The organism is Solitalea longa (genome assembly GCF_002920915.1).
Lineage (GTDB): Bacteria > Bacteroidota > Bacteroidia > Sphingobacteriales > Sphingobacteriaceae > Solitalea > Solitalea longa.
Window position 1 is genome coordinate 1 of record NZ_PQVF01000002.1, and the last position, 57,671, is coordinate 57,671.

At 37.7% G+C, this 57,671-nt stretch carries 61 protein-coding genes (1 of these 61 running past the window's edge); 23 read left to right on the forward strand and 38 right to left on the reverse strand.

The features are described from left to right. Positions 1-458: 458 nt before the first annotated feature. From C3K47_RS02525 to C3K47_RS02545, 5 genes are all read right to left on the reverse strand, one after another. Positions 459-1,658: a glycoside hydrolase family 88 protein gene (locus C3K47_RS02525; protein ID WP_103787522.1), complete on the reverse strand. Its 1,200-nt coding sequence runs from the start codon at positions 1,656-1,658 to the stop codon at positions 459-461. A gap of 39 nt (positions 1,659-1,697) precedes the next feature. Further along, positions 1,698-2,321 (reverse strand): FMN-binding negative transcriptional regulator, encoded by a 624-nt coding sequence (locus C3K47_RS02530; RefSeq protein ID WP_103787523.1) that lies wholly within the window; start codon positions 2,319-2,321, stop codon positions 1,698-1,700. Between the two features lie 102 nt (positions 2,322-2,423). Next, positions 2,424-3,122: a twin-arginine translocation signal domain-containing protein gene (locus tag C3K47_RS02535; RefSeq protein ID WP_103787524.1), complete on the reverse strand. Its 699-nt coding sequence runs from the start codon at positions 3,120-3,122 to the stop codon at positions 2,424-2,426. A 39-nt stretch (positions 3,123-3,161) separates the two neighbouring features. Continuing rightward, positions 3,162-4,214 carry a c-type cytochrome gene (locus C3K47_RS02540; protein WP_103787525.1) on the reverse strand — a complete coding sequence of 351 codons (1,053 nt, stop codon included), beginning with the start codon at positions 4,212-4,214 and terminating at the stop codon, positions 3,162-3,164. Positions 4,215-4,359: 145 nt separating this feature from the next. Continuing rightward, the gene (locus tag C3K47_RS02545; protein ID WP_103787526.1) at positions 4,360-5,460 is read right to left on the reverse strand and encodes a glycoside hydrolase family 18 protein; all 1,101 of its coding nucleotides are present in this window, start codon (positions 5,458-5,460) and stop codon (positions 4,360-4,362) included. A 112-nt stretch (positions 5,461-5,572) separates the two neighbouring features. Between C3K47_RS02545 and C3K47_RS02550 the strand changes: the two genes are divergently transcribed. After that, positions 5,573-6,451 (forward strand): ChbG/HpnK family deacetylase, encoded by an 879-nt coding sequence (locus C3K47_RS02550; protein ID WP_103787527.1) that lies wholly within the window; start codon positions 5,573-5,575, stop codon positions 6,449-6,451. Here the strand turns inward: C3K47_RS02550 and C3K47_RS02555 are convergent. The 8 genes from C3K47_RS02555 to C3K47_RS02590 all read right to left on the reverse strand — a co-directional run bounded on the left by C3K47_RS02555 (position 6,448) and on the right by C3K47_RS02590 (position 11,924). Beyond that, the gene (locus tag C3K47_RS02555; RefSeq protein ID WP_165784615.1) at positions 6,448-6,918 is read right to left on the reverse strand and encodes a GNAT family N-acetyltransferase; all 471 of its coding nucleotides are present in this window, start codon (positions 6,916-6,918) and stop codon (positions 6,448-6,450) included. The two genes, C3K47_RS02550 and C3K47_RS02555, sit on opposite strands and share 4 nt — an antisense overlap. A 74-nt stretch (positions 6,919-6,992) precedes the next feature. After that, entirely contained in the window at positions 6,993-7,373 is a 381-nt protein-coding gene (locus C3K47_RS02560) for a VOC family protein (RefSeq protein ID WP_103787529.1), read from the reverse strand. 66 nt (positions 7,374-7,439) lie between these two features. After that, positions 7,440-8,258 carry a helix-turn-helix domain-containing protein gene (locus C3K47_RS02565; protein ID WP_103787530.1) on the reverse strand — a complete coding sequence of 273 codons (819 nt, stop codon included), beginning with the start codon at positions 8,256-8,258 and terminating at the stop codon, positions 7,440-7,442. 10 nt (positions 8,259-8,268) lie between these two features. Next, the gene (locus C3K47_RS02570) at positions 8,269-8,757 is read right to left on the reverse strand and encodes a GNAT family N-acetyltransferase (protein ID WP_103787531.1); all 489 of its coding nucleotides are present in this window, start codon (positions 8,755-8,757) and stop codon (positions 8,269-8,271) included. Positions 8,758-8,868: 111 nt separating this feature from the next. Continuing rightward, entirely contained in the window at positions 8,869-9,972 is a 1,104-nt protein-coding gene (dinB, locus tag C3K47_RS02575) for a DNA polymerase IV (protein ID WP_103787532.1), read from the reverse strand. 99 nt (positions 9,973-10,071) lie between these two features. Then, the gene (locus C3K47_RS02580) at positions 10,072-10,569 is read right to left on the reverse strand and encodes a DinB family protein (protein ID WP_103787533.1); all 498 of its coding nucleotides are present in this window, start codon (positions 10,567-10,569) and stop codon (positions 10,072-10,074) included. A gap of 79 nt (positions 10,570-10,648) precedes the next feature. Then, on the reverse strand, positions 10,649-11,155 hold the full coding sequence (locus C3K47_RS02585; RefSeq protein ID WP_103787534.1) for a DUF1440 domain-containing protein: 507 nt from the start codon (positions 11,153-11,155) through the stop codon (positions 10,649-10,651). Positions 11,156-11,252: 97 nt separating this feature from the next. Then, positions 11,253-11,924, reverse strand: a complete 672-nt coding sequence (locus C3K47_RS02590; RefSeq protein ID WP_165784616.1) for a DUF1349 domain-containing protein — start codon at positions 11,922-11,924, stop codon at positions 11,253-11,255. A 168-nt stretch (positions 11,925-12,092) separates the two neighbouring features. Here C3K47_RS02590 and C3K47_RS02595 point away from each other — a divergent pair, with 168 nt between their 5' ends. Both C3K47_RS02595 and C3K47_RS02600 read left to right on the forward strand, forming a co-directional pair. Next, the gene (locus tag C3K47_RS02595; protein WP_103787536.1) at positions 12,093-12,530 is read left to right on the forward strand and encodes an SRPBCC family protein; all 438 of its coding nucleotides are present in this window, start codon (positions 12,093-12,095) and stop codon (positions 12,528-12,530) included. Positions 12,531-12,579: 49 nt separating this feature from the next. Next, a complete protein-coding gene (locus C3K47_RS02600; protein WP_103787537.1) occupies positions 12,580-13,164 on the forward strand; it encodes a dihydrofolate reductase family protein in 585 nt (194 codons plus the stop codon). 155 nt (positions 13,165-13,319) lie between these two features. On the opposite strand, the gene C3K47_RS02605 is transcribed toward C3K47_RS02600, so the two are convergent. The 8 genes from C3K47_RS02605 to C3K47_RS02635 form a co-directional block, all read right to left on the reverse strand. Further along, positions 13,320-15,101, reverse strand: a complete 1,782-nt coding sequence (locus C3K47_RS02605; protein WP_103787538.1) for an aminopeptidase P family protein — start codon at positions 15,099-15,101, stop codon at positions 13,320-13,322. 137 nt (positions 15,102-15,238) lie between these two features. Continuing rightward, positions 15,239-15,688, reverse strand: a complete 450-nt coding sequence (locus tag C3K47_RS02610) for a DUF1569 domain-containing protein (protein ID WP_103787539.1) — start codon at positions 15,686-15,688, stop codon at positions 15,239-15,241. A gap of 15 nt (positions 15,689-15,703) precedes the next feature. Further along, positions 15,704-16,153: a DoxX family protein gene (locus C3K47_RS02615; protein ID WP_103787540.1), complete on the reverse strand. Its 450-nt coding sequence runs from the start codon at positions 16,151-16,153 to the stop codon at positions 15,704-15,706. Positions 16,154-16,346: 193 nt separating this feature from the next. Beyond that, positions 16,347-16,958 (reverse strand): hypothetical protein, encoded by a 612-nt coding sequence (locus C3K47_RS02620; RefSeq protein ID WP_103787541.1) that lies wholly within the window; start codon positions 16,956-16,958, stop codon positions 16,347-16,349. After that, positions 16,921-17,418, reverse strand: a complete 498-nt coding sequence (locus tag C3K47_RS02625; protein WP_103787542.1) for an RNA polymerase sigma factor — start codon at positions 17,416-17,418, stop codon at positions 16,921-16,923. The genes C3K47_RS02620 and C3K47_RS02625 overlap by 38 nt, the downstream gene beginning before the upstream one ends. A 9-nt stretch (positions 17,419-17,427) precedes the next feature. After that, positions 17,428-17,550 (reverse strand): hypothetical protein, encoded by a 123-nt coding sequence (locus C3K47_RS19775; RefSeq protein ID WP_262508170.1) that lies wholly within the window; start codon positions 17,548-17,550, stop codon positions 17,428-17,430. Positions 17,551-17,624: 74 nt separating this feature from the next. Beyond that, a complete protein-coding gene (locus C3K47_RS02630; protein WP_207765225.1) occupies positions 17,625-18,269 on the reverse strand; it encodes an alpha/beta fold hydrolase in 645 nt (214 codons plus the stop codon). A 192-nt stretch (positions 18,270-18,461) separates the two neighbouring features. Next, positions 18,462-19,358: a cation diffusion facilitator family transporter gene (locus C3K47_RS02635; protein WP_103787543.1), complete on the reverse strand. Its 897-nt coding sequence runs from the start codon at positions 19,356-19,358 to the stop codon at positions 18,462-18,464. A gap of 223 nt (positions 19,359-19,581) precedes the next feature. On the opposite strand from C3K47_RS02635, the gene C3K47_RS02640 reads away from it, so the two are divergent. Together C3K47_RS02640 and C3K47_RS02645 are read left to right on the forward strand one after the other, a co-directional pair. Then, entirely contained in the window at positions 19,582-20,607 is a 1,026-nt protein-coding gene (locus tag C3K47_RS02640) for a tetratricopeptide repeat protein (protein ID WP_165784617.1), read from the forward strand. A 111-nt stretch (positions 20,608-20,718) separates the two neighbouring features. Further along, positions 20,719-21,606, forward strand: a complete 888-nt coding sequence (locus tag C3K47_RS02645) for a dienelactone hydrolase family protein (RefSeq protein WP_103787545.1) — start codon at positions 20,719-20,721, stop codon at positions 21,604-21,606. 69 nt (positions 21,607-21,675) lie between these two features. Here the strand turns inward: C3K47_RS02645 and C3K47_RS02650 are convergent, their stop codons facing one another. Beyond that, positions 21,676-22,428, reverse strand: a complete 753-nt coding sequence (locus C3K47_RS02650; RefSeq protein ID WP_103787546.1) for a L,D-transpeptidase family protein — start codon at positions 22,426-22,428, stop codon at positions 21,676-21,678. A gap of 37 nt (positions 22,429-22,465) precedes the next feature. After that, positions 22,466-23,143, reverse strand: coding sequence for an MCP four helix bundle domain-containing protein (locus C3K47_RS02655; RefSeq protein WP_103787547.1), 678 nt, complete (start codon positions 23,141-23,143; stop codon positions 22,466-22,468). 198 nt (positions 23,144-23,341) lie between these two features. On the opposite strand from C3K47_RS02655, the gene cfa reads away from it, so the two are divergent. Continuing rightward, complete coding sequence (gene cfa / locus C3K47_RS02660; RefSeq protein ID WP_103787548.1) at positions 23,342-24,484, forward strand: cyclopropane fatty acyl phospholipid synthase; 1,143 nt, start codon at positions 23,342-23,344, stop codon at positions 24,482-24,484. Positions 24,485-24,548: 64 nt separating this feature from the next. Here the strand turns inward: cfa and C3K47_RS02665 are convergent, their stop codons facing one another. The 12 genes from C3K47_RS02665 to ubiE all read right to left on the reverse strand — a co-directional run bounded on the left by C3K47_RS02665 (position 24,549) and on the right by ubiE (position 35,435). Then, positions 24,549-25,058, reverse strand: coding sequence for an OmpH family outer membrane protein (locus C3K47_RS02665; protein ID WP_103787549.1), 510 nt, complete (start codon positions 25,056-25,058; stop codon positions 24,549-24,551). 45 nt (positions 25,059-25,103) lie between these two features. Further along, positions 25,104-25,631 (reverse strand): OmpH family outer membrane protein, encoded by a 528-nt coding sequence (locus C3K47_RS02670; protein WP_103787550.1) that lies wholly within the window; start codon positions 25,629-25,631, stop codon positions 25,104-25,106. 18 nt (positions 25,632-25,649) lie between these two features. After that, a complete protein-coding gene (gene bamA / locus C3K47_RS02675; protein WP_103787887.1) occupies positions 25,650-28,187 on the reverse strand; it encodes an outer membrane protein assembly factor BamA in 2,538 nt (845 codons plus the stop codon). Positions 28,188-28,209: 22 nt separating this feature from the next. Further along, positions 28,210-28,950: an isoprenyl transferase gene (locus C3K47_RS02680; RefSeq protein ID WP_103787551.1), complete on the reverse strand. Its 741-nt coding sequence runs from the start codon at positions 28,948-28,950 to the stop codon at positions 28,210-28,212. Between the two features lie 18 nt (positions 28,951-28,968). Further along, a complete protein-coding gene (gene porG / locus C3K47_RS02685; protein ID WP_103787552.1) occupies positions 28,969-29,769 on the reverse strand; it encodes a type IX secretion system protein PorG in 801 nt (266 codons plus the stop codon). Positions 29,770-29,788: 19 nt separating this feature from the next. Continuing rightward, complete coding sequence (locus C3K47_RS02690; protein ID WP_103787553.1) at positions 29,789-30,670, reverse strand: NAD kinase; 882 nt, start codon at positions 30,668-30,670, stop codon at positions 29,789-29,791. 86 nt (positions 30,671-30,756) lie between these two features. Next, the gene (locus C3K47_RS02695) at positions 30,757-31,419 is read right to left on the reverse strand and encodes a CBS domain-containing protein (RefSeq protein ID WP_103787554.1); all 663 of its coding nucleotides are present in this window, start codon (positions 31,417-31,419) and stop codon (positions 30,757-30,759) included. Between the two features lie 187 nt (positions 31,420-31,606). Beyond that, positions 31,607-32,383: an alpha/beta fold hydrolase gene (locus tag C3K47_RS02700; protein ID WP_103787555.1), complete on the reverse strand. Its 777-nt coding sequence runs from the start codon at positions 32,381-32,383 to the stop codon at positions 31,607-31,609. Positions 32,384-32,510: 127 nt separating this feature from the next. Next, complete coding sequence (locus C3K47_RS02705; protein ID WP_103787556.1) at positions 32,511-32,960, reverse strand: GatB/YqeY domain-containing protein; 450 nt, start codon at positions 32,958-32,960, stop codon at positions 32,511-32,513. Positions 32,961-33,072: 112 nt separating this feature from the next. Next, positions 33,073-33,834 carry an SDR family oxidoreductase gene (locus C3K47_RS02710; RefSeq protein ID WP_103787557.1) on the reverse strand — a complete coding sequence of 254 codons (762 nt, stop codon included), beginning with the start codon at positions 33,832-33,834 and terminating at the stop codon, positions 33,073-33,075. Positions 33,835-33,912: 78 nt separating this feature from the next. Further along, positions 33,913-34,650: a type IX secretion/gliding motility protein PorT/SprT gene (porT, locus tag C3K47_RS02715; RefSeq protein ID WP_103787558.1), complete on the reverse strand. Its 738-nt coding sequence runs from the start codon at positions 34,648-34,650 to the stop codon at positions 33,913-33,915. 47 nt (positions 34,651-34,697) lie between these two features. Continuing rightward, positions 34,698-35,435: a bifunctional demethylmenaquinone methyltransferase/2-methoxy-6-polyprenyl-1,4-benzoquinol methylase UbiE gene (gene ubiE, locus C3K47_RS02720; RefSeq protein ID WP_103787559.1), complete on the reverse strand. Its 738-nt coding sequence runs from the start codon at positions 35,433-35,435 to the stop codon at positions 34,698-34,700. Positions 35,436-35,576: 141 nt separating this feature from the next. Between ubiE and yihA the strand changes: the two genes are divergently transcribed. From yihA to C3K47_RS02735, 3 genes are all read left to right on the forward strand, one after another. Then, on the forward strand, positions 35,577-36,203 hold the full coding sequence (gene yihA / locus C3K47_RS02725; RefSeq protein WP_103787560.1) for a ribosome biogenesis GTP-binding protein YihA/YsxC: 627 nt from the start codon (positions 35,577-35,579) through the stop codon (positions 36,201-36,203). Positions 36,204-36,215: 12 nt separating this feature from the next. Next, positions 36,216-37,070, forward strand: coding sequence for a UbiA-like polyprenyltransferase (locus C3K47_RS02730; protein WP_103787561.1), 855 nt, complete (start codon positions 36,216-36,218; stop codon positions 37,068-37,070). Between the two features lie 85 nt (positions 37,071-37,155). Next, positions 37,156-38,847, forward strand: a complete 1,692-nt coding sequence (locus C3K47_RS02735; RefSeq protein WP_394341676.1) for a M3 family oligoendopeptidase — start codon at positions 37,156-37,158, stop codon at positions 38,845-38,847. A gap of 202 nt (positions 38,848-39,049) precedes the next feature. On the opposite strand, the gene C3K47_RS02740 is transcribed toward C3K47_RS02735, so the two are convergent. Next, entirely contained in the window at positions 39,050-39,667 is a 618-nt protein-coding gene (locus tag C3K47_RS02740) for a phosphatase PAP2 family protein (RefSeq protein ID WP_103787563.1), read from the reverse strand. Between the two features lie 172 nt (positions 39,668-39,839). Between C3K47_RS02740 and C3K47_RS02745 the strand changes: the two genes are divergently transcribed. Further along, positions 39,840-41,798 carry an amino acid permease gene (locus tag C3K47_RS02745; RefSeq protein WP_103787888.1) on the forward strand — a complete coding sequence of 653 codons (1,959 nt, stop codon included), beginning with the start codon at positions 39,840-39,842 and terminating at the stop codon, positions 41,796-41,798. Between the two features lie 81 nt (positions 41,799-41,879). Here the strand turns inward: C3K47_RS02745 and C3K47_RS02750 are convergent, their stop codons facing one another. Then, complete coding sequence (locus C3K47_RS02750) at positions 41,880-43,892, reverse strand: KUP/HAK/KT family potassium transporter (protein WP_103787564.1); 2,013 nt, start codon at positions 43,890-43,892, stop codon at positions 41,880-41,882. Between the two features lie 209 nt (positions 43,893-44,101). Here C3K47_RS02750 and C3K47_RS02755 point away from each other — a divergent pair, with 209 nt between their 5' ends. The 12 genes from C3K47_RS02755 to C3K47_RS02810 all read left to right on the forward strand — a co-directional run bounded on the left by C3K47_RS02755 (position 44,102) and on the right by C3K47_RS02810 (position 54,792). Beyond that, the gene (locus C3K47_RS02755; RefSeq protein WP_103787565.1) at positions 44,102-44,674 is read left to right on the forward strand and encodes a T9SS type A sorting domain-containing protein; all 573 of its coding nucleotides are present in this window, start codon (positions 44,102-44,104) and stop codon (positions 44,672-44,674) included. 201 nt (positions 44,675-44,875) lie between these two features. Further along, positions 44,876-45,487: a fumarylacetoacetate hydrolase family protein gene (locus tag C3K47_RS02760; protein WP_103787889.1), complete on the forward strand. Its 612-nt coding sequence runs from the start codon at positions 44,876-44,878 to the stop codon at positions 45,485-45,487. 9 nt (positions 45,488-45,496) lie between these two features. Further along, positions 45,497-47,260: a M23 family metallopeptidase gene (locus C3K47_RS19835; RefSeq protein WP_103787566.1), complete on the forward strand. Its 1,764-nt coding sequence runs from the start codon at positions 45,497-45,499 to the stop codon at positions 47,258-47,260. A 24-nt stretch (positions 47,261-47,284) separates the two neighbouring features. Beyond that, positions 47,285-47,746 (forward strand): thioredoxin-dependent thiol peroxidase, encoded by a 462-nt coding sequence (bcp, locus tag C3K47_RS02770; protein WP_103787567.1) that lies wholly within the window; start codon positions 47,285-47,287, stop codon positions 47,744-47,746. 159 nt (positions 47,747-47,905) lie between these two features. Continuing rightward, positions 47,906-49,300, forward strand: coding sequence for an aldehyde dehydrogenase (locus C3K47_RS02775; RefSeq protein ID WP_103787568.1), 1,395 nt, complete (start codon positions 47,906-47,908; stop codon positions 49,298-49,300). Between the two features lie 100 nt (positions 49,301-49,400). Beyond that, complete coding sequence (locus C3K47_RS02780) at positions 49,401-50,015, forward strand: HD domain-containing protein (RefSeq protein ID WP_103787569.1); 615 nt, start codon at positions 49,401-49,403, stop codon at positions 50,013-50,015. Positions 50,016-50,102: 87 nt separating this feature from the next. Further along, positions 50,103-50,747, forward strand: a complete 645-nt coding sequence (gene trhA, locus C3K47_RS02785) for a PAQR family membrane homeostasis protein TrhA (RefSeq protein ID WP_103787570.1) — start codon at positions 50,103-50,105, stop codon at positions 50,745-50,747. 247 nt (positions 50,748-50,994) lie between these two features. Beyond that, positions 50,995-51,852: a transketolase gene (locus tag C3K47_RS02790; RefSeq protein WP_103787571.1), complete on the forward strand. Its 858-nt coding sequence runs from the start codon at positions 50,995-50,997 to the stop codon at positions 51,850-51,852. Positions 51,853-51,941: 89 nt separating this feature from the next. Beyond that, positions 51,942-52,895, forward strand: coding sequence for a transketolase family protein (locus C3K47_RS02795; protein WP_103787572.1), 954 nt, complete (start codon positions 51,942-51,944; stop codon positions 52,893-52,895). Between the two features lie 96 nt (positions 52,896-52,991). After that, entirely contained in the window at positions 52,992-53,546 is a 555-nt protein-coding gene (locus C3K47_RS02800) for an RNA polymerase sigma factor (protein WP_103787573.1), read from the forward strand. 96 nt (positions 53,547-53,642) lie between these two features. Then, the gene (locus C3K47_RS02805) at positions 53,643-54,326 is read left to right on the forward strand and encodes a hypothetical protein (RefSeq protein ID WP_103787574.1); all 684 of its coding nucleotides are present in this window, start codon (positions 53,643-53,645) and stop codon (positions 54,324-54,326) included. A gap of 4 nt (positions 54,327-54,330) precedes the next feature. Then, positions 54,331-54,792 (forward strand): hypothetical protein, encoded by a 462-nt coding sequence (locus tag C3K47_RS02810; RefSeq protein WP_133159317.1) that lies wholly within the window; start codon positions 54,331-54,333, stop codon positions 54,790-54,792. Here C3K47_RS02810 and corA read toward each other — a convergent pair. Further along, the gene (corA, locus tag C3K47_RS02815; protein WP_103787576.1) at positions 54,789-55,688 is read right to left on the reverse strand and encodes a magnesium/cobalt transporter CorA; all 900 of its coding nucleotides are present in this window, start codon (positions 55,686-55,688) and stop codon (positions 54,789-54,791) included. The genes C3K47_RS02810 and corA overlap by 4 nt on opposite strands. Positions 55,689-55,911: 223 nt before the next feature. Between corA and C3K47_RS02820 the strand changes: the two genes are divergently transcribed. Continuing rightward, on the forward strand, positions 55,912-57,671 hold the 5' portion of the coding sequence (locus C3K47_RS02820) for an SPFH domain-containing protein (protein WP_243392486.1). 109 nt of this gene lie beyond the right edge of the window; only the first 1,760 of its 1,869 coding nucleotides appear in the window; the start codon lies at positions 55,912-55,914; its stop codon lies beyond the right edge, outside the window.

Consider the following 57,671-nt stretch of genomic DNA (forward strand, 5'->3'; position numbering starts at 1 on the left):
TTCATTCCTTCTGTCCGTTGACCGAAGTTTCTTCCCCGTTTCGGGAGTGCAAAGGTGAAACTTTTTATCGTCTCTGCCAAATTTATTTTAAAATAATTTTGAACCCTTTTTTCTGACCTGCTTTCCTTATCGCTTTCCCCTCTCCTGCCGGTCAACCACCCTTTCAAACCTTTCCGCCCTCCTTCCGATTGCGGAGTGCAAAGGTAGAAACTTTATCCCCCCGACCAAACTCTTTTTACCTTTTTAGCCAATACATTCCCTAAAGAGCTGATCGTGTGAGAGAAAAAGTTATAGTACGCCCCTTGTGAGGGCTCCAAATGGCTCCGTTTGACCCAAAACTAAACCTGATTGCAGTGGAAAGCCCTTGTGCGAANGAAAGCAGGACCGTAAAAAATTGACAGAAATAGAACTGGCGTTTACTTATCTATATATTATATTATATGAATAAAGATTGCCTACTATAAATACCACTTCTTATATCGAAGCAATGCTTCAAGGAAATAGTAGTCGGCATAGGTTAACGGAACATCAACCTCTGATTTATGAGGGATTGACCCAACACTATGCTTAAGAATAAAGCCTCCATTTTCTCCTGTTCGGGCTCTGTAATCAGCCGAAGCTAATTTCCGAAGCATCTTTTCTGCTGTGGAGACATATCGCCTTTTCTCTTTTCCGAAGGTGTATTGCCCAAGTTCGAGCAGGGCTGATGAAATTATTGCAGCTGAAGAAGCATCTCTTAATGCGTTTGGAATACCCGGTGCATCAAAATCCCAATACGGAATTCCATCCTTAGGAAGATTTGGACTATCTAAAATAAATGATGCAATATGACGAGCCTGATTTAAATAAGTAGAATCCTTGGTGAACCGATACATCATGGTGTACCCATACAGCCCCCACGACTGGCCTCTGCTCCATGCGGAAGAATCAGCGGCCCCTTGTGCGGTGGGCTTTTTAAGCACTTTTCCGGTATTGATATCATAATCGACAACATGGTACGAGCTGTAATCCGGTCGAAAATGATTTTTTATAGTCGAATTTGAATGCTGGATGGCAATTTCTTTAAAGCGGGCCTCTCCTCCTTTATCACTCACCCAATACAGCAATTCGAGATTCATCATATTATCAATAATAACCGGGCATTGCCAATTTGCGCTAGAACCCCAGGATTGAATAATTTTTGCATTGGGACGATAACGTGTAGCTAATGATGCAGCAGCTGTATCAATGGTTAATTTATATGAGGGGTTGCCTGTTAAACGATAAGCATTACCAAAACTACAAAACATCATAAACCCTAAATCATGGTGACCGGTAAAATGCTTTTCCTTCTCCAGAATGTTTAATCTTCTTTCTGCCTCCTCTAATAACTGTTGATCATGGGTATACTCATAAATGTAGAGCAATGATCCTGGAAAGAAACCACTCGTCCACCATTTGGTATCACTTGTTTCGAGCGAGTCGGTCTTTGAGTAATAGGTTTTGGGCATTCTATCAGGAGGAGTCCGCTTTGCCAATAGTTTATACTGACTGGCTGCAAAATTGAATTGCTCGTCAATTAGTTTACTCATTTTAGTACTTACAGTGGCTGAAGTTTGCGCATAAGCTGCAAACTGAATAAACAATAAACCAATTATTAAACAAAGTTTGGTTTTCATTGAGGTATAGAAATTATCTGTGATTATTATAGATGTAGGTTATTTCTCGGGAACTCTCTTACGCATCTCCTGTGCAATTTGACAAGCATTCTCATCCGATTTCTTTTCTAATTGATCAATAATTAATGAATGGTTGTGCTTATTCCTGTTTTGAGATAGTTTATAGGTAGCCTGTATCTCTTTTATTTCGATTTCAAAACCGATGATTCCTTTCATTTCTTTCCGAACCATTTCCTGAGACATGGAATGGACAGAAACCGGATTCTGTGAGTTTACTTCATACTTATCCACCAATTTAGAAAGTGAATCATACAGTTCATCGCCTTCGATCAGTTTAACTGTCCCATAAACATGAACCGCCAAATAATTCCAGGTTGGAACATTTTCGTGATCGTACCATGAAGGCGAAATGTACGTATGAGCTCCCTGGAAAATCACTAAAACCTCTTCCTCTGCATTAAATTCCTTCCATTGTGGGTTAACTTTTGAAATATGTCCTGAAAGTGTGGTTTTTCCTTTATCATCTACATTTAGATACAAAGGAATATGAGTAGCCCATGGCCGATTATCGACCTGGCTTACCATTATCCCAAAGCTGTTTTGACGGACAAACTCGTAGATTTCTTCAGTGTTATCGTTCCTGTAATTTTTTGGAGAGTACATATTTGTATTAGCAATCTCCGAATTTAGAAATTACAATGGAGATTTAGCTTTTGATAACACACAAAACCTTAGTACACTGAACTATTAACGCTCAAATAAGCGTTAACCGGCAAAACAATATCCACAACCTTTTTCCTGAGCACGCCCCACAGCCCAAACTCCTGAAGGCACTACCTGTATCCCTGGTAAAAGACCTGACAACCACTCCTTCTTTACTTCGGCTGCATCCATATTCATTTTTTGGGCTGCAACCGCACTGTATACAGTCATTGCCATATCACATACACAAAACATCACACCACTTTTCTGAAGCTGATCAATACCGATATCTACCGGTCCCACTCCTGGAACTTGAAAATCTCCTGCTTTAGGCTGCCAAAATGGATTACGTAAAGAAGCTGTTTTTGTTAACGGATCATCAGCCTTGAAAAACTCGCCAAATTTGTATTTCTCCCATAACCGGTTCTCCATCGTATATCCAATAGCACTATGTCTTAATACAACCACAACGCTACATTCCTTGGCCGGAGTTCCTGTTTTTTCATTGGTAAGTAGGAATACTTTTGGCCAGGCAAACGGGAATATGTCGTTAGGTTCAGTAACATCAAAAACAATCTTATGCTTACCTTTAATTTGATTAAACCAGGCATCCGCATCGTTAACTTTTGAGGTATCGGCAAATAATTCGCCTTGAGAAACAAATGGTTTAGTCCAAGAACCTAAACCTAAGGTAGCTGCACTAGCGGCTAAAATCCCAAGGAAGTTCCTTCTTGTAGGGCGATTAAATTCAGATGGTTCCATAATTTTTGTTTTTTAAGGTGTATAATTGGATAAACAGAATCATTTTTTAGTGGCCGAAACTATAGGTTTAAACGGGCCATATTTATGTTGCTCTTCCGAATAATTGTCAGCGTAAGGACCAAAAGGATAATCAATGGGCTTTTTTGTCTTATCAGGCCAATCCGACTTATAATTCTTTATGGGGCGTTGTTGACTGTTCACAAACGCTGCCACATCCCAAGCCTCTTCATCTGTCAGCACCGGTTGAGCGTAATTGGTTCCATAAGGCATATTGGCTTTTACATAAGATGCAAAGCGGCTTAAGCGATACAAACCGGCTCCAATGTTATAGCTGTTTTTACCCCATAATGGAGGATATTCATAAGCGATTTTATCTGCATATAATTTTCCTTCACCATTTGATCCATGGCATCGCAAGCATTGCAGAACATATACCATTCGTCCTTTGGTTGTATCAGCAGCCCTATTGATATAGGAAAGATTATACAAACCCGCTCCTTCAGGAGTTTCACCTTTCTTCACATCCTGACCTAGCCATTTCATGTACACTACAATTGCCCTAAGCTCTTTACTGTTATCAGCCAGCTTTTTACCGTTCAGACTCCGTTCAATACAATCATTTATTCTTTTCTCTATGGATTCGATAGAACCGGAGCGGGCTCTGAATTTAGGGTAAGTAGATGCAACAGCACTATAATTATTCCCAAAAGGTTTAGTGCCTGCGTTTAAATGACAGTTTTGGCAATTCATACCGTTACTTATTTGTGCAACAATTCCTTTTGGACCCAAATATTTTGCCGTATGCATGATCAATTCACGACCATAATGAACCATCTTACCCGAATCAGAGGCAGGAATTGAAAGTGTATCAGGCGGTATCCAAACATTTTTTGTCAATGCTGTATCTGTTTTATTCTGAGAGGATGAATCAGTTCTATTTTGAGTGATATTCCCTGAACTATTCGGATTACAAGCAACAACAAAATAGATTAAATGAATAAGGAGAAAGAAAGTAATAAACGTATTATTTCCCCGAAAAAGGTGTTTATCTTTTCCGAACACGAGATGCCGAGGTAGGTTTCTGTTAAGCATGCTTTAAAGGCACAAAGCAGGCCGTCCGATATTTTAACAACATCTAAATTACTAATAATTAACACCTTAATAATTATTTATATAAAAAAGAAAAGAGGAAATTCTATTGAATCTCCTCTTTTATATTACTATTCCGATTAAGGAATTATTTCTTTTTAACCCGCTCAATTACATCCAATAAACCATCCTGTTTGGCATCATCTTTAACTTCCCAGAACATAATTCCGCCTAGTTTTTTATCCTTTGCGTATTGGGTTTTGAGTTCAATCGATTTTTTGTCGTCAAAAGTGATGTATTGCATCAATTTAGCATTGTACAGATAAGGTGCCTTAACTATATCGTCCCAATTATAAACGAAATCCTTGTCTTTGAGATAAACATCCGCAATCTGACTGTAAGAAATACCTGTTTTGAATTTTCCTGATTGATATAATCCATTATTGGCAAAGGGTACATTTTCCCACATACGACCATAAAAAGCCGCTCCAATAACAATTTGCTTAGCAGATACACCGTGACTTATTAGGTAAGTAACGGCATTATCAGTTGATTCCTTTTGTTGCACCGAAGAATATAAACCTGTATGATGCCCGGTTATCACTGAATAGCCATTAACCAGATCATAGCTCATCAGGTTTACAAAATCAACTTGAGGCATAACGTTCTTCCAGTCAATAGACTCTTCTAAGGCCTTTTGGAAACCACCTGCTGCAAATGATATCGACATTTTTTTACCTAAAACTTTTCGAAGTTCAGTGACCAAGGCGGTAAAATTAGGCTTATCCTCTGCAGTATATTTATGTCCCGGAGGACCCTCAATCGCCGGATATTCCCAATCTAAATCAATACCATCTGTTTTAAAATAATCAGTTAACTGTTTAACCGATTGAGCAAACTCAGCTCGGCCTGCTGCTGTTGAAAAAGCATCAGAACAAGTTGGACATCCCTCCCAACCACCTAACGACAGAAGAACCTTTAATTGAGGATTTTTCTTTTTAAGTGCTACAAGTTCCTGAATGGTTAATGAATCGGTTCCTTTATCTACATTAAGCTTATTTCCTTTCAAATGGCAAAAGCTATAAATAACATGCGTGATCTTTTCGGCCGGAACTACCTTGGCTTGTTCGGCATTACCCCAGAAATAGGCGATCACCTTAAAATTACTTTTTGCTTGCGAGTACCCCATGGTAGTCAGGCATAATAAAGCAAGACAAGTAAACAGAAATTTAGCGTTAGGTCGTATCATAAATTCAATAGATGAAAGTTTGAATTAAAAGTATTGGGTAGTTTTTAATATTTTTTCGTAAATGTAAATATTTAGGAAAATCTATTTAAATTGAATATGTAATAAAATCGTTATGGAAAAGCTATTAATACTAATTACATCTTGTTTTTTTACTACAGCAGTTTATGCTCAAACACCCCAGCTTTTACTGCGTCTTGACGATAATGGCATGAACCATTCGGTAAATACAGCTATCAAAGAAGTTGCCGAAACTGGAATTCCCTTTTCAACCTCAGTTATGTTTGCCTGCCCATGGTACCAAGAAACAGCTGAAGTTCTAAAAAAATATCCAAATATTTCAGTGGGTGTTCACTTAACACTCAACGCTGAGTGGAAATATTATCGCTGGGGCCCCGTTGCCGGTCAAACGGCTGTACAAAGCTTAGTTGACAGTAATGGGTACTTCTATTCATCCACTGCACAATTTTTAGCCAGCAAGTACAAATTAACCGATGTGGAAACAGAGCTTAATGCACAAATTGAACGAGCAAAACGTTCTGGTTTAAAAATTGACTATCTGGACTTCCATATGGGCACCGCTTTGTCTACTCCTGAAATGCGGGCCATTGTAGAGAAGCTTGCCAAAAAACATGGACTGGCGCTTTCGCATTATATGGGTGAACAATACAAAACCATGTTTGAAATACCCGTTGACAAAAAACGTGAGGCCTTTTTTCAGCATATACCACAGCTAGATCCCGCAAAAGTTAATTTGATGATTTTTCATGTGGCAAAACGCGAACCAGAAATGGATGCTTTGATCGATATGAATAGTCCTGATATGCAGGCGGTAAACAACGAGCCTATTGTTGCCATTCATCGCTCAACCGAACTGTCGATCTTACTTTCAAAAGAATTTCAGGATCTGGTAAAAAGTGGAAAGATCAAATTGGTTACTTATAAAGACCTGATTAAAGCAGGAGGCCTGAATCATATGAAATCGCCATTTTAATTAGCTAACAGCAATTGCATTTTATAATTAGTCAACCCAACAGTATTGATAAATATCTCTTGTTGCCGTATCACTGTAAAACCCTTCTTCTCGAAAAATGGTTTAGCTGTAATACTGGCTTCAGTGGTAATTTCCATGAGCTTAAGGGTTCTGGCAATTTCCTTTAGTTTCTCAAAAAGAATTGAGGCAACACCCATTCGCTGGAAATCTTTATGCACAAACATCAAATCCAGATAGCCTGAATCATCAATTGAAGCAAATCCGGTTATTGATCCATTTTCGTTATAAGCCACATAAAAATGTTGCTTATGTATTCGATCTATTAAAGACTTTATATTATTTACGGTTGAAGACCAAACTTCAACTTGCTCTTTATTATAATCTCTGCTATTGATGGCGTTAATTGTATCAAAAAACAACTGTTTAAGTCCATCAACATCTTTGATCTGTGCTTTTCTGATTAACATTTGACTATGCATTAAATAAATGTAAGGTCTTCTCTATGCGTTAAGCAATAAAGGAGACCTTACATTTGCTTTCTTTATAATACAGAAGTGATCCACCAGGTATTTCCATTCGAATCGATCACACCACAAGTCCGTCCATATTCGCGGTCCTCGGGTTCCATAATTGATTTAGCACCTTCCTTTAAAGCAAGTTGGTATCTTTTGTCGGCATCATCCACATAAATAAATAGGCCGCCAACATTAGGAGGGTATTCTTTAGTGCTACTTCCAAACATAATCACACTTTCGCCAATAAACACTTCGGCATGACGTATTCTTTCTTCATCATCCAATAACTTATATTTTTCTGTGGCCTCAAACACCTGATGAGTAAATTTTAAAAAGCTCTCTCCATCGGGTACAATGAGGTAAGGCATCACTTGTTGATAGCCTTCGGGAATTTGTACAGTTTTCATGGTTTTATTTATTGATTACTTAAAGGTAGATCCAATCAGCAACTTAAAATTGGAAGAAAACGACATTTATTCTATCAGACGATATTCGGTTCCTTCGGCAAAACCTTTAAAATATTGGCCTGGGGTGTATCCCGAAAACAGTTTAAAGTCGTTCACAAAATGGGCCTGATCATAGTATCCACAGTTTAAAGCAAGTTCAGTTAACGAGATTTGTTTGTTGCCATATTCTTTTAATGCTGAATGGAATCGTAAAATACGACTATAGGTTTTCAAACTAAAACCTGCATGTTCTTTGAACTGTCTTTCGAATTGCCGCGTTGAAAGAAAGAACCGATTTGAAAATTGGGAAATATCAATTTTACCATCCTCTTGTATCGCTTCAACAATGGCTCGCTGAATAATTACCGGGGCCTGTTGCTGCTTACGCAACAGGTTGATAAGAAAGTTGGAAACAATTTTTACACGGTGGGTATTATTGGTTGCCAGCATTATCTTTTCTTCCAGTTCGGCACCGGCTTGGCCCAGTAAATTTTTAATGTCGGTCATTTGATTGGTCAACTCATAACTGGCAATTGATAACAAACGTGGAATGGCAAATGGGTAAAGGTAAACGCCAAACATGCCGAACGACCCTTGAGTTACAAAGCGTCGGTAATTATTGGTCTGGGCCTGAATTAAGGACCGAACTTTTGAATTATCCGCGGGGTCGTCCGCCGAAGTGAATACACCTTTATAATGAAAAACCATCTCCGGACAACTATCAGCCAGAGAGCGATAAACATATTCCTGGTGGGTAGACAGATCCATTTCGAACACCCAAAAAAAACGGACGTAATTCACCAACTCTGGTGGCGGAGGAATGGTATAGTATCTGACAGCAGTCATATCGCTAGTTCTAATCGAATGCCGACAATGTCATCTTATTGATAATAAACTCTTTACGATTGAAAAATATTGAAAAGGGTTCTTCAGCTGTAAACATAAAGCCCGCTTTTTGGTAACACTTAATTGCCGCCGTATTTTCTTTCCATACATACAGGTCGATACCTTTAGCCTTAAACACCTTTTTACATTCTCCCACCAATTCACACACAAACCTATAACCAAGGCCCTGACCCCGTGTTTGTGGATCGCCAACTAATAAGCGACCTAAGCGGTAGGTGTCATTTTGCTGAGGAATGATCTCTCCGAACGCGAAGGCACTACCGTCATCAAAACATCCCATATAAAACCTCCGATCCGGATTTTTATTGATGTATTGCTTTAGTTGATACTTGGTGATCGGGAAAGAGAATTCTGTTCCGGCAAACTGAAACAAGATCTCTTCATCAGTTATCCAGCTTTTTAATAATCCAAAATCAGTATCGGTAAATGGCTTTAGCATTACTTAAAGATAAGGAATTTAAGAACCTGAGTTTAATGATCAATGGACACAACCCTTTCCTTCAACCTTACAAATATCTTTTGATATCAACCTTCACTTCAAACCCAAACCTTAAAACAATTCCAATTGAGAATTATCGGCAGAACGGTTGTTATGATAAGGAATGCTTTCGCCGAAGTTTGATAAAGAAATCCCCAACAACCTTACTTTTTGGTCTTCCGAAAATGTTTTAACAAGAAGTTCCTTTGCAGTTTCGGCAATGGTTGCTAAATCATTAACCCCATTGGTAAATGATTGATTGCGGGTTATTTGTTTAAAATCGCTGTATTTTATTTTAAGAGTGATGGTTCGACCTTTCAATTGATAACGCTGCAAGCGGTTAAAAACCGTTAAGGCAATTTTATCGAGCTCCTCAACCATTTCTTCCAATGTGGTAAGATCACGAGAGAAAGTATCTTCTGCACCCAGTGATTTTGTTTCGCGGTTAGGTTGTACAGGTCGATCATCTATTCCCCTTACAATTTTATAGAAGAACCGGCCAATTTTACCGAAATGCCTACTTAACTGTTCTTCGCTTAGTTTCTTTAAATCGGCCCCGGTATGAATGTTCATCAGTTTCATTTTTTGAGCAGTAACCTTTCCGACTCCAAAAAACTTTTCAACCGGCAACTGTTCCATAAACGATTCAATTTTAGAAGGGCCAATAAAAGTTAAACCGTCGGGTTTGTTAATATCCGAAGCTGTTTTAGCCACAAACTTATTGATAGAAACCCCTGCGGAAGCTGTTAGATTCAGTTCATTTTTTATAGCCTCTCTGATTTGCTTTGCAATTTCGAGCGCCGAACCGATCCCTAGTTTATCATCGGTAACATCCAGGTAAGCTTCGTCTAAAGAAAGTGGTTCAATTAAATCGGTATAGCGGCTAAATATTTCCCTGATCCTGGCAGAAACCTCTTTATATGCAGCAAACCTTGGAAAAACGAAAATAACGTGGGGACATAATTGCTGCGCCTTTTTTGAAGGCATTGCCGATCGGATACCAAATTTGCGGGCTTCGTAACTGGCAGTTGCCACCACTCCTCCTCTACCCTGCGGCAAGCCACCCACAACAATCGGTTTGCCTTTATACTCCGGATTGTCGCGCTGCTCAACCGAAGCATAAAAAGCATCCATATCAATGTGAATGATCTTTCGCAAATATCCTTTGTCTGTCATCGTATCTCCGCAATGCAATTATTTGCATCAAAATTAAAACTTATGACCATATGAAAAGCAAAAACCCATTTGGTGCTTATTCAAATGGGCTTTTTGCTATTAAAAACCTTGATCATCCGCACTCGGACCGTAACTACCCGGAATAGGAATATCCAGCAGCCTTAAATAAACTCCAAGCTGTGCACGGTGATGCACAATTTGGCAATAGGTCATACGAATAACCTCTTCTTTAGTTGAAGTAGAATAGATTTGATCACCATTTCTGAGTGTCCAGTTTTGGTCAAGTATTTCTTCGGAAGTATTCTCGAGATGTTTTTTCCCATCCGCCAATGACACCTCAAACAACATAAGAAGATCATCAGTATCACTAACCTTCTTAGGTTCATACGGCGCAGTTGCAAAATCTAGTTCATCGGTGGTTACAGCCATTGAAACCCAGGTTGGCAATTCCGCAATATGTGTCGACAATTGCTCGATCGTCATACTTTTTTCATGAGGCTTCCAACTGTACTTGTCGTTTGGAATTCGGCTAAGCATTTTGCGAGTGGTTTTCGACTCAGCATCCATTTCTTTTAATAACTTTTCAATTACTGTCATAGTAGTACGTTTTAAATTGTTATTCAAAAAAAGCCTACCCTAATGACAACCCTATGTCAGCAGGGAAAAAATATTAGCATTAATCTTTAGTTCGATAATACCTCGAAATAATGAAAGCAATAGGCAAACCAATAAAGAAAAGGATACAACTTAGGCTGATCAAGCGTGAACCAATTGTTGGAGGATTTGTAGGCTGCGGCACATATGAATTGGGAACTACCACGAAATTCATAAACAACCAAACGAAGAAGCCATATAGTAATCCGCTGATCACAAAATTATTTCGGGCAAATACAATATAAAATGAACAGATATAGAAGATAAACGCCCATGAAAAGGCAAAGAAATAGTGAAAAACAGTTCCGGCTACAGCCATTGTCGATCCGCCATGAAACGCTTCGGACCCATAGAAACCACTGGCTATGTATTGCAATAACTTTTCAACTGTTGAAGGACCAAAGGCGCAATAAACCACAAAAGCAGAAAGGAGGTCAAGTGTACCGGCAACAATTCCGGCCAGTAAAATGGTTTTTATCGCTTTGTTATTGAAAGAAAGAGAGGTTGGAGGTTGATGATAAGGTTCCATCAGCTGGGTTAAAATTATTAGTTGTTATATTTTCTATAATCAATATAACAACTAATTATCAGCGGTTTATATACGAATATAAATTGATTTCGATTTATTATTCGCCGGTAAAGAAATCATTAAATCCTTTACCATTATATGATATTTCGGTGAAGTGGACCTTGCACGAAGGGCCTTTAGCAGCCTGAGCATAAAAGCCTATTCGCAGATTTTGCATTTTCTTATAAGGGAAAGTGCGTGTTAAAATCCATTTCTGCCCATCAAGTGAATAATAGAAATTAAATATTTTACCTGATTTCGCCACCTTTAAATAAACCTCTTTACTCGTGGTTTCTGTATGATAATTTCCATCACTAACCTTATTCTTAACCAAGGATGAAACAATTCCATAAGTGTTCCGTTCATTTTTCTCAAACAATAAATTAGCCCAGTTAGCGTCATCGCTGTATATCAAAACAGCTCCTCCATCGTAAGTATTCATAAATTCGGGCGTTACTTTTGTTTTAAAAACAAAGTTAGAATCGGGGTTGAACAGCAATTTGGGCGCTGTATTGGTATAGTAGTTACCGTCAACAAAAACAAATAGATCAGTTTCTTTACCGGCTTCAATAATAATCCCCTTGTCGGTAACTGAAAATTGTTTAGGAGCGGTTTCCCATTTTAGGTCAACCGGAATGGAGGTAAGTTTAACAGGTTGCGATTGCGCCAATACGGAATGTACAGAAACAAGGATGGCTAATAAAGAGCCTAAGCAGAGTGCTTTTTTCATGATCATTTAATAGGTTGAAATTAAGAAGCTGAAAATAACTATTATCAAAAAAAGGCTGTTCTATTCAATGTAACAACTTTGAAAAAAAATTAAAAAAGTTTTAGATTTAGGCTGTAAACGATCGGTTACATATCTTTATATATCAATCACACCTTCAAAAAAAGCTATATGAAAAATAACCCTGTTATAGTTGAAAAAACTTTCAATGCTCCAATTGAAGAAGTTTGGGAGGCCCTTACTGATAAGGAAAAAATGAAGCAATGGTATTTCGATATTGTGGATTTTAAGCCAAAAATCAGCCATGAGTTTCATTTTTTAGCCGGGCCGGAAAACAAGCAATACCTTCATATTTGCCGAATAACTGACCTTTTCCCTTTAAAAAAGCTGGCTTATACCTGGCGATTTGAAGGCTACGATGGAAATTCGAAGGTGAATTTTGAGTTATTTAATGAAGGCCCATCATCTACGCGGTTAAAACTTACACACGAAGGTCTGGAAAGCTTTCCGGCCAGCAATCCTGATTTGGCAAAGGAAAACTTTGAACAAGGCTGGAATCAAATCATCGGAACCAGTTTAGTCAACTTTTTGAGTAAAGACGAAGCATGAGCAGTCGTTGTAAAATGACCGCAATAAACCATATACATCAAATAAACATATGAGAAAACTAATTTCATTTATGCACATTTCGCTTGACGGTTATGTAGCAGGGCCGAACGGAGAAATAAACTGGGTTAAAGTTGATGAAGAAATTTTTGATTATGTAGGTAAACGGATAAGCGAAGGCGACACAGCATTATATGGTCGAGCAACTTATCAGATGATGGAAGATTACTGGCCTACCGCAGCTGAAAAGCCTAACCCGACTAAGCATACTATTGAACATTCAAAGTGGTATAGCAAAGTTCACAAAGTAGTTTTATCAAAAACAATGAATCCCGATAATTTTCGGGAGGGTTGTTTGTCTAACACAGAAATTATAAGCGATAACCTTGTGGACAGGATAAACAACATAAAACAACAAGCTGGTAGTGAGATCTTGCTTTTTGGCAGCCCCTCAGCAGCACATTCGCTTATTCAACTGAATTTAATTGATGGCTACTGGCTATTTGTTAATCCAATTATTCTGGGACGTGGTATTCCGTTGTTTACCGACATCAACGACAAAATAAAACTAAACCTATTGAATACACACCAATTTACTAGTGGGGTTACTGAACTGAATTACACAGTTGATAGATAATAACTACGAACCGCATACAATGTATCTAGTTGTGGAGATTTTGGGTTGTTAATGAACCCAATGCAAAGCTCGAAAAGGCATTGTTTAGTATAGAACAGATAAATAAAAAATAGCGCCCAAGAATTTCAGTTCCTGGACGCTATTTTTTTATGAAATTACAAAGCCTTAGTTTTTTCTTTCAGCCAGCTCTGTTCCTCAGTATTTAGATTTGGTGAAAGTTTATCATAAACAAACTGATGATAGTTGTTGAACCAGTTTAACTGGGTTTCATCCAGCATCTCTTTAACAATTAAGTTTTTATCAATCGGACAAATGGTCACCGTTTCGAATTTATAAAACTGCCCGAATTCAGTTTTAACATCCTCCTGGCAAAGCACCAGGTTCTCAATACGGATACCATGTTTTTCAGGGCGATAAATTCCAGGTTCATTAGAGTTAAGCATACCCGGTTGAAATGCCACATTAATAGCACCCGAAACACTGATGTTTTGCGGTCCTTCATGCACATTTAAAAAGAAACCAACTCCATGACCGGTTCCATGCCCAAAATTATAGCCTGCTTGCCATAACCATTTACGCGAGTAAGCATCCATTTGATAACCTTTAGTTCCTTCAGGAAAACGGATCAGACTCAAATCGATCATTCCTTTTAAAACAAGGGTATAATCTTTCTTTTCTTCATCGGTTGGTTTGCCAAGAGTTAACGTACGGGTAATATCTGTAGTTCCGGTGTGATATTGCCCTCCGGAGTCAACCAAATAAATACCTTCGGCTTTTAACTCCACATTGCTTTCTTCTGTTGAACGGTAATGGGGTAATGCGGCATGACCTCGGTAAGCAGAAATCGTCCCAAAACTCTCCCCTACAAATCCTTCTTGCTCAGCTCTGAAATCGTATAATTTTGCCGAAGCTGTAAGTTCATCAATATAGGTTTTGCCGATATTCTCTTCCAGCCATTTCAAAAACTTCACCATCGCCACACCGTCTTTCACCATTGTTTGCCGAATGTGTTCTTGTTCAACGGTATTTTTTATGGTTTTGAACAGCGTTGTTGGATTAGTTCCTTCAACAATGTTTACTTCCGCCGGAATTGATTCATAAACTAACTGACAGATCTTTTTAGCATCCACCAGCACCGATTTTCCTTCAGGCAGTTCTTGCACAGCATCAACAAAAGCTTCGTAAGGTTTTAAAGTGATTTCGGCTTTTTCCAATTCATCTTTAGTAGCATTATCAATACGGCTAAAATCAACAAACCAAATAACTTCCGTTTGCGAAACCAACGTATGGCTTAACACCAATGGGTTACACTCCACATCGCTGCCGCGTACATTTAATAACCAGGCAGTATCATCCATTGATGAGATCAAATGAAAGTCGACCTGCTGTTTTTTCATTTCAGCACGCAAACGCTTGATCTTATCGGCTGTTGATTCACCTGTAGTGGAAACAGGTAAAGTAAACACCGGATTTCTTAAAAATGGTGGACGGTTCACCCAAATCGGTCCTAATAAATCCGATTTGGTATCTAATTTAAAGCCGAAACGATTAAAGCCTGCGCGCATGGTTTTTACCAGCTCGGCAGCCACTAAACGACCATCAAATGCAACAGTGGAACCTTTAGGCAACCGTTCGGTCAGCCACTCGACGTATTCAGGTGTTGCCTGAACCCTCAGCTTCACCAGTTCAAAACCTGAGTCTTTTAATTGATCAGCCGCCTGAACAAAGTATCTCGCATCAGTCCATAAACCGGCAAAATCAGCAGTGATCACCAAGGTACCTGCCGAACCACTAAAGCCCGAAGTCCATTCAATACACTTAAAATGATCAGGTAAATATTCGCTGATATGCGGATCGGAAGAAGGAATAACATAGGCGTCAATACCATTCTGCTGCATTTGGTCGCGAATGGCACTTAGTTTTTCTGTATACTTCATTATTGATTGATAGTTTTGAGGCGTAAATATACCTTATCTAGTTGGCAGGAAATAATGATTATTAAACTTTATCCCACAATTTCCCGACCTGCTCACATCTGTAAATCTTGCCTCCAAACTATCAATAACGCGTACTCTTATGCTCCAAATTGCTGCAAGTGATGATCGAGATGCTTCCATGATAAAATCCCCCAATCGTCTGGTGTCATTGTGCCGAAAATCGGATGTTTTGTTCCCACAATTGCCGTACTTCCACCTTCAGAATAACCTTTTATCAGCTGGATGAGCTCAGCTTTTTCTTTGTTAAAATCACGTTCGTCAACTATTTTAAAAGAACTGTCGGTAGGTAAGTTCTTCTTAAATGGTTTATCACCTAAAAAAGACTTTTTGATCACACTACCCAACAACACACTTATAAAAGTTTTCTTTACCCCTTTTTCAATAAACGCCATTTTTAAAGGCTGCTGGCAATGTGCAAGCATCTGCGACACATTCATTTTTCCCCACTGAGCCTGACTTTGGTTGGTAAGCTGATTGATCCGCTCAACAATTTCATTATTGTCAGCTGCATTTAATAAGTTTTTCATGTATAATATGTTCAATTAGTTTAAGCTAAAGTAAAAAATCCAGGCAATGAAAAAAATTTGCAAAGGCACCCTGAACCATAAATAAGAAAGTCCATTGCCTTCATAATTGCCCTTTTCAAAGTCGATATGTCGAATGGCTGCATTAACATTGGCCGGTAGAATGAGCACAAAGAAAATGACCAGCAAAATTGCAGTTGTATTTCGTAGGGAAGGAATTAGCAAGCCAATTGCCGCCAACACTTCCATAATACCAGTAATATAAACAAGCTGTTTTTTGTAGGGCACAAATTCAGGAATCATCAACGCCATGCCACTTGCAAACTTAAAATGCCCCAGGGCTGTAAAAATCAGCATTAAGCTCATGGCTAAATTGCCGGCAAAAACAAAGTTTAAGCCGTTACCTATCGCCCAATTTGCCAAAAAAGCAATGAAAAAACTTGCAATTAATACGATCAGGGGTTTCATACTTTATTTAACATTTATTTCCTAGGAAATGCTTGGCCTGCTACATAAGAAAAGGCTGGAGGAACTGATGTCTTATCCAAAATGTTTGTCTCATTATCGATGCAGGCCCTGAATACAATTAAATTTATCAACTTAAATTAACACACGAAACCAAATAGCTTACATTTTTACAAATAGCAGCAACGATGTATGATTATTGAACAGCGTCTTTTTCAACTAACTGGTTGTTTACTCGTTCAAGTTGTTCAATTACTTCATTGATCCCTTTACTAATTGAAGCAGCTTGTTTAGGTACAAATTTAACCCACGCTAAACCGATCCATCCAAAAGTAACCAAATAAACCAGCACGGCGTAAGGCCATTGCATTCTTATCGCATATTCATAGAGGTACAAACCCATCCCCAATGAAAGCAAAATGAAATATGCTTTCATAATTTTAGTTTGAAAAAAGCTCATTTGACTTTTATACCTGATCATTTTTTGCAGGTATTGATGGCTATTTTCTTCGGATGAACTTGATTTGAATAAACCTTGCAGCATATTTGATTGTATTATCACAGCCATTACAATAGCTATTACGGCAATAATAACACCCAGCTTGGTAGTAAAAAACTCAGGTTTATAGTAAAACAAAACAAAGGTGATATAAATGGCGGTAAGCGTTAAAATCACATTGTGTTTAATTATGTTGAAGCGGGCCTTTTTTCTGAAACTGATGGCCTTTTCAATTACCGCTTTTACATTTGGCAAGTCAGTAACTTCCTGTTTATGCCAAAGTTGTTTTATGTCGTTGAAGTTGTTCATGTTGCTGAAATTTCTTTAAAATTTTTTCCTTAATACGATGAATTTTCACTCTTACATTTCCCTCGGAAATACCGATAATCTCTGCGATTTGAGCCTGGGGCAGTTCCTCCAGTTCTAGGGAAATAATCAGCCTGTCTGTTTCTTCAAGTTCAGAGATAAACCTGAACAATAACTTTTCCTGCTCCGAATTATCATCCGAAAACTTTTCTTCAATTTCTGCGGGCAGTTCTGATTTCAAGGATTTCTTCGCTCGTTCTATCTGTCGTAAGCAATTGTTGGAGGCAATTCTGAATATCCAGGTACCTACCGAAGATTCCTGTCTAAACTTTCCCAGGTTTTGCCAAACGGTTATAAATGTTTCCTGGGTAATATCTTTTGCCCAACTGTTATCATTTACATAACCCATGCACAGGCGGTAAACTCTTGGCGAATAGATTTGATATATTTCTTCAAAAGTCATTGATGTGATTTATTTGATAAAGTTAGCAAATTGGCCCATATACCAATCCTTATCGTCGTACATGATAAAATGCAGGGCCTTGGAAGAATACTCTAGTTGTGCTGTTTTAAGCAGTGCATACTGTGCTTTCATTATTGGTTCAAATTGCTTGAAAGGCGCTTCGAGTAAAATCAACACAGGACAAGTTATAGTAGCAACCGAGGCTCTTAAGTCGGTATTCGACAAATCGCAATACATTTTAGCGTAGGTTTTACGGTCGGTTTGCAAACCCCATTGGTAATTAGGTTGTACTTGGTTGTGTCGGCAACCAGGCGTTTTATTCCTGCTGCCTGCGCTTGGGCAAACTTGGTATCATCCATTTTGGTATAGGTAGCTATTTGCTGTGAGCAATCAGGATTTTCAACACTTTTAAAATTTGGATTGAATACCGCTGACAAGCATGGTAAGGCATCCACCACAACAATCTTTGCGATTTTATCAGGATGATCGGCTGCCAGCATTAAAGCAAGCACACCTCCCATGCTGTGACCAATTATTATAGGTTTTTCAATTTTTTCAGATTTAATAAACTCGATGATTTCATTTTCCCAACCATTAAGCGAAGGATCATCCTGGGCTTTTTGTCCGGCAAAACCGGGCATGGTTAAGGTGTAGCATTTAAAGTTTTTGCTTAGCTCTGCGGTGGTTTCTTTCCAAACATCGCCCGAACAGGTAAAGCCGGGGATAAACACAATGGCTTGCTTACCTTTACCAGAAACTGTTACATTAAACGGAGGTGTGGTTGCTGCGAAAACGTTGATGCAGACTAATATAAAGGCAAGAAGAATGAGTAAAAATTTGATCTTTTTCATTGTAGTATCTTTTAATTTTTTGTCTTTAGATACCACAAGCTTTAAAATGTTACAGCTTTTGAAAAAGTTATTTTTTCGAAAAGATAAAAAAGCAGCGTTTTCACATCGCTGCTTAGTTTTTTAAAAGCTAATAGGTTTAGAAAAGGATTTGACACAAATCATAGCAGCAACTAAAATTCAACAAAAATTAAATTAACTATCTAAAGAATGAGTAGGTTCAACATGTATTAATATGTGACCTAACTGCGGAATTTCTCTCCTTAGTGTATCTTTAAGTTGATGCGCAATATCGTGGCCCTGTTTAACAGTTATTGTTGCTTCAACTATAGCATGAAGGTCGACATGATAGATCATTCCCGCTTTCCTTATAAAACATTTTTCCGTGGCTTCAATCCCCTTTACAGTTAAGGCCACCTTTCTGATATCGTCAACCAGATCATCGTACATATGTTCATCCATTATTTCACCAAGAGCGGGTCTGAAAATCTTATAGCTATTGAACAAAATAAAACCCGCAGCAAACAAGGCGGCCCAATCATCGGCAGACTCATACCCTTTTCCGAAAATAAGAGCAATAGAAATACCTATCAACGCGGCTAAAGAGGTAACTGCGTCGCTGCGGTGGTGCCATGCATCTGCTCTTAAAGCTGAACTGTTTGTTTGTCTTGCTCTTTTCATAACAAGCTGAAACGACACTTCTTTCCAGATGATCAAAGGAATAAGAATTAACAAAGTAAATTTTCGAGGCAATGCATGCGGTTGATTAATATTCTGGATGCTTTCATAAGCAATTACTGTAGCAGAAGTAACAAGAAATGCTACCACCATAAAGGTAATTAACGGCTCCAATCGTCCATGGCCGTATGGATGGTTTTCATCGGCGGGTCTGTTGGTATATTTCAGGCCCAATAAAACTAATAATGAAGAAAGGATATCAGCAGTTGATTCAATAGCATCGGCGATTAAGGCATATGAATTTCCGAAATAACCTGCCAGCCATTTGATAATTGCAAGAAAGAAATTTCCAATAATACTAAAATAGGTTGCTTTTATAGCCGTTTTTTGATTTGCTTCGGTTATATCGTTCATTATTAATTAATGTGTGATTTGCATCTATTGATTGGTCAACCATTAATTAAGTTTAGCCTGTACCTATATTGTGGGTTGTTAAAGATGCTATGAAAAATATGTGCAAAAATAAAAGATTTGCCTTATGGTTTGCATTGTAGCCTTTAAACTTTTTTCACATCTTTAAAACCATCTATTACGCCTCTCTCCAACACTACATCCATTACCATTATTGAACTATAAAGTGAAAAGAATTTACTTAATCTGCCTTACTTGTTTATTGTCAATCGGTGCTTTTGCACAAACCACCAACAATATAGACACGTTGATTAATCAGGGAATCAAACTACATGATGCCGGCAATTACACCGAAGCCATAAATAAATATGAGGCGGCTCTGAAGATCAATAACAACTCAACATTGGCTAATTATGAAATGGCCTTTTCCTATTATCAGTTAAAAGATTATGAAAAGACCTTTGCTTATTGCAATAAAGTGTTTGCTTACCCAGAAGCAAATGAAATTATTGACGCCTACATCTTATCCGGCAATGCATTAGATATTACCGGTAAAGCAGAAAAAGCGGTTGAAACCTACAAAACTGCCATTAAAACGGTAAAGCCTACCTACCTGCTTTATTTTAACCTTGCCGTAACTTATTTTGGTATGGAGCAATATGATAATGCCGAAACTGAAATCATTAATGCGTTAAGGCTTAACAGTGAACATGCAGCCAGTCATTTAGTGTTAGCAAAAACGATGATTCAAAAAGGTAATCGTGTTAAAGCAGTTTTAGCCTTGTACAATTTCCTGCTGCTAGGGGCTTCGGGCGAACGAGGCACCGAGGCTTATAAAAAACTGGATGAGCTGCTCAAACAAGGAGTTACAAAATCTTCAGAAAAAACAATCAATATCACATTAGGTAATAGCAAGGATGAATTTTTAACGGCCGAATTCATGCTATCAATGATCCAAGCGACAAATACAAGCGAAGCTAACAAGTTAAAAACAGATGCGCAGTTATTCGCTGAAAACACCAAGTTAATTTTTAGCACGCTGGCCGAATTAAAGAAGGAGAGAAAAGGTTTTTGGTGGAACTTTTACGTTGACTTTTATGACCAATTGGTAAAAAGCAATAATGTGGAGGCTTTTGCCTATTACATTAGCCTGGCCAAAGACGATGCCAGCGTTAGGGAATGGATCAAGCGGAACGAAGAAAGCCTGAAAGCCATGGAGCAGTGGTACGAAAAAACGGAACGAAGGTTTTAAAAGAAGAATACAGCCGTGTGAATTAGATTAATCAAATGCCTAAAAACTATTAACTGTCAGTTCCGGAAGATTTCACCATTTGCTTATCTTTAAATCAAACATATAACCATTATGAATGAACTAAAGAAAGAAGATATTAAACAAGAAGTGTTTGACCTTTATGATGATTACGCTCATAATCGATTGAACCGAAGAGATTTTATTCATCAGCTTTCTGTCTACGCTGTTGGAGGTATTACCCTTGCCTCGTTGATGAGTTTCATTATGCCGGATTATATTAATGCCATACAGGTTAAAGATGATGATCCACGTTTAATAACTGAATTTATTACTTATCAATCGCCCAAAGGAGGAGGAGCGATTAAAGCGCAACTGGCAAAGCCTGCCGATACGAACAAGAAATTAGGAGGTATTATAGTAGTGCATGAAAACCGCGGATTGAACCCTCATATTGCGGATGTGGCCCGCAGAGCTGCACTTGCCGGATTTATATCAATTGCCCCCGATGCATTAACACCATTGGGAGGTTACCCGGGCACTGATGATCAGGGACGCGAGTTGCAAAGCAAGCGCGACCGCAATGAAATACTTGAAGATTTTATAGCAGCCTTTGATTATTTAAAAAACCATCCCGACTGCAATGGAAAAATTGGTGTTGTTGGTTTTTGTTTCGGTGGTTGGATAGCGAATATGATCGCTGTTCAAATTCCTGATCTGGCTGCGGCCGTTCCATTTTACGGTGGACAACCTCCTGTTGAGGATGTACCTAAAATAAAAGCACCACTTCAATTACATTATGCTTCTTTAGATACGCGTGTTAATGAGGGATGGCCGGCGTATGAAAAAGCTTTAAAAGAAAACCATAAGGATTATACCGTTTATATGTACGAAAATGCAAATCATGGTTTTCATAATGACACCACACCTCGTTACGATAAAACCGCAGCAGAACTGGCCTGGAAACGAACCATCGATTTTTTTAAGGAGAAATTAGCGTAAGAGATAAATAGTAAAGTCACCTCATCAAAGGTGACTTTACTGTTTTTAGCATTGCTTGCCTTTTATCTATTATAAGAAAACATACATCCCCTTTTTATCAATTTTAAAGGCTAAGGGTTTAGGGCTCTTATTAAATTTCTGATAACCGGTTTTCAAATTCATCCAAAAGGCTTTTAAACTACCCGAAGTCTTCTTTTCCTGAACTATCGTATTAAAATTCTTTTCCGTCATTTTAAATGGGAATAAATAAGCAGGGATCTTAACCTGTCCATTATTGGTTGCTTCAACAGCTAAAATATAGAGTTCATTTATTTTCTCATCAGTAAGCGGTATGCAACCAATGGTAACACATTTGCCATGTATAAACACATCACCACCCGGATAGAATTTATCTCCCAAAAGTTTATCGGATTGATTTGGATAGTTGATTCCCAGAGATAAGTGAAACAAACTGTTTGGATTGAAGCGATCGATGTAATAAAACCCTTCAGGAACCTGTCTATCTCCTTCCTTTCGTTTGGGACCTAAAACTCCGGATAAAGAACAGAAAGGGTATTCTTTTATCAGTTTATACGTTTGCTCACCTTTATTTCGGGCCCATACTTCAAGTAATTGCTCGTTTTTGTAGGCACACAAAAGTATTTCCATCTTTTGTCTTTCAATACCATAGATGTTAAGTAATAAAAACAATGATTGTGAATGATTAGCATAGGCCCCTTTTACCCGCTCATTGGCAAGTTGTTGCTGTTTAAAATTATCGGCAGGTAAATCGATCAAACCAATACCAATGCTAATTAAAAAGGCAAGACGTAGTAATATCATGTATTAATAGATGTATAAGATAGCTGCTAAAAAGATTTTAATTCAAATCGTGTCCGCCGGCTGATTTTTTAGGCATCACTGATTTAGAAGTAAAAATTAACACCTGAATGATCAGACCAATAAAAATAAGCACGCCCAGCTCAAGCTGGGTCAATAATGTTGATCGGGCTATAATCTTTTTTGATTGCTCATTTAATGCCTTTCCTTCGGCAATTTGTATTTCCGACAACTGATTAAGCTTTTGCGCGGCCGTGCTAAGTTTAAAATCCATTACAGTAATAAACTTAGGAACTGATCCTTGTTCAAACTCACTGTTTAAATACTGCTCTTCGAGCTTGCGCAGGTTAAGTACTGTTTTTTTAAACTCGTTGTAACAAATCGACTCCCGAACAGTTAGTTTGGTGGATTCGTACCTAAAAAATAAGGAATCAATAGTTGTATTATGCTTATTAAGTTTGTCTTTTAGCTGTTTTACATTTTTATCTGTCAGGTTTGATTTTTCAATGGCCTCCATCTTTTTGTGAAGGCTTTCGGCAAAATGAAAGATGTAACTCTCGGCCAACAGACGGTCTTCATAAACAGTAGAAAAAGAAGCGCCAAGGGCTACTACATTCTTACGGTCGTAAATGTTTTTAAAGAGAACGATCACAAAAACCAACACCAGTAAAACTGAAATCTTAGCTTTCTGTTGCAGGGTAAATGCCCATTTCATCATAAACTTCTTTTGTAATTATAAATTGGTTGATAGCTTAAAAAACGGAAAAGTACATATATTCTGATAATTTGCCACTTATCCTGCTTACATTTTTACCTACTGAAAAATAATACCGGTCAGTTTCGTTGGTTGAGAAATTCTTTATAATTCCATAAATTAATAGTTGAGTACATTTTATTCTGAATAAACAATTTGGGTATGAAATCTATTTCGCTTGCCCCTCCTTCCGGTAGCCAATATGAGCAAAAATTAAAATCTTTATTAGATAAGTCAGGAGTTAACATTAATGGAACGGCCAGTTTCGATGTTCAGGTGCATAACCCTGCTTTTTTCCACAAGGTTTTAGCCGAAGGTTCGGTTGGTTTAGGAGAGAGTTACATGAACGGTTGGTGGGACTGTAAGCAATTAGACGAATTATTTGCAAAACTTCTAGCTAGCGGGTTGGACAAGGCCGCCCGCCTGGATTGGGGCACGCAACTGATTGGGTTGGAAGCCAAGTTAACCAACCTTCAAAACATAAATTTTGCGGGCAAAAATGCTGCACACCATTATAACTTAGGCAATGAACTTTTTGCTAAAATGCTCGACAAAAGAATGACCTATACCTGTGGTTATTGGAAAAATGCCAAAACATTAGATGAAGCTCAGGAGGCCAAGCTTGATCTGACCTGTAAAAAACTCTACCTCGAACCGGGAATGCATATTTTAGACATTGGCTGTGGCTGGGGAAGCCTCTCAAAATTCATCGCTGAAAATTATGATGTAAAAGTTACCGCCATAAATGTTTCTGACGAGCAGCTGGCACTTGCCCGCGAACGATGTAAAGGATTACCCATTAATTTAATAAAGCAAGACTATAGAAATGTTGAGGGAGAGTATGACCGCATTGTATCATTGGGCATGTTTGAGCATGTAGGATTAAAAAATTACAGGACTTATTTTGAGGTTGTCCACAGGTGTTTAAAGAATGGTGGTCTTTCTTTATTGCATACTATTGGTGGTAATATATCCGACAAACATTCCGATCCCTGGATATCAAAATACATTTTCCCTAATTGCCTGATTCCAAGTTTGGCGCAAATTGCTAAAGCAACCGAGGAGTTTTTTGTAATTGAGGACTTACATAATTTTGGCCCTGATTATGACAAAACATTAATGGAATGGCACAAGAACTTTAACTTAAACTGGCAAGAGTTAAAATCAGCTTATGATGAAAAATTCTTTAGAATGTGGAACTATTACCTGCTGAGTTGTGCAGGCTCTTTCAGATCGCGACATACGCAGCTTTGGCAGTTGGTATTCTCAAAAAATTCAACAGTCATATACCAGGCTCTAAGATAATGGCTAAACATAAAAGGCGCTTCGTTTCTACGAAGCGCCTTTTACATAAGGTTTCAACTTTATATTATTGAATACCTAATTTCTTTTTAACCAAAGGTAAAATGTTATCACCTTCAGGGAACTGGATCAAAACACCTTTGCTTGAATCAAATACGTAAGCAATGTTATTTTCTTTTGCTACAGTTTTAATGGCCTCTTCAGCTTTTTTCAATACAGGAGCATATACTTCTTCTTGTTTTTTGCCGATATCTTGTTGAGCCTTTTGTTGGAACTCACCAATACGTTTTTCTAAATCCTGAATCTCTTTTACTTTGGTTTCTTTAACTGCGTCAGTCATGGTTTTTTCCTTTGCTTGAAAATCAGCAACCTTAGTCTGATATTCAGTACCCATAGTTTTCATTTGAGCATCTAAAGTACCTGCAAAGTCCTGAACAGTTTTATCAGCAACTTTAATATCAGGCATTGCAGCAATTAGCTCATTTACATTAATATGGCCAAATTTAACTTGTGCATTAGCGTTTCCCGCAAAAATCAACAGCACTACCGCCGCTACTAAAACTTTAATTGTCTTCATTTTAATCTTCAGTTTTCTTTAAATATTTCTCTTGGTTATTTACTCTTACTTTGCAAATTCACCTGGTTTTAACCCCAGTTTTGCCAGCACATCGTTACTCTTGTCATAACGCGGGCTCGAATATAGCATTCCATTTGACTTATCAAAAATAATTGCATACATACCGTCTTCAGCAATCTGCTCAATTACCTTGTAAACCTTATCCTGAATAGGCTTTACCAACGCCTTTTGCTTGGCAAAAAGCTCACCATCAGGTCCAAACTTTTGTTTCTGAAAATCTTTTGCTTCTTTTTCTTTCTTCACAATTTCCTCTTCACGTTTCTTACGCATTGCATCGGTTAAAAGCATTTGCTCTGATTGATAAGCCTTGTATAAAGCATCCACTTCATCAAATTTCTTATCGATCTCTTTTTGCCATTGTTCAGAAAGATCATTGACCTGTTTTTGAGCGGCGGCATACTCAGGCATGTGCTTTAACACATACTCTGTATCAACATAACCAATTTTTTGCGCCTTGGCTGCAAAAGCACCAAGACATAAAATGACAATCAGCGTTAAAACAATTCTTTTCATTTGAATGCGCTCTACAAATTAAAATCCTGAACCAAGTTGTTGTGCTATTGAGAAGTGGAACTGACCTTTATTTGGTTTTCCACCATTCGGAATTGGAGGTACCTGATCGAAACCATAACCATAATCAAGCCCTAACATACCAAATATTGGAAGGAAAATACGAACCCCTGCCCCAACAGAGCGTTTAACATTAAACGGCTGGAAAGTGCGGAAATTATCCCAAGTATTACCTGCTTCGGCAAAAGCCAACGCAAAAATGGTTGCCTGCTGATTTAGTGTAATCGGGTGACGAAGCTCAACAAGGTAACGGGCGTATATTGGACTTCCTGAATAATAGTTATTCGGCTTACCTTCAGGTGTAACCGAATTGTCGGCATAACCACGCAAAGGAATAATTTCAACACCCTGGATATAATCGTACCCTTGCAAACCACTACCACCTACTTTCCAACGGTCAAACTGGGTGGTTCCAATATCACTATTATAATAACCCAAAAATCCTAAGTGCATACCCATGTGGAATACCAATTTACTCGATGAAGTAGCCTTAGTATACCAACCAGCATCAAACTTCCAACGGTGAAACTCAGTAAACTTATACTTGGTTTGATCAGACATATTTGGATCTGAATAATCGCGGCCATTCATTAATGAATAAGGAGGCGTTAACTCAACACTCAACTGAATATTTGAACCCGAAGTAGGATAAATAGGAGCATCAATTGAGTTACGACCTAGAGTTTCTGTTAAACTGAATGTATAAGAAGTACCCGTTGGATACTGAAATCCCTGATAGTTTTGGTAGTCATATTTATTAAATGACAATGAGGTATTCAGTGTAAAGTAATCATCAGGCCATTTCAAGCGCTGACCCAGACCCAACGAAACTCCGGTTAACTGCAATCCCGAGTAATTTGGGTTTGAGCGGTTATAACCATATATATTTTGATTGGTGTGGGTAAAACTTACCGAAAAATAGCGAGGCTTATCTCCACCTAACCATGGTTCTGAAAACGAGAAACTGTATGCCTGGTAGTATTTACCGTTTGATTGAATACGTAATGAAAGTTTCTGGCCATCACCGGCAGGTAAAATACCTCCCCAATCATTGGTAAATAACTTACGTAACGAAAAGTTATTGAAGGTTAAACCTAGTGTACCGATGATACGACCACCTCCAAAACCTCCTGATAACTCTAATTGATCTGAAGGCTTCTCGGTAACATTGTATGCTAAATCAACAGTCCCGTCCTGTTGGTTTGGCTTAACATCAGGAGAAGTTTTTTGTTCATCAAAATAACCCAATTGGTTCAACTCACGGATAGTACGGATCAATAAGGATTTATTGAACTTGTCTCCCGGTTTGGTTCTTATCTCACGCAATACAACCTTGTCATTGGTACGGTCATTTCCATTTACCAAAACCTTATTAATAGTTGCCTGTTCACCTTCAAAAATCTGCATTTCAAGGTTAATCGTATCACCTTTAACGCTTGTTTGAACCGGGTTAACCTGGAAGAATAAATAACCATTGTTTAGATATAATGAAGAAACATCATCTTCTGAAGGGCTGTTACGCAAACGTTTCTCCATCTTTTCCTCATCGTAAACATCACCTTTTTTAATTGCTAAAATCTGGGTCAGTTGTTCCGATTTGTAAATGGCGTTTCCAACCCATTTAATATCTCCAAAATAGTATTTATGTCCTTCTGAAATTTTTATATTGATATCAACCGCCGACATGTCATGACGAAAAACCGTATCCATTACAATATCTGCATCACGATATCCGCGTTCGTTATATTTCTTAATAACTTCAGCTTTATCCTCGATGTATTTAGCTTCAAGGTATTTTTTAGAACCAAAGATCTTATAAGGCTTACGCTCCTTTGTGTTCTTCATCGCCTTTTTAAGTTTGGCATTTGTTAATGCCGTATTACCCTCAAAAGTGATCTTATTCACTTTAACCTTTGTATGCTTGTCAACAGTTAAAATTAATGATGTACGACCCGATAACGTATCTGGTCGCTGTGAAGCTAACACTTCTGTATTGTAGTAACCTTTTTCTACGAAATACTTTTTAACTACTAATGAAGTGGTTTGAATGAGGTTATCATTGACAACTTTACCAGTAATATCTTTTAGCTTTTTTTCATTCAAATCGTCGACCTCTGATTTTTTCAAACCTCGGAAAATCACATTTGATAATCGCGGACGCTCAAGCAAGTATAAGTCAAGAAAAATAGAATCCTGACGAATATCTGTTATGTTGATCTGTACATCATCAAACAGACCTTGTGCCCAAAGATCTTTTATTGAATTAGCAATTTTTTCGCCCGGAACCTTAATACGATCACCAACCTTTAATTTGGATATAGTAATAAGGACATCGTTGTCAAGCGATTGTGTACCGGTAACAGTAATTCCGCCTATAGTATATTCTTTAGGAGCATTAGGATCTACTTGGGGCCTTGCTTGCGGTTTATAAATAATTTGGGCTTGGGTTAAGTTAAACAGCAATAAAGTTAATAACGCTGTTAAAAGGGTCCTCTTCATTAAGTCAGTTGGAATCGATATATTATATAACTTGTTCACTTGTTTTGCCGAAACGACGTTCGCGATTTTGATAATTAAATATGGCTTCGTACAAATGTTCCCGCCTGAAATCAGGCCAGAAGGTATCTGTAAAGTATAATTCTGAATAAGCAATTTGCCATAATAAAAAGTTACTGATGCGGTGCTCTCCACTAGTACGTATCAATAACTCTGGATCAGGCATATCTGCTGTACAAAGCAATGACGAAACTAATTCTTCATTAACGTCTGCTGCCTCCAATTCATTGTTCTTGATCTTAGTTGCCAGTTTTTTTGCCATTTCTACTAACTCCCAACGCGAGCTGTAACTAAGTGCCAAGTTTAATGTTAAACGTTTATTATTGGCTGTTTTGTCTATGGCCTCCATCAATTCTTTATAACATCTTGATGGCAAGGATTTTAAATCTCCAATAGCATTTAATCGAACATCATTTTCCATCAACGTTTTCGTTTCACGGTTAATGGTAGATATCAATAACTCCATCAACGCGGTAACTTCCAAAGCAGGTCGTTTCCAATTTTCTGTTGAAAACGCATAGAGAGTAAGGTATTCAACACCCAATTCGGCTGCAGCTTCAACTGTATCTCTAACAGCTTTAACACCGTTTTGATGCCCGAAAACCCGCAATTTCCCTTTCTCTTTTGCCCAACGACCATTGCCATCCATAATAACGGCAATATGACGCGGTAAGCGATCTATATCGATCTTTTCCTTAAAACTCATTTTTTTTACGCTGCTATGCTAAAAACTTGGACAGTGCGAAGATACAAAACTAAAAGATATGCCAACAACGGCAAACATGTACATATCATTTTTGCGTAAATCACCACGTTGATTACCCGGTAAGTTAGCCGGATAACCGGCTTCCGGTGAACGGTCGGCGTATGTTTTTGTTAAAGTAGATGGCACTGAATTTAAATTAACATAATACCCGCTTACATCATCAATATAATCGGTAAATGTAAATCTGTACCCTAGTTCACTAAACAAATTCCATCGGTCATTCATTCGATATTTCAATCCAAAACCTAATGGAATTGCTATATCAGTTAATTTATAACGATCGGAATTTCCGGCCAAACCCTGTCCTTCTGTTCCCAAAGGTTGTAACCGTTGACCATTTTCCGCTTTCGGATCGAAGTTAAAAACCGATATTCCGGCAGATAAATATGGAGAAAAGCGTTCGTCTTCAATGAATGGATTCAAACTAAAAAAGTTGAATTCATACTGTATCGATAATTCATTAATTACAGATTGAAAACGAAGATTTCTAGACTCCTGATCAGGAATGCCTGATGTTGCATCATTGGCCTGAACCTTACCGTGCGTTAACGAAACCTTTAAAGCATTACGGGGATTAAAGTTGGTGCGAAAAACCAAACCAAACGCAGGATCAGTAAAACGTAAATAATTAAACTGGCTCAAATCGCCTTTATAACCGGAAGTACCAGCAAAAAGTCCCAATTCGTATTTCTGCGCACTGGCATTAAAAGCAATTATAATAACAAAAACCGTTAAGCCGGCAACTATTTTCTTAAACATCGAATGCTTAGTTGTCTGATTAATTTCTAGAATCCAGTCCCCACATTAACTTGTTCCTTAACGTGGTTAAATAACTTTCATTGTAGAGGCGTATCAGATTAATTGAAAAACTTTCCTTTTTGGCAGTAAGCACCACATTGGTATTTACCTTTTCTGTCCTGGAATCCATTGAGACCAAAAACTGAGTTGCCCGTGCTTCAATTTTAAAGGTTAACACACTACTGTCGGAAATAACAATAGGGCGAACACTTAAATTGTGCGGACATATGGGCGTAATTACAAAATTCCCTGATTGAGGAAATACAATTGGCCCGCCGCAACTTAATGAATAAGCTGTTGAACCCGTGGGCGTGGCGATAATAAGTCCATCGGCCCAGTATGAATTCAAAAACTCACCATTGATATACGTATGAATAATGATCATTGGGGAAGCATCTTGCTTATGAATAGTAATTTCATTCAAAGCATAGTTAACCTCACCAAACAAATCGGCATCTGAAGAATCGAGGCTAATCAGCACCCTTTTATCAAGGGTATATTCTTCCTTTACCAATGCATCGATCGCATTTCTAATTTCGGTTTTATTAATACTTGCCAAAAAGCCTAAACGACCCAAATTAATACCTAAAACCGGCAACCCAGAATCCCTTACCATCGACAAGGTATCGAGCAACGTTCCATCGCCTCCCAAACTAAGCATGCATTTCACATGACCGGTTAAATCGGAATGATCACTGAATGATTCGGCATTGGCTGTATTTATCTTCTTCGACTCAATGAATCTTTTAAAATCCTCGAAAATGAGAATTTCAACCCCATGACGAACCAGGTTGTCGATAATTTCCTGTACAAATGGCAATGAATTATTACTGAATTGTCGTCCGTAAAGGGCAATTTTCATTGATGATTAATTAACTGATACCTTATAAATAAAACGAATAGATTAATTTCAGGGTTGAAAGATATAAATTTTCTTTAACCTATCACCTACATATTTAGGTAATGCATAAATGAATCGAAGCGATCCATGGTATCATCAGAGTGGGAAACCTGAGAATAAGAGGCTTTAACATGGTAATTAAAGCGTTGAAATGAAGACAAAATTCCTGTAAGATCAGTTTTATTGACCTTTATGGTGAGTTCGAGTTTGGTAGAATCGCTGAATGTTTTTACATAAGAACTTAAAACTAATGCTCCGTCTGATTCAACTATTCTGGATACTTCGGCTAATGAAAAATCACGAACGCCCAGTTCAAGGATAACAATTCCTCCGGGACTTTCAACAGCTGTTAGAGTGGCAGCATATTCAGCCAAAGTTGTTAAGGTGATTACGCCTTTATATTGATTAGTATGATCGATCACTGGTACCAGACTAAGTTTTTGCTCATGTATTAACCGAACTACGTCATACATGTGTTGATCTTCGTTAACCGATTGGAAAGTAGTCGACAGGCTCGAACTGCCTATAGGCTCATTCAGATCTACAAGTTCAGCAATATCATGGTCGGAAATTAAGCCGAGAAATTCGCTTTCATTAACTATTGGTAAATGGCTCACACGAAATTCAGCCATCCGTTCTAAAGCTTTTTGAGCCGAATCAGAGGTCCGCAGAGGAGGAATGAAATCGCTGACAAAGTGTGCGGCTACCATATAATTGAGTTCTATACTATTAAAGTAGACAATATGCTTCAGAAATCAAACTTTCTTAAGTCACACTTTCGATGCTTTTCATATCGTAAGTGTATAACTGCTGAATTATCTGGTAAACAAAACCCAAGCCATTGTTGGCAGGTAACTATAATTTTATAGTCGCAGGCTTTTAAACTCTTCAGCAGATTTACTTGGTGGTTCCGTTGGGATATACCTTTTGAAGAAACTTATCAAGGTATTGATTAAATTCTCCAGGTTGTTCCATCATAGGCGCATGTCCACATTTATCGATCCAGTTTAATTCTGAATTAGGTAATAAACGATGAAACTCTTCTGCCACATCAGGTGGAGTAATTTTATCATTTTTGCCCCAAATCAATGAAACTGGAACATTAATTTTATTCAAATCTTTCTCCATATTATGACGGATGGCCGATTTAGCCATAGCCAGAATACGAATAACACGATTGCGATCATTCACCGTTGAGAAAACATCGTCAACCAGTTCTTTAGTAGCAATTGCCGGATCATAAAAGGTATAAGCTACCTTTTCTTTAATGTAATCATAACTTTCGCGTCGAGGGAACGAGGCGCCCATCGCATTTTCGTACAAACCCGAACTTCCTGTTAATACCAGGGAATGAATATGTTCAGGATGATTGATAACATAGATCAAGGCAACATGCCCACCAAGAGAGTTACCCATCAAAGTGAAATAATCCAGCTTCAAATGTTCTACGAACTTGTGCAAAAACTTTGAAAGTGTTTTAACCCCGGTGGTTAACAAAGGCATATCATAAAGTGGCAACACAGGAATAATTACTCTGTAATCTTTAGAAAAACGATCTACAACAGGCTCCCAGTTACTTAATGCACCCATAAGCCCATGCAATAAAATCAATACATCACCATTGCCTTCATCGATGTACTTAAAACCGTCTTCTTCTCTTAACTGATAACTCATAATTATTCTAAATCTCGGACCAAATATATAGTTAAAATTAAATATGGCCTTTCAAAAACAAAAAATTAACAAACGCAAAAAATGATTAGCAACTTTGGCAAAAGGTAATCAACTCTATTTAAAAAAGTTAGGCTAATAATTTTTTCACTACTGAAGAAACAATTTTCCCATCGGCTTTACCGGCCAGTTCTTTGGTCGATAAACCCATAACCTTACCCATATCTTTCATACCTGAAGCACCAGATTCAGCGATAATTTGCTTTACAATTGCTTCCACTTCTTCTTCCGACAATTGTTTCGGCAAATAGCCTTCAATAACATCCAGTTCTTCCTGTTCTATTTTCGCTAAGTCAGCGCGGTTTTGTGCCAAATAAATATCAACCGACTCTTTGCGTTGTTTGGCCTGCTTTTGCAGTACTTTCACTTCTGTATCTTCTGACAATACTTCAGCCGCCCCTTTTTCTGTTTTTGCTACCAGTAAAGCAGCTTTTATCGATCTCAAACCACGTAAAGTAGCCTCTTCTTTAGCCAGCATGGCCTTTTTTATATCCTGATCAATTTTCTCCAGTAATGACATTGTAATTGAATTATTTAATAGATGATGGTATGGTTATGAAAAGTGTTATGTACTAAGTTGTTAATTTATCTGCTTATAGCCAAAATATAGGCATATAATAGTTTAAATTAGGCTAACTGACCTTATTCCAATAAACAGCACTTGCCTGAGCAGTTGGCATAATGGTAAGATCATTGATATTAACATGAGGTGGCAATGAGGCAACATAATATATTGTATCGGCAATATCAGTAGCGGTTAAAGGCTCAAAACCCTTATATACATTTTTTGCCTTTTCAACATCTCCTTTAAAACGCACTATTGAAAACTCTGTTTCCACTGCGCCTGGATTTATGGCTGTTACTTTAATATTATGAGGTAAGAGGTCAATACGCATGGCTTTATTTAAGGAATCAACCGCATGCTTAGTAGCGCAATAAACGTTGCCATTTGCATAAGTTTCTTTTCCGGCAATTGAACCTAAATTGATAATATGTCCACTTTTGCGCTGCACCATTAAAGGACTTATTAAACGGGTTACATATAATAAACCTTTTACGTTAGTATCGATCATGGTTTCCCAATCTTCAAAACCACCTTGTTGTATAGGTTCCAAACCGATTGAAAGCCCCGCGTTATTCAATAAAACGTCTATCTGTTTCCAATCATCGTTTAACACTTCTACGGCGGCTTTAACCTCCTCCAGTTTTCGTACATCAAAAACCAATGGAAGTACATCAATCTTATAATCCACCTTTAACTGTTCAGCAAGCTTTTGCAAACGCTCTTCTCTTCTGCCTGTAATAATTAAATGATAACCATTTTTTGCGAAAATATTCGCAGAAGCCTCACCAATGCCAGATGTGGCGCCGGTAATCATTGCTATCTTTCTCATTATTTAGATTATTGTTTATTGATTTAACTTCAGTTGTGAAGGTAATAGGTTTGATTGTATTAAGTATTATTAGCTGTTTTATTCGAAATACATTGTAAAATGCAATGCTTCAGCAAATAATCCTGCTAAAGGATGAGTAATAATATTATCCTCCCCCGATTTCATTATATTATTCATGCTATGCGATAACTTAAGCTCGGGTGAAAACTTAAAATATTCCAGGTATATATCAGCGCCTAGTCCGGCCTCCAAAGCAAGAAAACTATTATTGATCTTCACCAGTTTACGGTCATCATCCGGATTATATGAAATGTCGTCGGCCTTTTTTTTCTTAGAACGGATATCAGTTACAAATTTTACACCGCCAACCACATACAGCCGAACATCATTCTGGCGCTCCGACTTAAACTTTAACAGTAAAGGAAGTTCTAGAAAGGTCGATTCCACAGTTTTTAACAGAATCTTATTATCAGAAGCTTTATTGTATTGATATTCCAGCTGTCGGTCGATAAATGAAAACTTAGGCGTAAATCGTAAATCGAAGTGGCGGTTCAATTTTAGGTTAGCTAATAAACCTAGACTAAAACCCATGCTTCCCATTGGTTTAATAGCCTGCAGCGTATCGGGACTAAAGGGATTAGATCCGGGTGTACTAAAATCACGCTGTTTCACTACTGTAAACGAACCTCTATCAATTCCAAGTAAGAAACCAAAATTTAGCCGTTCGTGATCTATGTCGCCCGCTGTATTCAAAAATTGCGCATTGGCAGAATATCCGAAGAATGCGAGAAATACGAACAGTAAAATGTGTTTCATGAAGTGTTGTTCCGTCTAATAAATCAATAGTTATCAGCTGCAATTTATTACTTTGGTTTAATTCCGGTATAAATCGAACTAATTCCTAACGATAATTTTTTGATTTTAGTTTCTACAAATCCGGCTCGCTTCAATATTTCAGTAAATTTATCGCCATCCGGAAACGCATTTACTGATTCAGGCAGATACGTATAAGCGCTGTTATCTTTTGAAAAAACTTTACCTATAAAGGGCAATAAGTTAAAGAAATAGAAATTATACAATTGTTTAAAAGGGAACATGGTAGGTTTTGAAAACTCCAGTACTACCGCTTTTCCTCCGGGTTTTAGCACACGCTGAATATTGCTCAAACCCTGCTCCAGATTTTCGAAATTACGTACCCCGAAGCTCACAATAACTGCGTCAAAAGTATTTTCTTCAAAAGGAAGATTCTCTGAATCACCAGGTTTAACCGAGAAAATCGCTTGCAGATTTCGCTCTACTATTTTCTTTTCAGCAAAAGCCAGCATTCCTTCAGAAATATCCACACCCACCACTTTTTCTGGTTTCAATGTTTCAATGGCTTGAAAAGCAAGGTCACCTGTGCCCGTTGCTACATCAAGTATATATTTAGGTTGAATGGACTTCAATTCAGCAATGGCTTTTTTTCGCCACCAAATGTCAATGCCCAGTGAGAGAAAATGGTTCAGGAAATCATATTTCCCCGCAATTTTATCAAACATTTGAGCAACCTGCTCTTTTTTTGTCGAATCGAGTTCTTTATAAGGTTTTACTACTTCTGCCATCTTGCGGCAAAGATAACTAATGATTTTAGATTAGGGATTTTAGATTGGATGATTTTGCATTTAAATGACTGTAGTATAACCTTTCTTTTCAACCTCCATTTACTCTTACATTCTGCTAAATGAAATTTTTTACCTTTGTGCATGATCATAAAATCAGCAGAGTTTGTTTGCAGCAACACTCAAATCAGTAAATTACCAGAGCCAACCCTTCCCGAATACGCCTTCATTGGCCGCTCTAACGTAGGCAAGTCGTCGTTAATCAATATGATAACTTCGGTAAAAGGCTTGGCCAAAACCTCACAAACGCCGGGAAAAACTCAACTTATAAATCATTTTATCATTAATAAAAATTGGTTTTTGGTTGACTTACCGGGATACGGTTTCGCACGTGTGTCGAAAAGCCTGGCTGAAAAATGGGAGAAATTCATCCGCCAATACCTTTCTAAAAGAGAGAACCTGCAATGTGTAATGGTATTGGTTGATTCGAGGTTGGAACCGCAGAAACTCGATTTACAATTTATAGATTCGCTGGGTGAAATGGGGTTGCCTTTTGTGGTGGTATTTACCAAGTCCGACAAGCAATCAAAAGGAAAAACTGCAACCAATGTTCAGTTGTTCAAAAATGAACTGCTAAAAAACTGGGAAGAATTGCCCGATATTTTCATTACTTCTTCTGAAGATAAAACCGGTCGCGATGAGCTGATTAGTTTTATTGATCAAATAAACCAGCAATTTGACCTGAACGATATTCAAAAACAAAACCAATAACCAAACCTTACAATGAAGAATTACCTTTCGTTGATAAAATTCAGTCATACAATTTTTGCTATGCCATTTGCCATTATCGGTTTCGTTTTGGCAATTTCAGTAACCAATAGTGCCTTCGACCTTAAGAAATTTGCTTTGATGCTTGCCTGTATGGTGTTTGCCCGTAGTGCAGCGATGGCATTTAATCGATATATTGATAGGGAATTTGACTCCAAGAATCCTCGAACCAAAGTGCGTGAAATTCCGGCCGGGGTTATTAGTCCGAAAAGTGCATTAGCTTTTACAATTATTAATTGTATTGCCTTTATTGTAACCACCTACTTTATTAATACCATTTGCTTCTTTTTATCGCCGGTTGCTTTAATTGTAGTTTTAGGGTATAGTTACACCAAACGATTTACTTCATTTTGCCATTTGGTTTTAGGTTTAGGATTATCATTAGCTCCCATTGGTGCCTATCTGGTTGTAACCGGAGCATTTGCCGTATTGCCTATTTTATTTTCATTAGCTGTTATTACTTGGGTAAGTGGTTTTGATATTATCTACGCCCTGCAGGACGAAGATTTTGACCGCTCTCAGCAACTGCATTCAATCCCGGAATGGTTGGGAACAAAAGGAGCGTTAAACTTTTCATCAGCCTTACATGTTCTTTCAGCATTATTTGTAATTACAGCTGGAGTGGTTGGCCACTTTGGAATATTTTATTGGATAGGTGTAATTGGCTACACTGGAATGCTTATTTATCAGCATTCAGTTGTAAAACCAACAGACTTGAGCCGTGTAAACCTTGCTTTTATGACTGCCAATGGTATTGCAAGTGTTGGTTTTGCCATCTTTTTCTTAGCAGATACTTATATAAAATTGTAAAAATTGATTGATGGTTGAATTGTTAACACCATTATCAAAAAACATTTAGCAATTTAACAACAAGAACAATCTCTAACCCATGTCAATGAAAAGAACCTTTCTTCCTCAAGCTTTCGAAATCACTTTTGAAAGCATAGAACCATTTTATAAACAACTTTTAGAACATCCTATTAACTCAGCTGTAGAACTTGAAAGATGGCTGCATAACCGTAGTGAGTTAGAAGCGACTTTGGAAGAAGATTTTGCATGGCGCTATATAAAAATGACATGCGACACAACGGATGAAAAACTGCTTGCCGATTTCCAGTATTTCGCTACTGAAATTGAACCCAAGATCGCACCATTAACTAACGAGCTGAATCAAAAGTTCATCGAAAGTCCTTTTGTAAACGAACTCGATCAAGAAAAGTATTTTATCCTGATAAGAGGTATAAAAAAACAGTTGGAACTGTTCAGGGAAGAAAACATTCCCTTATTAAGCCAGCTTCAGCTTGAACAACAAAAGTTTGGTGCTATTTCCGGAGCTATGAGTGTTATCATTAATGAACAAGAATATACACTTGAACAAGCCGCCAATTTCTTAAAAGATACTGACCGTAATGTTCGTCAACAGGCTTATGAAAAAATAAGTTTCCGCCGCTTACAGGATAAGGATCAACTGAATGAACTTTACTCAACACTTTTAGATCTTCGTCAGCAGGTGGCTGAAAATGCAGGTTTCCCTAATTTCAGGGATTATGCGTTCGCCTCTTTAGGTCGTTTTGATTACACCCCTGAGGATTGCTTTGCTTTTCACGAAGCCATTGAAAAAGAAGTGGTGCCTTTGTTAAAAATTCAGGCTGAAAAAAGAAAAGCTGCCCTTAATCTAAATGAGTTGAAACCTTGGGATACCGATGTTGATGTTACGGGAAAACCAATGTTAAAGCCATTTAACAATGGACAAGAGTTGGTAGACAAGTCTATTATATGTTTCGATAAACTTCATCCTTATTTAGGCGAATGTTTAAGCACCATGAAGAGTAAAGGCTTGTTTGATGTTGAGTCACGCAAAGGAAAAGCGCCGGGAGGTTATAATTATCCATTAGCTGAAACCGGAATGCCTTTCATCTTTATGAACTCAGCTAATTCGATGCGGGATTTAAGCACAATGGTTCACGAAGGGGGGCATGCAGTGCATACTTTTATTTCTTCGGACTTAGAACTTAACGACTTTAAGCACTTAACTTCTGAAATTGCCGAACTGGCCTCCATGTCAATGGAATTGATATCAATGGATCACTGGGATGAGTTTTTTGACAATGAAGAAGATCTGATAAGGGCTAAAAAAGACCAATTGAAAGATGTGTTAAAAACATTGCCTTGGGTGGCAGTGATTGATGCTTTTCAACATTGGATCTATACACATCCTAAACATACCCTTGATGAACGTAAGGAGGCTTGGTTAAGCATTTACGATCGTTTTGGTGGTGGCTTTGTTGACTGGACCAGTTATGAAGATACAAAAGCGAACTTATGGCAAAAACAACTGCATTTGTTCGAAGTTCCGTTTTATTATATCGAATACGCAATTGCCCAGTTAGGCGCTGTTGCAGTGTGGAGAAACTATAAAATTAATCCTGAAAAAGGCTTGGATGACTATTTAAATGCTTTAAAACTAGGATACACCAAAACCATTGGAGAGATCTACAAAACTGCCGGCATTGAATTCAATTTCTCAAAAGAATACGTTCACGAGCTTATGCAATTTGTAAAAGCTGAACTTGAAAAGTTGGGCTAACAATTGTTTAACGTAATTAGAAAAACGGAATGGGTTAAACCTGTTCCGTTTTTTTGTTTCTACTTTACAATGTTATCTACTGTTTCAATAATTACATCCCCTAACAAATTCATTTATAAGCAATCAGCTCAATGGCATTTTACGCCTAACCTTATTTTTACAATAATTTTATTTTCAAAGTAGAAAATTATGGTTTACCAAATTAGTTCAACTCCACTTTTTGTTTTTTGAATACCACAAAACTCCATGTTAAAGAGGCTGAGATCATCCCAACTAAGCTCCCAACATAGATATCTAAAGGAAAATGCTGCCCTAAATAAATTCTCGAATAAGCTATTAATACAGCCATAATAAAAAACCAAGGACTTAGTCGCTTATCATTAAAAGTAAACGCCAAAACAGCGGCCATTGCAAAAGCTGCCGTTGAATGCCCTGAAGGGAAACTGTGATTTGGCAGCAAAACCACTCCTTCAATAGTTCTAATCATTGATTCATTCTTAAAGTATACCCACGGACGTGGGGCATCAACCCAAATCTTTAACGAATGTGTAATTATTGTTGAAGAAATCATGGCAATTGTTGCCTTTATACCCTCTCTCCAATTTCTAAATAACAATAAAATCAATATAATCGTAACTCCGATAGTACTAACCAGTTCGGTAATTAATCTAAAAAAGAGATCGGCAAAGCCTCCTAAATTTTTATGCAATAAGATGAAGAGGAGATCACTGCCACAAACAATTATTAAAAGGCCGACAACTATTACCCAAATAGAAAATAGCAGAAAATACGTTTTGTGTTGATTATAAAGTTTAAACATGAATAACGTTATTGTTTTAAAAGTAAATTATCCAAAGCTACTCCTTCTCTTAAATAATTATGAATATGAGGCAATAATGGCCACAATAGCCATTATACGCAATTTAATTAACTGAATGTTCAATAAACTTTTTATCTTTCAATCTTTAATTCAGCCAATCAATATAATAACTATGTGGAAAGATCTCTTTAGAAAGAAATCAGTTGATGTCATTTTAAAAGAAGCCGAAATGGGACTTAGTGATGACACGCATGGAGACCATTCCTTGCACCGCACTTTAACGGTGAGAGATTTAACTTCATTCGGCATTGCGGCCATTGTAGGTGCCGGTATATTCAGCACCATCGGAAAAGCATCATTTGACGGAGGACCTGCCGTAATCTTTCTTTTTATTTTTACCGCTATCGCCTGCGGTTTTGCAGCTTTTGCCTATGCCGAATTTGCCTCAATGGTACCGGTTTCGGGTAGTGCTTACACTTATTCCTATGTTGCTTTTGGCGAATTAATGGCCTGGATTATTGGCTGGGCCCTTATTATGGAATATGCCATTGGTAATATTACCGTTGCCATTTCATGGTCTGATTATTTCACCGGTTTTCTGCAACACATAAAAATTAAAGCATTAAATATTGATGGCATTCATATTCCAGACTGGATGTCGACCGATTATTTGACCATTTCGCAAGGTTACAAAAGCGCTGCGGCTTTACTTCAAAGTGGAAAATCATTTGATAACCTCGACCCACAGCTTCAAATGGCCTATAACGCCTGGAATGCAGCGCCTCAAATTGGAGGTCTTCATTTAATTCTTGATGTACCTGCACTGATCATTATCATCCTGATCACATGGCTGGTATACCGTGGAATGAAAGAATCAAGAAATGCAGGAAATGCCATGGTGGTTGTTAAACTGGCCATTATTCTTTTGGTATTAGCGGTAGGTATTTTTTATATCGATACAAATAACTGGAATCCTTTTGCGCCCAATGGAGTTTCAGGCGTCTTAAAAGGAGTTTCTGCCGTGTTTTTTGCATATATCGGTTTTGATGCAATTTCAACAACCGCCGAAGAATGTAAAAATCCACAAAGGGACTTGCCGAGAGGCATGATGTGGGCTATTATTATTTGTACTGTTTTATACATTGCCATAGCATTGGTATTAACCGGAATGGTGACCTACAAATCATTAAATGTTGGCGATCCCCTGGCCTTTGTTTTCGGCAAACTCGATTTGCAATGGTTATCAGTAGTTATCGCAATTAGTGCTGTTGTAGCCATGGCAAGTGTTTTATTGGTTTTCCAAATGGGCCAACCCCGCATTTGGATGAGTATGAGCCGCGATGGATTGATGCCTAAAAAGTTCTCCAATATTCACCCTAAATATAAAACACCAAGTTTTGCAACAATTGTTACCGGTTTTGTGGTAGCTGTACCTGCCCTATTCATGAACCTTACCATTGTAACTGACTTATGTAGCATTGGTACATTGTTCGCTTTTGTTTTGGTGTGCGCTGGAGTTTTAAAACTTCAGAATACGCCAAATGCCCCTCAAGGTAAATTCAAAACACCTTATATCAACTCACGATATATAATGCCGGTGATTTTGATTGGAGCACTTTCTTTTGCGTTTACAATGAGAAAGGCCGAAACTATGTCGTTTTTAACAAATGAACCGCAACTGAACACTCCAACAACCTTTGTCACTTCATTAAATACCGAAGAGTTGACGACAGTTAAAGAACTTGCAGCTTCAAAAGGCCATACAAGCGATGATACCGAGGCTTTTTTAAGCAGTTTGAGTAGTACTGATTATAAAGCTTTTGTTGACGAAGTAAAGGTGCCTTATGAACAGAAGTACGAGAGTGGATGGTCATTATTTAAGCATAAAATTCCTTTTTGGATTTTCTTACTGATCACTGTTTATCTTGTTTATCTGTGTGTCCAAAAAGCACTTTCCTTAATACCTGTACTCGGTTTTCTGAGCTGCCTTTACATGATGAGTGAGTTGGGTCTTACTAATTGGGTTGGTTTCGGAATTTGGCTATTGATAGGTTTGGTTATTTATTTCACCTACGGAAGAAAGAATAGCCGATTGGCAAGAGAATCTTCCTCGGAAGTTTCAATGAGCTAGAATTAACGACTTTTTGATAATAAAAGAGCTCGGCTGTATAACAGTCGAGCTCTTTTGCTATCAGAAAATGTATATTAACTATTAAATAGTTTGATGATGGGTAGCTTGAAAATGAAGATCTACACCGTTACCGCTATCATAATTCACCCTTTTTATTTCAACATTTTCGGTTGTAGCAAGAACTAGAGGAACTTTTTCTACGGTCACAGAACTCATATCAAGTCCAAAACCTTTTTCTTCCGACAAGCTTAACTTTTTAAGGATAAAATAATAATACATAGTAATACGCTCTACAAATGGCAATGCGCGTGGATCAGAAAGAATCTTTTCCAAAACCACGAATCTAAAGTCACCAACCAAATTATGCTTACGTAGCGACCTGTATTGGCTGGTAATGTTTACCTCCTTACGTTTAACCATATCTTCAACAACCTTACGGAAAAGAATGTTAATACGTTGTCCTTCGCGGAAACCTAAACGGAAGTCGATACGATAAAGCACTCCCGGCACCATTTCCATTACCCTATACTCCTTTTTATAAGGTTCATCCAGCACATCAACGTGAACCAACCAATAAACATCGGCACGTTTTGGTTGTTTCTGAAGAATTGAATAAATGATCTTCGATTCAATCTCTGAATCAAAATTAGCACTGGTCAGGTAAACCAATTGAGAAGAGTACTTACTCACTGATTCATCTTTACTCAAGTCCTCTATAATTTCAAAGTAATCTTCAATTTCAACAAACTTAACATAGCGATTTTTGATTTTGCGGGCTTTAAACCAGGTCCACATCACTGAGAAAATCAAGCTTCCCAAGATAACCGTAAAATAACCGCCTTCCATAAACTTAGAAGCGTTACCCACTAAAAATGCCCCTTCCACAACTATATACATGCCCACAAACAGAACTACTATTGGCAGTGCAACTTTCTTTTTAAGCAAGAATACACACATTAAAATGGTAGTCATTAACATGGCAATTGTAATTGATAACCCGTAAGCAGCTTCCATCTTTCCTGATTCTTCGAAATGAAGTACTACGAAACAACATCCTGCCCATAACAACCAGTTAACGCTTGGCACGTATAATTGTCCTTTAGATTCTGAAGGATAATTAATACGAACCTTTGGCCATAAATTCATTCTTACAGCCTCACTAATTAACGTAAATGAACCACTGATTAAGGCTTGACTGGCTACTATAGCAGCAGCAGTGGCAAGGGCTATTCCAAACAACCTGAATTGATCAGGCATCATTCCATAGAAGGGATTTTCATCAACGATTTTACCCAAATTCGTTTTTAGCAACCACGCACCTTGACCCAAATAATTAAGGATCAACATAACTTTAACATAACTCCAGCTTACCCTGATATTATGCTTACCACAGTGACCCAAATCAGAATAAAGGGCTTCGGCCCCCGTAGTACAAAGAAATACTGCTCCCAGAATTAAAAAGCCTTGCGCATTGCCATTGATCGAATACTCAAACAATATTTTATAAGCCCAGTATGGATTCAATGCTTTCAAAACCATTGGGTTATGCACTAGCTGCATCACACCCAAAACACCCAGCGTAGAGAACCACACAAACATTATTGGGCCAAAAGCCTTTCCTACGATGTTTGTTCCAAACTGCTGAATGAAAAACAAAATGGTAATAATGATCAGCACCACGGGTATAACAGGCACATGTTCTAAACCGTTCACCAGCTTTAATCCTTCAATTGCCGAAGTAACAGTAATTGGCGGCGTAATGATCCCATCTGCCAATAAGGCACAACCTCCGATCATTGCCGGAATGACCAACCATCTGGCTTTCCGTCGAACTAATGAGAAAAGAGAGAAAATACCACCCTCACCTTTGTTATCCGCTTGCAGCGTAACAATTACATATTTTAATGTCGTTTGAAGCGTTAAAGTCCAGAAAACACAGGAAATACCACCTAAAACCAAGGCTTCCTCAACAGGTCTTCCGGAAATAATAGCTTTAAAAACATAGAGAGGCGATGTACCTATATCGCCATAAATGATACCAAGGCTGATTAACAAACCAGCGGCACTCAATCGGTTAAGTTTATGACTGCTCAATTTTGAATAAGAAAGATATGTGTGCAAATATACTTTTTGACACTAAATCGGACAATTTAATCACCGACCATTTTTTGGATTAAAAATTGTATCAATTATTTTATAAAAATAGATTAAACGTTATCAACTTTTAGAAGTTTAATTATTAAATTTATTACAATCTACATGCTCTCTGAATTCATTATAATCCTATATTTGTAGCGAATGCGATGAAATATATTTACAAGAAACATACTATTCTACTAATGCTGGCCCTTTCGGCCTCTATAGCTGCTATTGCTGGTGGCGTTAACGGCATTAGACTAGGAAACGGAGGTGTAGAAACTCTTTCTGATTCCCTAAGTTCTTTCAGTAAATCCGTTATTTCGGAGAAAAAAGGAAACTTTGTTTTAAAGAACACTGTTAACACTTCATTCACGATTTCGAAGCTTTTATATAATGCGAAAACAATTTTGAACCCGGTGACAACTATCCCTGGTCGTTCAATTATGTTTGCCAGTACACAAGATGACACCAAAAACATTAGTGATGTAAAAGTTTATCCTAATCCGGTAAATGATGAGTTTACGGTTAGTTACAACCTTAAGAAAGACAATACGGTAACCATAAAACTGATGGACTTGTTGGGCAATGAGATTTCAACCCTTGTTTCACAGCAACAAACCTCAGCAGGAACCCAGGAGATAAAATTCAATGTTAGAAACTCACTTCAAAAAGGATTTTATTTTGTACGGGTAACGGTTGGCAATGAGTCTGTTTCTAAACGAATCTCGATTTTATAATTGATCTTGAACACTAAGAAATAATTGAAACCTTGCCTTCCGGCGAGGTTTTTTTGTTTAGTAAAGTCGGCCACTCTTCCAAATTATTTTAGATTAAATTACTCTAAATACATTTTTATGAGGGATATTCGCATCAAAAACAGTTTAAAGAAGATTGAAGGCCGAAACTGTTTTTTTCAAATTTTTAATCCTGAAATACACATGAAGATAATTGCTATTGGAAGAAATTATGTTGCCCATGCCAAAGAGTTAAACAATGCGGTGCCTGCCTCCCCGGTAATATTTATGAAGCCCGACACAGCTGTACTTAAGCATAATCAACCATTTTATCACCCTGATTTTTCCAACGAAATTCATCATGAAATTGAGATCGTTTTGAAGATAAGCAAGGAGGGAAAACATATAGATCCAAAATTTGCCGGAAATTATTTTGACGAAATTGGTTTAGGAGTTGATTTTACTGCACGGGACATACAACAAAATCTAAAAGAAAAAGGTCTTCCCTGGGAATTGGCCAAAGGTTTTGACAGTTCAGCTCCTGTTAGTGAGTTTATTCCAAAAGCTGAATTTTCAGATTTGAAGAATATCAATTTCAACTTATTAATTAATGAACAGGAAGTTCAAAAAGGAAATACTCAAAACATGATATTCCCGTTTGAGGAACTGATAAGTTATATATCCAAATTTATCACCCTAAAAAAAGGCGATCTAATTTTTACCGGAACTCCTGAAGGGGTTGGAAAAGTGGCCATTGGCGATAAATTAACGGGCTTTATTGAAGGTAAACGACTATTAGATTTCGAGATAAAATAATTGAAACCTATGAGTTTATTAAAAGGGGCTATTGCCCTTATTGTGGGTATCTCCACTTGTGTGGGTTTTTTCTTTCACAAATCTGAACCCCCAAAAAACGGAAATGCGAAACAGGAAACAATTCAGGAAAGAACTTATCCACAGGGGTATTTCAGATTGCCAATGGATATTCCTGTGGCAATTGCGGGAACCTTTGGCGAGTTACGCCCCAATCATTTTCATACAGGACTAGACTTTAAAACACAGCAAAAAACAGGATTCCCGATTTATGCAGTTGCCGATGGGTATATTTCAAGGTTAAGGGTTCAGATTTGGGCATTTGGAAATGCAGCCTATATCGATCATCCCAATGGCTATACATCTGTTTACGCGCATATGATGAAATTCGCCCCTCGTTTGGAAGAAGCACTGAGAAGAGCACAAGCAAGCCGTGAATCATTTGAAGTTGACTTTAACTTATTACCAACCGATCTGATTGTAAAAAAAGGTGAACTTATCGGTTATTCGGGAGACACTGGCAGCTCAGGTGGACCGCATCTTCATTTTGAAATAAGAGATACTAAATCAGAAGAACCTATAAATCCGTTATTATTTGGCTTACCCGTAGCCGACACCAAAAGACCTTTCATAAAAGGATTTTATGTTTATCCATTAAACGATAGCAGTACGGTGAACGGAAGTAATGTCAGAGCGGGTTTCCCAATTGTAAATAAAGGCATTGGAGAATATGCAGTAAGTCAGGCATCTGCTATTAATGTAAATGGACAAATAGGCTTCGGAGTTATAACGGACGATATGCAGGATGGAGCCGGAAACTTAAATGGCATCTACTCTATTGAACTGAAACGCGACGAACAAACTGTGTACAAAGCCGTATTCGACCATTTAGACTTTAATTTACAGCGTTGCATTAATTCTTATATCGATTACCATTCATTTCAGCTGAACAAAAATTTCATTCAAAAATCGTTTGTTGATCCGGGAAATAAATTACCCATTTTTAAAATTACTCCTAATAGCGGCATCCAAAGTTTTGAAATTGAAGGCAATTATAAATTTGAATACATTGTTAAAGATGTGGCCGGAAATACTTCTTCATTAACATTTAACGTAAATGGAACCGGGATAAAAAAAAGATTTTCACATCCTGCAAAAGCTGGAACCACCCAGTTTTATTGGGATAAAGAAAACCGCTTTACTAGCGAAAATATGATTGCAACCTTTCCCGTTGGATGCTTTTTCGATGACTTCAACTTTGAATTTAAAATGGGTAGCAAAGTTTACGGAGCTTATTCGAATTTATACTCTGTTCACAACAAGTCGGTTCCTATTAATAAACCTTACACATTGCAAATTAAACCTGATGCAAGCCTTTCGGTTCCGGAAAAAGCAGTTATTGTAAACGATAGTCGAACTTACCAAGGGGGTGAATATGAAAACGGATATGTAAAAGCTCAACTTAAAGGCTTTGGCACCTATTACTTAATGGCCGACACCATTGCTCCGCGAATTACTCCTTTAAATATCATCAATGAAAAGAATATGGCGGCATTGTCGTCAATTACCTTTAGAGTTGGCGATATGTTATCGGGTGTTAAAGAATGGAAAGGCATGATTGATGGTGAATGGGTTCTGTTTGAAATGAATGGAAAAACGGGTGTTTTAAAACATACTTTTACATCTAAAACTACCTCCGGAAAACACACATTACAATTAGTGGTAACTGACATGAAAAACAATTCGGCTTTATATGAAGCTGAATTTTATAGATAAGATTTAAAAAACTGAATTTTAACAATGGCAAAAATAAAAATTGGAGATAAAGCTCCTGAGTTCTCAGGAAATGATCAAAATGGAAAACCAATTTCAATAAGCAATTTTAAAGGTAAAACAATCATTTTGTTTTTTTACCCAAAGGATAGTACACCTACTTGTACCGTTGAAGCCTGCAATTTCAGAGACAATTATGCTGCTCTATCTGCCAAAGGGTTCACTGTAATAGGAGTTAGCGCTGATTCAGAAAAGTCACACTCAAAATTTGCCGGCAAACATAACCTTCCGTACACTTTAATTGCCGATCCAGACAAAAAAATGATAGAAGATTATGGGGTTTGGGCCGAAAAAATGATGTTTGGAAAAAAATATATGGGTATACTCAGAACCACGTTTGTTATTGATGGAAATGGCATAATTACTCATATCATAGAAAAAGTAGATTCAAAAAATTCAACGCAGCAGGTACTCGACCTGATTGGCTAACTTTTAAGATCGCCTTGCATGATACAATATTTTCAAGCAGGCGATCTTTTTTCTTTTATAATGCCGCCCCCTTCTTACATAATGCGCGCATAATTTTCAGCTTAAAAACGAACGGGTTCGATTATTTTTTTGTTTATTTACTCAAATCAATAAATAACCATGATTGCAGAAATTGGACATTCGGCTTTTCACTCCATTATTAACAACCAAGCTGCTTATTTTAAATCAGGAGCAACGCTTAGCTATCAATTCAGGCTTGATCAGTTAAAAAGGCTTAAACAAGTCATCCGCAATAATGAGCAAGCCATTTTCGATGCTTTGAATAAAGATTTGAATAAACATGAGTTTGAATCGTATAGCACTGAAGTTGGCGTGGTTTACGAAGAGCTGAACTTTGCAATTAAGAATTTAAAGAGTTGGATGAAACCAGAACGCCAAAGCACACCATTTGCGTTATTCCCATCTTCAAGTTATATCCATAAAGACCCATTAGGTTGTGTATTGATCATTGCCCCATGGAATTATCCATTTCAGCTATTGATCAATCCTTTGATTGGCGCTATTGCAGGTGGAAATTGCACGGTTCTTAAGCCTTCGGAGTTAGCTCCTGCAACAGCTGAAATAGTTGAAAAGATCATTACTGAAGTTTTTGATCCGGCATATGTAGCTACTATTCAGGGCGATGGAGCTCAGGTAATTCCAGAGATAATGAACAGTCATCGTTTCGACCTGGTATTTTTTACAGGTAGTATACCGGTAGGCTATGCAATTGCCGAAATAGCTGCTAAAAAACTTACCCCTGTTATTTTGGAACTTGGCGGAAAAAGTCCTTGTATTGTTGATAAAGATGTTGATTTGCACAATGCAGCTAAACGCATTGTCTGGGGCAAGTTTACCAACGCCGGACAAACATGTGTAGCGCCGGATTATTTGATGGTTCATAATTCTCGTAAAAAAGAATTGATTGAACTGATAAAAAAATATACTAATGAGTTTTACACGGAAACGCCTTCTAGTGGTGATTATGGCCGAATTATTAATAAACGCCGATTTACTACATTAAAAAACTATCTCGAACAAGGCAACATCATATTTGGTGGCCAAACAACGGAAGAGGAGCTTTACATTGCTCCTACTCTAATGGAGAACGTTTCTATAGACGCCCCGCTGATGACAGATGAGATCTTCGGACCGATCTTGCCTGTTTATGGGTTTGACTCCTATAAGGAAACCTTAGCTCTTATCAACAAAAATGCTAATCCGCTTGCTTTTTATCTCTTCACCTCAAATAAGGAAACAGAACAGTTTTATATTAATAAAGTGTCATTTGGAGGAGGATGTATCAACAACACATTGATTCACTTAGGAAATCCGCATTTACCTTTTGGGGGAGTTGGCAATAGTGGTATAGGGTATTATCATGGAAAGTTCAGTTTTGATGCTTTTACCCGAATGAAAGCGGTTTTAAAAACACAAACCTGGTTCGACAGTGGTATTCAATACGCCCCATTTAAGGAAAAAATTAAACTGCTGCGAATGTTTTTACGATACTAATTTAGTCAATAGTCCATCGACCATAGAAATTTAATCGGTATATTTTTCTATGGTCTACCAATTAATAACCCCGGACTAATCTTTTTACTTTTGTGCGCATATGCATTCCCTATTAAATAAATTAAATCTTACTGAGCGCTTTTCTCAGCAAATCAACTTTATCCTCGAAACGGATAAACTCAAACAAGTGATCAGGAGAAATTTTATTGCTGACGGAAGCCGAAGGGAAAATACCGCCGAACACTCATGGCAGATCATTCTTATTACCCTTACTTTTTCTGAATACGCCAAAGAAAAAAACATAGACCTATTAAGAGTTATTAAGATGCTAACGCTGCATGATTTGGTTGAAATTTATGCCGGCGATGTATTTTTATTTGACGAACAGGCCAATATTGGAAAATTTGAAAATGAAAAACTTTCGGCAGAGAAACTTTTCGGTTCCTTACCGGAAGATCAAAAGCACGAGTTTATCTCATTATGGCTTGAATTTGAGGCCACCAACACTCCCGAAGCATTATTTGCAAATGCGATTGACAGAATCACTCCTTTTTTATTAAACTCTGTAAATGGAGGACAAAGCTGGACCGAAGCCGGAGTAAAAGCTGAACAAGCTCTTAAAAAATTAGCTATTATTGAACAGGGATCTGATGAAATTTGGGAACTGTTTACTCAGTTGCTCGAGCATGCAAAAACTCATCAACTTTTATTGTAAAAATTTGCCTTCACGTTTCAAAAACCTATAAATCCCCTTTTTCTTCCGAGCTGTTTTTTGTAAATTATATATACCAATTCACAGCTTATGGATCTTTTTACCTATCCCTCTTATGAAGAAAGACATGAGCGTTTAAACACGCTTACTCATCTCTCAGGAGCCATAGCATTCTCAATTGGAGGAATGTATCTACTATGGCAATGTATGTTTATCAGAGCAAGCCTTTTACTTCCCATTGGATTTTACGCGGCTTCCTTGATCACCATGTTTTTTGTATCAAGCATTTACCATGCTACCCGACAACCGGAACGAAAGCGATTCTGGCAAATTATCGATCATTGCTGCATTTTTCTTTTGATAGGAGGAACCTATGCTCCTGTTATTATTCATTACGTTAGAAATGAGACAGGAAGCATGTTTTTAACTGCCATGTGGACAATTATAATTACCGGTATCTTTTTTAAGATCTTTTTTACCGGCAAGTACACAATTCTATCTACCACCATTTATGTTTGTCTGGGTTGGATGGGCATATTGATCATCGAACCAATTGCAGCTTCGGTTCCCAACCCAATTTTATCTTTACTTGGTTTTGGCGGATTGCTTTATTCTATTGGGGTTTATTTTTATCGAAATGAAAAAATAGCTTACAACCATACGATATGGCATTTATTTGTTTTAGGTGGGGCCGCAGCACATTTTGGTGCTATGTTGCAATTAATCAGTGGATAATCGATCTTTTAATAATTTAACCTAAAGCATTCAGCAACAAACAAAGGCTGAATGCTTTTCTTTTTTAATACCTTTATTTTCCTATTTATCCCAACTCCAATTAGAATGTGTTTAATGGCCATTCTGAGCATTCATTCACAAATGAGATTATTTGATTTTCATCGTTTTAAAGCTCAGATAATTATTTAATTTTGCGCCTTTAAATAATTCGTTCATATTCTTCAATATAACTATTAAAACCCACGAAATGCCAACTACAGAAAAGTTAAAAAAGGTTGCTTTGCAAGTGCGAAGAGACATTGTACGTATGGTTCATGCTGTAAACTCTGGTCACCCTGGAGGTTCATTAGGCTGTACAGATTACTTAGTTGCTCTTTACTTCGAAGTAATGAAACACAACCCTGAGTTTAACATGGATGCCATTGGCGAAGATGTCTTCTTCCTTTCAAATGGACATATTTCACCAGTGTTTTACAGCGTATTAGCTCGTTCGGGATACTTTCCTGTAAAAGAGTTAAGCACATTCCGTAAACTAAATAGCCGTTTACAAGGTCACCCAACCACTCACGAAGGGTTACCAGGCGTTCGTATGGCTTCAGGTTCATTAGGACAAGGGCTTTCAGTTGCTTTAGGTGCTGCTCAAACTAAAAAATTAAACGGCGACAAAAGCCTTGTATTTACTTTACATGGCGATGGTGAGTTACAAGAAGGCCAAATTTGGGAAGCTGCAATGTATGCTGCACACAATAAAGTGGATAACATCATCTCAACAATTGACGTTAATGGCCAGCAGATAGATGGTTCTACCGATCAGGTTTTATCATTAGGTAGCTTAAGAGCAAAATTTGAAGCATTCGGCTGGGAAGTTATTGATATGGACGGCAACAACATGGATGAGGTAATAAAAACCCTTAACTATGCCAAAACACAAACCGGTAAAGGAAAACCAGTAGTTATTTTAATGAAAACTGAAATGGGCTTTGGTGTAGACTTTATGATGGGTTCTCATAAATGGCATGGAGTTGCGCCAAATGATGAGCAATTGGCTCAGGCTTTAGCTCAGTTAGAAGAGCCGGTTGGCTATAACTACTGCGGAGACTACTAAGATAATTCGAGAATTAGAACTATTGATGATTTGAAAATGTAGTTGCTTTAAATGATATGAGCAGCTGTATTTCGATATAAAACTCTAAAATGAAAAAATACACTTTCACAGAGAAAAAAGATACTCGTTCAGGTTTCGGCGCCGGTTTAGCTGAACTTGGCAAAACTAATCCAAATGTGGTTGCACTTTGTGCCGATTTGATTGGTTCATTAAAAATGGATGCTTTTAAGAAAGAGTTTCCTGAGCGTTTTTTCCAGGTTGGTATTGCCGAAGCTAACATGATTGGCTTAGCTGCAGGTATGACTATTGGCGGTAAAATTCCTTTTACCGGAACTTTTGCTAACTTCTCAACAGGTCGTGTTTACGATCAAATTCGCCAGTCGGTAGCATATTCAGATAAAAATGTAAAGATCTGTGCTTCACACGCCGGCTTAACTTTGGGTGAAGATGGTGCAACTCACCAGATCTTAGAAGATATTGGTTTGATGAAAATGTTACCTGGAATGACAGTGATCAATCCTTGCGACTTTAATCAAACTAAAGCGGCAACAATTGCCATTGCAGACCACCATGGACCAGTGTACTTACGCTTTGGCCGTCCAACTGTACCTAACTTCACTCCTGCTGATCAAACATTTGAAATTGGTAAAGCCTTAATGTTAAATGAAGGCACTGATGTTACCATTTTTGCTACCGGTCACCTGGTATGGCCAGCAATTGAAGCTGGTGAAGCATTAGCTGAAATGGGCATCAATGCAGAAATTATTAATATCCACACCATTAAACCTTTAGACGATGAAGCAATCTTAGCTTCTGTAGCCAAAACCGGTTGCGTAGTAAGTTGCGAAGAGCATAATCGTTTAGGTGGATTAGGTGACAGCATCGCTCAATTATTGATTAAAAACAAACCTGTTCCAATGGAATATGTTGCAGTAAATGATTCGTTTGGAGAAAGTGGAACTCCTGACCAATTAATGACTAAATATGGTTTGGATAAAAATCATATTATTGAAGCAGCTAAAAAGGCAATTAGCCGTAAATAATTCTCCTTCAGGTTTAGGTATCAAACTGAACGCTTAATTGGCTATTATTTTTTTATTACATTAGCCGATACCGAATCAAAGCGATACAAGCACTTAATGAAGGAAGAAATAAGCGATAAAGATTTATTAGTAAGGTTTCGAAGTGAATCCACCCGAAACCTTGCTTTTAATCAACTCATAGAAAAATACCAGAAACGATTGTATTGGCACATTCGGAGATTGGTCATAGATCATGACGACGCCGATGATGTAATACAGGAAGTTTTCATTAAGGTTTGGAAAAACCTCTCTAATTTCAGAGAAGACTCACAGTTATATACCTGGCTGTACCGCATTGCTACCAACGAATCCATCACTTTCTTAAACCGACAAAAAATGAGAGCCTCTGAAAGCTTTGAGGATCATGCCGGTTATCTTGTAGATAAGCTTACGGATAGTATTTATGTTGATGGCAATCATATTCAAATGAAGCTGCAAAGGGCCATTTTAACCTTACCGGAAAAACAGCGTATTGTGTTCAACATGAAATACTTCGATGAAATGAAATATGAAGAAATGTCGGAAGTTTTGGATACCAGTGTGGGTGCATTAAAAGCTTCGTATCATCACGCCGTAAAAAAAATCGAAGAATACTTTAAGCATAATGAGTAAATTATTCTACAAACCAACAGCGTTTTATAACTTTTTCTCATTCCAATTTAAACCATTTTTGATTTTATCACTCTATTAAACTAAAGCGATTTAAAAGTGAATTTCAACGATTTAGAAAAAAATCTCCCACAGCCCGAACAAACCTCTCCGTTTACGGTGCCTGAGAATTATTTCAATTCACTTAATGACCGTATTTGGGAAAGAATTAAAATGGAGGACGCCGGGTTAAATATAGAAGGTTTAACTAATGAGAATCCGTTCAAGCTTCCTGAGACTTATTTCGAAAATCTTTCATCCAAAATAAAGGATCAATTAGACACTGGTGATGAGGAAGATGTCCATTTAAGCATTCCAGGCTTAAACAATATAAATCCTTTTACTGCACCTACTGATTATTTTGATGAACTTCCGACTACAATTGAAGAACGGGTGTTTAGTGAAATTGCTGACATTGAACTCGAAAATGCCAATCAGACATTTATTCGCAGGTTTTATCGCTTAGCAATAGCAGCCTGCTTTACCGCGCTGGCAAGTTGGTTTGGGTACAATATTTATCAAGTTAACCAACTTGACAAGCAAATGAACAGCACCGCCAATGTGGTTAAAATCGACAATCAAAATTTTGACCTTAATTATTTTGACGAATCCATGCTGGTTGAAGAAGTGGTTAATACTTCGGCGGGCAATGCAGCAGTTAATCCTTCGGCTGAAAAAACCAGGAAACTGGAAAATTACATTTTAAATAATGTTGATGAGGAACTCTTACTACAGGAATTATAAACTAATGAAAAAATATAGCTTTTCTTTTTTGGGATTCATATTATTTACTTTTTTGCCCTTGTTTCTTAAGGCGCAAGATTTCAATCAACGTAAAGCCGATATTGAAGCATTAAAAGTTTCTATTATTACCACTAAAGTGGGATTAACAGCTGATGAAGGCAAGATTTTTTGGCCGGTTTATAATGAATACCAGGCCGAAAAGCAACGATTAATGAAAGAACGTCGTCAGAAAATAGTTCAGGCACGGATGAACGCCGATAATTTATCGGATAAGGAAGTTGAAGAACTGATTCAAAATGATTTTGCTATTCAACAACGTGAGCTGGATATTGAAAAGAAATATTACGATCGATTTAAAAAGGTTATTCCATTAAAAAAAGTAGCCAAACTTTATATGGCCGAAGAACAATTTAAACGGGAACTACTAAAACGCTTACGTAATCAGCAGGGTCAAACAACTGATTAAAGCCATTTTTTACGACGAAACCAAAAATAAACAATGATGGTTACGATAATCATTACTACCCATGTAACGAGGTAACCATGAGGCGTTTTTAATTCGGGCATATTTTCAAAATTCATCCCATAAACACCTACTATAAATGTTAAAGGCATAAAGAAGACCGAGAAGATGGTCAGAACTCTCATTACTTCATTGGTTTTCTGCGAAGCTAAAGAAATATATGTGGCAGTTAGGTTGCTGGCCGAATCTATTAATTGATCCAGATGGGTTTCAACTTCAACATAGGTATCTTTTAAATCCTGCATTATCGGCCCCTCCAAATTTTCGCCCAGCTTAATTATTATATCTCGTGAAACGAGAATTGTCCTTCTTAACGTTGAAGATTTTCGTTTCAACTGATAAAAATGCTGTAATAAATTTGGTAAACGATTTTTCAAAAACATCCGGTCTTCATAAAACTCAAGAAGCTCGGCTATTTTAGCTATAGGACTTTCATACGACATTAATACCTTGTCCATAATTAAAGCAAGTAATTGAAACCTACCAGGAGAGTTTTTCATGGCAGTGCATCGGTCCTGCAAGTCGAGTAAAAATGGTTGTGGTGAACGATGAATGGTTATTACCAAACCATCAGCAGAGAAAATGGCAATTTTACGGGTTAATCCATTAATGTTTAACTCATCGGACTTTGCATTCTGATCATAAATTCGCGCAATAATAAAAACCACATCTTCAATCACCTCATACTTAGGTAAATGATCAGGCTCAAGGCAATCTTGTACTGAGGTATAATGCAACTTGTACTTCAAGGCAATATCATTCAACTCATTTGGAGTTGGATTTTCAACATCTATCCAAGTAAACCCTGCATTTTCTTTTTCCTGTAAGGTAGTAATCATACGGCAAGATAATATTTGTTTTGAAAGTGGTCAATTACTAACATCATGTTAAAAAAATCCTCTCTAAAGGCCCTTACAATTGATTAACATTGCTTTCAAATTTGAAGTACCAATGTAACCTCAACACTTTACCGTTACCTGTTAGTCAATTAAAATATCATCACTTATTATTATTTTCATGATTAGTCTACTTAATTTTTGGTGGGTTCTTATCCCCATTGTTATGGTCGTTTTTTATAAAATGATCTTTCGTGTTTTCCTAGGAATTGTTTTCGTTCCGGAAGATAAAATCGGATTGGTCACTAAAAAGTTCGTCTTATTAGGTCCTAACAAAAGTCTACCTGAAGGAAGAATTATTGCCACCTTAGGTGAGGCTGGTTTTCAGGCAAAACCACTTCCACCAGGTATTCACTTTTGGTATTGGTTATGGCAATACGAAGTAAAACTGGAAAGTTTAACGGTAATCCCTCAGGGAAAAATAGGTTTGATAAATGCCAAAGATGGCGCAGAACTAGAAAGCGGACGCATTTTAGGTCGTAAGGTTGATTGCGATTCATTTCAGGATGCTGAGAAATTCTTAATAAATGGCGGACGAAAAGGCCGTCAATCGCAATATATAACTACCGGTATTTACCGTATCAATACTAACCTTTTTGAGATAGAACTGACCAATATGGCGGTTATCAGTGAAAACATGGTAGGTATTGTTACTACACTAGATGGGGAGCCATTACCCGCCGGAAGCATAGCAGGCAAAGATGTAGGCGGTCATAATATGTTCCAAAATGCAGATGCGTTTTTAGAGGCTGGCGGATACAAGGGTTTACAGCCTCAGGTAATGCTGGCAGGATCATATTATCTTAATCCGTGGTTTATTCAGGTTGAAGAAACTAAAATGACCGAAATACCAATTGGACATGTGGGTGTGGTTATTTCTTACGTTGGACAAGATGGCGAAGATTTGAGCGGCACGGAGTTTAAGCATGGAAACATTGTGGGAAAAGGTTACAAAGGTGTTTGGGCTGAACCTTATGGACCGGGAAAATATCCGATCAACAATTACATTATGCGTGTTGAGTTGGTTCCAACTACTAACCTGGTTTTAAACTGGGCAAGTGCGCGTAGTGAATCACATCAGTTAGACAAAAATCTTTCGACCATTACAGTACGTTCTAAAGACGGTTTCCCTTTCAACCTGGATGTTTCTCAGATCATTCATATTCCAACAAACGAAGCGCCTAAGGTAATTGCCCGTTTTGGAAACATGACCAACCTTGTGAGCCAGGTTTTAGAACCTACCATTGGTAACTATTTCCGTAACTCGGCACAAGATTCGGATGTTATTGCGTTCCTTGGAACACGTAAAGAGCGTCAGCAATCAGCCAGAGAACACATTCGTCAAGTACTGGACCAATATAACGTTAACGGTGTTGATACTTTGATCGGAGATATCGTTCCTCCTGAGTCATTGATGAAAACCTTGACCGACCGTAAAATCGCTGAAGAACAAAAAGTAACTTTCGAAACGCAGAAACAAGCGCAGGAAACCCGTCAGTTGTTGGAAAAAGAAACAGCCTTGGCTGAGATCCAGAAAGATATTGTTAAAGCAGACCAGGGAGTACTTATTGCAAAACGCGTTGCCGATGCTTCGGTTGAAAAAGCAACGGGTGAAGCAACCAGCGTTAAACTTCAATCTACAGCCGAAGCCGAAAAAGTAAAAGTATTGGCAAGTGCAGAAGCTGAAAAAACCAAAATGCTGGCATCTGCCGAAGCTGAAAAAATTTCGAAAACCGGTAATGCAGAGGCAGAGAAAATTCTGGCTATCGGTAAATCATCTGCAGAATCATATAAATTGGCGGTTAGCGCAATGGGCGGCGACAACTTTACTCAATATAAAATTGCCGAAACTATTGGTAAAGATCGCATTAAGATCATTCCTGACGTATTGATTTCAGGAGGCGCTGATAACACCAACAGCTCTAT

Coding starts and splice junctions, on each gene's coding strand:
- C3K47_RS02525 (WP_103787522.1), bottom strand. CDS start 1,658: ATGAAAACCAAACTTTGTTTAATAATTGGTTTATTGTTTATTCAGTTT.
- C3K47_RS02530 (WP_103787523.1), bottom strand. CDS start 2,321: ATGTACTCTCCAAAAAATTACAGGAACGATAACACTGAAGAAATCTAC.
- C3K47_RS02535 (WP_103787524.1), bottom strand. CDS start 3,122: ATGGAACCATCTGAATTTAATCGCCCTACAAGAAGGAACTTCCTTGGG.
- C3K47_RS02540 (WP_103787525.1), bottom strand. CDS start 4,214: ATGCTTAACAGAAACCTACCTCGGCATCTCGTGTTCGGAAAAGATAAA.
- C3K47_RS02545 (WP_103787526.1), bottom strand. CDS start 5,460: ATGATACGACCTAACGCTAAATTTCTGTTTACTTGTCTTGCTTTATTA.
- C3K47_RS02550 (WP_103787527.1), top strand. CDS start 5,573: ATGGAAAAGCTATTAATACTAATTACATCTTGTTTTTTTACTACAGCA.
- C3K47_RS02555 (WP_165784615.1), bottom strand. CDS start 6,918: ATGTTAATCAGAAAAGCACAGATCAAAGATGTTGATGGACTTAAACAG.
- C3K47_RS02560 (WP_103787529.1), bottom strand. CDS start 7,373: ATGAAAACTGTACAAATTCCCGAAGGCTATCAACAAGTGATGCCTTAC.
- C3K47_RS02565 (WP_103787530.1), bottom strand. CDS start 8,258: ATGACTGCTGTCAGATACTATACCATTCCTCCGCCACCAGAGTTGGTG.
- C3K47_RS02570 (WP_103787531.1), bottom strand. CDS start 8,757: ATGCTAAAGCCATTTACCGATACTGATTTTGGATTATTAAAAAGCTGG.
- dinB (WP_103787532.1), bottom strand. CDS start 9,972: ATGACAGACAAAGGATATTTGCGAAAGATCATTCACATTGATATGGAT.
- C3K47_RS02580 (WP_103787533.1), bottom strand. CDS start 10,569: ATGACAGTAATTGAAAAGTTATTAAAAGAAATGGATGCTGAGTCGAAA.
- C3K47_RS02585 (WP_103787534.1), bottom strand. CDS start 11,155: ATGGAACCTTATCATCAACCTCCAACCTCTCTTTCTTTCAATAACAAA.
- C3K47_RS02590 (WP_165784616.1), bottom strand. CDS start 11,924: ATGAAAAAAGCACTCTGCTTAGGCTCTTTATTAGCCATCCTTGTTTCT.
- C3K47_RS02595 (WP_103787536.1), top strand. CDS start 12,093: ATGAAAAATAACCCTGTTATAGTTGAAAAAACTTTCAATGCTCCAATT.
- C3K47_RS02600 (WP_103787537.1), top strand. CDS start 12,580: ATGAGAAAACTAATTTCATTTATGCACATTTCGCTTGACGGTTATGTA.
- C3K47_RS02605 (WP_103787538.1), bottom strand. CDS start 15,101: ATGAAGTATACAGAAAAACTAAGTGCCATTCGCGACCAAATGCAGCAG.
- C3K47_RS02610 (WP_103787539.1), bottom strand. CDS start 15,688: ATGAAAAACTTATTAAATGCAGCTGACAATAATGAAATTGTTGAGCGG.
- C3K47_RS02615 (WP_103787540.1), bottom strand. CDS start 16,153: ATGAAACCCCTGATCGTATTAATTGCAAGTTTTTTCATTGCTTTTTTG.
- C3K47_RS02620 (WP_103787541.1), bottom strand. CDS start 16,958: ATGAACAACTTCAACGACATAAAACAACTTTGGCATAAACAGGAAGTT.
- C3K47_RS02625 (WP_103787542.1), bottom strand. CDS start 17,418: ATGACTTTTGAAGAAATATATCAAATCTATTCGCCAAGAGTTTACCGC.
- C3K47_RS19775 (WP_262508170.1), bottom strand. CDS start 17,550: ATGAAAGCACAGTATGCACTGCTTAAAACAGCACAACTAGAGTATTCT.
- C3K47_RS02630 (WP_207765225.1), bottom strand. CDS start 18,269: ATGAAAAAGATCAAATTTTTACTCATTCTTCTTGCCTTTATATTAGTC.
- C3K47_RS02635 (WP_103787543.1), bottom strand. CDS start 19,358: ATGAACGATATAACCGAAGCAAATCAAAAAACGGCTATAAAAGCAACC.
- C3K47_RS02645 (WP_103787545.1), top strand. CDS start 20,719: ATGAATGAACTAAAGAAAGAAGATATTAAACAAGAAGTGTTTGACCTT.
- C3K47_RS02650 (WP_103787546.1), bottom strand. CDS start 22,428: ATGATATTACTACGTCTTGCCTTTTTAATTAGCATTGGTATTGGTTTG.
- C3K47_RS02655 (WP_103787547.1), bottom strand. CDS start 23,143: ATGATGAAATGGGCATTTACCCTGCAACAGAAAGCTAAGATTTCAGTT.
- cfa (WP_103787548.1), top strand. CDS start 23,342: ATGAAATCTATTTCGCTTGCCCCTCCTTCCGGTAGCCAATATGAGCAA.
- C3K47_RS02665 (WP_103787549.1), bottom strand. CDS start 25,058: ATGAAGACAATTAAAGTTTTAGTAGCGGCGGTAGTGCTGTTGATTTTT.
- C3K47_RS02670 (WP_103787550.1), bottom strand. CDS start 25,631: ATGAAAAGAATTGTTTTAACGCTGATTGTCATTTTATGTCTTGGTGCT.
- bamA (WP_103787887.1), bottom strand. CDS start 28,187: ATGAAGAGGACCCTTTTAACAGCGTTATTAACTTTATTGCTGTTTAAC.
- C3K47_RS02680 (WP_103787551.1), bottom strand. CDS start 28,950: ATGAGTTTTAAGGAAAAGATCGATATAGATCGCTTACCGCGTCATATT.
- porG (WP_103787552.1), bottom strand. CDS start 29,769: ATGTTTAAGAAAATAGTTGCCGGCTTAACGGTTTTTGTTATTATAATT.
- C3K47_RS02690 (WP_103787553.1), bottom strand. CDS start 30,670: ATGAAAATTGCCCTTTACGGACGACAATTCAGTAATAATTCATTGCCA.
- C3K47_RS02695 (WP_103787554.1), bottom strand. CDS start 31,419: ATGGTAGCCGCACACTTTGTCAGCGATTTCATTCCTCCTCTGCGGACC.
- C3K47_RS02700 (WP_103787555.1), bottom strand. CDS start 32,383: ATGAGTTATCAGTTAAGAGAAGAAGACGGTTTTAAGTACATCGATGAA.
- C3K47_RS02705 (WP_103787556.1), bottom strand. CDS start 32,960: ATGTCATTACTGGAGAAAATTGATCAGGATATAAAAAAGGCCATGCTG.
- C3K47_RS02710 (WP_103787557.1), bottom strand. CDS start 33,834: ATGAGAAAGATAGCAATGATTACCGGCGCCACATCTGGCATTGGTGAG.
- porT (WP_103787558.1), bottom strand. CDS start 34,650: ATGAAACACATTTTACTGTTCGTATTTCTCGCATTCTTCGGATATTCT.
- ubiE (WP_103787559.1), bottom strand. CDS start 35,435: ATGGCAGAAGTAGTAAAACCTTATAAAGAACTCGATTCGACAAAAAAA.
- yihA (WP_103787560.1), top strand. CDS start 35,577: ATGATCATAAAATCAGCAGAGTTTGTTTGCAGCAACACTCAAATCAGT.
- C3K47_RS02730 (WP_103787561.1), top strand. CDS start 36,216: ATGAAGAATTACCTTTCGTTGATAAAATTCAGTCATACAATTTTTGCT.
- C3K47_RS02735 (WP_394341676.1), top strand. CDS start 37,156: ATGAAAAGAACCTTTCTTCCTCAAGCTTTCGAAATCACTTTTGAAAGC.
- C3K47_RS02740 (WP_103787563.1), bottom strand. CDS start 39,667: ATGTTTAAACTTTATAATCAACACAAAACGTATTTTCTGCTATTTTCT.
- C3K47_RS02745 (WP_103787888.1), top strand. CDS start 39,840: ATGTGGAAAGATCTCTTTAGAAAGAAATCAGTTGATGTCATTTTAAAA.
- C3K47_RS02755 (WP_103787565.1), top strand. CDS start 44,102: ATGAAATATATTTACAAGAAACATACTATTCTACTAATGCTGGCCCTT.
- C3K47_RS02760 (WP_103787889.1), top strand. CDS start 44,876: ATGAAGATAATTGCTATTGGAAGAAATTATGTTGCCCATGCCAAAGAG.
- C3K47_RS19835 (WP_103787566.1), top strand. CDS start 45,497: ATGAGTTTATTAAAAGGGGCTATTGCCCTTATTGTGGGTATCTCCACT.
- bcp (WP_103787567.1), top strand. CDS start 47,285: ATGGCAAAAATAAAAATTGGAGATAAAGCTCCTGAGTTCTCAGGAAAT.
- C3K47_RS02775 (WP_103787568.1), top strand. CDS start 47,906: ATGATTGCAGAAATTGGACATTCGGCTTTTCACTCCATTATTAACAAC.
- C3K47_RS02780 (WP_103787569.1), top strand. CDS start 49,401: ATGCATTCCCTATTAAATAAATTAAATCTTACTGAGCGCTTTTCTCAG.
- trhA (WP_103787570.1), top strand. CDS start 50,103: ATGGATCTTTTTACCTATCCCTCTTATGAAGAAAGACATGAGCGTTTA.
- C3K47_RS02790 (WP_103787571.1), top strand. CDS start 50,995: ATGCCAACTACAGAAAAGTTAAAAAAGGTTGCTTTGCAAGTGCGAAGA.
- C3K47_RS02795 (WP_103787572.1), top strand. CDS start 51,942: ATGAAAAAATACACTTTCACAGAGAAAAAAGATACTCGTTCAGGTTTC.
- C3K47_RS02800 (WP_103787573.1), top strand. CDS start 52,992: ATGAAGGAAGAAATAAGCGATAAAGATTTATTAGTAAGGTTTCGAAGT.
- C3K47_RS02810 (WP_133159317.1), top strand. CDS start 54,331: ATGAAAAAATATAGCTTTTCTTTTTTGGGATTCATATTATTTACTTTT.
- corA (WP_103787576.1), bottom strand. CDS start 55,688: ATGATTACTACCTTACAGGAAAAAGAAAATGCAGGGTTTACTTGGATA.